Origin of the sequence: Nocardia pseudovaccinii NBRC 100343 (genome assembly GCF_001613225.1) — a bacterium.
In the GTDB taxonomy this organism is placed as follows: Bacteria; Actinomycetota; Actinomycetes; order Mycobacteriales; family Mycobacteriaceae; genus Nocardia; species Nocardia pseudovaccinii.
The window spans coordinates 1-57,671 of the sequence record NZ_BDBY01000193.1 but is presented as its reverse complement, the minus strand read 5'-3'; the positions used below and the strand labels follow the sequence as shown (position 1 = coordinate 57,671).

Here is a 57,671-nt window from a genome sequence, read left to right as displayed (position 1 = left end):
CATGCTGCGCGCCTTCCTGGCCGACCTCCCCGCTCATCTCGAACCCGGCGGCGAGGGCTGGCTGATCCTATCCGATCTGGCCGAACGTCTCGGCCTGCGCACCCGCACCGAACTCCGCACCGCCATCGGCTCGGCAGGACTGCGCGTCATCGACCGGATCGACACCCGACCCCACCACTCCCGACCCCGCGACGCCACAGACCCGTTCCACGCAGTCCGAGCAGCAGAAGTGACCTCCCTGTGGCGCCTGGCCACCCGGATACCGTGCCAGCACCCGAAATTCATCAAGGGCACCGGCTGATCCCCCGGTCGGTTTCGGGGTCCATCCTCGATCCGCATCGCGCCGGAACCATCCGCGACGGCGCATACGGAATATGTGGACCCCGCGACCGCCTGCAGAAACTGGGGAGCCAGAGTCGCGATCTGCCCTCGACTCGCCATCGTGGCGCCACGAAACTCGCTTCGAAACCCGAAGCGCACCGGCCGCGTCCATCCGTCGGCTTCCGAAAGGGCACTCGCCCCAACCCGGTGGCTCGGGTGCGACGAGAACCTTCGCCCGCCGTGACCGCGATCGCGGAAGGCAGACGGGCACGGGCGAAATCGGGTGAAAACGGCACGCGGGGGTTGGGTGGCAACTTACGGTCGGGAAGAAAGTGTGGCCGTAGTGATTGTGGTGTGCGATGACCGAACCGAATACCTCCTGTGCCGCCTTCCAGCGGGTGGCGGCGATCGATCCCGACGCGATCGCGGTGCGCTCCATCGGTGGCGGGCATGCCTTGACCTGGCGGGAGTACGCCGAGCAGGTGCGGCATATCGCGGCGGGATTGCATGCGCTCGGGATCGGGCGCGGGGATACGGTCGCGCTGATGATGGCCAATCGGGTCGAGTTCTATCCGATCGAGGTGGGTGCACAGCACACCGGCGCGACCTCGTTCTCGGTGTACAACACCCTCGCACCCGAGCAGTTGAACTATGTGTTCGGCAATGCGGGCAATCGGGTGGTGATCTGCGAGGAGCAGTACGTCGAGCGGGTCCGCACCTGTGGAGCGCAGATCGAGACCATCGTGTGCATGGATGCCGAGCATGCGGGAACGATCAGTCTCGCGGAGCTGAAGGCCAAGGGCCGCAACGATTTCGACTTCGAGGCGACGTGGCGTTCGGTTCGGCCGGACGATATCGCGACGCTGGTCTACACCTCAGGTACCACCGGAAATCCGAAGGGCGTCGAAATCACCCATGCCAACCTGACCACCGAGGCGCACGCCTTCAATGCCGTACTCCCGGTGGAATTCGGCGACCGGCAGACCTCCTACCTGCCGACCGCGCATATGGCCGACCGGTTCACCGCGCTGTATCTGCAGGAGTACTACGGCATTCAGATCACCGTCGTGCCGGACCGCAACCAGCTGCCCGCGGCGCTATTGGACGCGCGCCCGACGATTTGGGGTGCGGTGCCACGGGTGTGGGAGAAGTTCAAGGCCGCGGTCGAGTTCTCGGTCGCCAACGAACCCGACGAAATGACAAGGGCCGCACTGCAATGGGCACTCGGCGTGGCCGCACGCAAGGCCGCAGTGCTACTGGAGGGTGGAACCGTCGATGCGGAGCTGGCCACCGAATGGGCAAAAGCCGACGAGTCGGTGCTGTCGAAGCTGCGCGCCGAACTCGGCTTGGACCAGGTGAAGTGGGCGATGTCGGGTGCCGCGCCGATCCCGCCGGAGACCCTCGGTTTCTTCTGCGGTCTCGGCGTCCCCATCTCCGAGATCTGGGGTATGTCCGAACTGACCTGTGTGGCCAGCGCCAGCCCACCCGCCGAGGCGCGCCTGGGCACCGTCGGTCGCATGCTGCCCGGTTCGGAGGCCAAAATCGCCGACGACGGCGAATTCCTGGTCCGCGGACCGCTCGTCATGAAGCGCTACCGCAAGGAACCGGGCAAAACCGCCGACGCGATCGACGCCGACGGCTGGCTGCACACCGGCGATATCCTCACCCGCGACACCGACGGCTACCTCCGCGTGGTCGACCGCAAAAAGGAACTCATCATCAACGCGGCCGGAAAGAACATGTCCCCGGCCAATATCGAGAACACCGTCAAGGCCGCCACCCCGCTGGTCGGCTCGATCGTCACCATCGGCGACGCCCGCCCCTACAACACCGCCCTGATCGTGCTCGACGCCGAATCCGCGACACCCTATGCGACTCAACGCGGTCTGCCCGCCGCCTCCGCCCCCGCCTTGGCCGCCGACCCGGGCGTCATCGCCGAAATCGCCCAGGGCATCGCCGCGGGCAACGCGAAACTGTCCCGCGTGGAACAGATCAAACGCTTCACCATCCTGCCCACCTTCTGGGAGCCCGGCGGCGACGAAATCACCCTCACCATGAAACTGCGCCGCAAGCCCATCGCGGCCAAATACGCCACCGAAATCGAAACCCTCTACGCCCCAACTCTCTCCGCCACCACCCACGAACCAGCCACCCAAATCCCCTCCGAGGTCTGACCCAGCGCTTCTCACGCCTCGGCGCGCAGGGCCTCGACGGGGCAGGTGTCGATGGCGAGTTGGGCGTCGGGGTGGTCGGAAGTGGGGATGGGGTCGGTGAGGATGCTGACTTTGCCGGAGTCATCGACCTGGAAGATATGCGGGAGTAAGGCTTCGCACATGGCGTGGCCTTGGCAGCGGGTTCGGTCGGCGGTGATTCTCATGCGGGACGCCGGGTTTCGACGCGTGCGGCTTGCAGCTGGATCGGGAGGCCGTCGAGTGGGATGGGGCCGGTCGCCCAGCCCATCGGCGGCACATATCCAGCGGGTACCGACCACTGGTAGTGCAACAGCATGCGATGCATGATCGCCTTGACGGTCATGCCGCCGAAGTACAGGCCGATGCACTTGTGCGCGCCGCCGCCGAAGGGCGCCCAGACGTAGCGGTGGGATTTGTCCTCTTGGCGTTCGGCGGTGAAACGCTCCGGATCGAAGACATCGGGGTCGTGCCACCAGCGGTCGATACGCATCGCCGAATGCGAGCCGATGACGACAATGGTGCCCGCGGGTAGGAAGTGGCCCTGGATCGCGGTGTCGCGCATCGTCTCCCGGATCTGCTGCCCGACCGGGGAGTACATCCGCAGGATCTCCTTGAACACCAGATCCAGGGCGGGCAGCCGGTCGAGATCGTCGTAGTCGAGCGAATCCTTGCCCAGCGCTTGCGATTCGGCGCGCAGCCGGTCCTGCCACTCCGGATGCAAACCGAGTTGATAGCCCATCATCGCCAGTGCGATGGTGCTGGTGTCGTGCGCGGCCATCAGCACGAAGATCAGATGGTCGACGATGTCCTGGTCGGTGAAGGTATGGCCCTCATCACTTGCGGTGTGGCACAACACGCTGAACAGGTCGTCACCGGTGCCCGCTCGTCTGGCGGGCATTTCCCGGCGGCAGTAGTCCTCGAGTACCTTGCGCCCGCGCAAGCCCTTCGCCCACACACCGCCGGGCATATTGGTGCGCACCAACGCCTGTCCCCCGCGCACCGCATCGATGAACGCACGCTCGAGCCGCGCCGCCTCTGGACCGAGGCGTGCGCCCATGAACACCTCCGACGCCATGCGCAGCAGCACATGTTTCGTTGCCGGGAAAAGTTGAAAGTCGTTGGCGGGCAACCAGTCACTCATGCCGCGGGCGATCGCCGGAGTGGTGATGTCGAGATAGCCGACCAGTCGAGGCCGGGTGAAGGCCTGCTGCAGAATGCGCCGGTGGTATCGGTGCTCCTCGAAATCGCGCAGCAGGATGCCGCCACGGAAGAACGGTCCGATGAAAAAGTCGTAGCCCCCCTTAGCGGAGTACACCTTGTCCCGGTCCGCGAGCACCTCCTCGATCGCCTCCGGGCTCACCACCATCACGACCTGCCGCCCGAGCAGTCCGGACCACTGCACGGGACCATATTTCTCGAAGCGCCGCCGCGCGAAATCGAGGTTGTCCGTCATGGCTGGGAGGGCGTGCCCGATCACCGGTAAGCCGTAATCGCCTAGTATCGGCCGCAATTCGCTACCGGCGGGTGGTTCGGCGAGGGCTCGGGTCCGCGACGGATAACGCTCGGCCAGCGCGGATGCGGCGTACTTTGCCCGTCGGCCCATCGTCGACATCATGGTCGTCCTCTCGCATCCTTGCGAAAATCGTGTGATCCACACCATACAGGAATCGATGGTTTCCGTAAACGGTTGTTTCCTGATTTGCCTGCGGCATACTGAGCCTGTGACACGGGCAGCGACCGGGATCTACCGCGGCACCTCCGCCGAGCAGCGGCGCGAGGATCGCCGCCGTCGCCTGATGGATGCGGCCCTCGAGATCATCGGCACCCAGGGGTGGGCGACCACCACGGTGCGCGGAGTCTGCGAACAGGCCAAGGTCGGCCCGCGCTTCTTCTACGAGAGCTTCTCGGACCTCGACGCCCTGGCCGCCGCCGTGCACGACGAGATCATCGGCACCGCCGTCCGCAGTTCCCTCGACGCCCTCGCCGCCGCACCCGAGGGGATTCCGGCCAAAACGCGCGCGGCGGTAACCGCCATCGTCACCTCCGTCATCGACGACCCGCGCCGCGCCCGCATCGCCTTCGCCGAAGCCCACGGCAGCGAAACCCTGATGCGCCGCCGCGCCGCCGCCATGCGCACCATCGCCGACGTCGTCGCCGATCAGGAACGCGCCCTCCTCGCGCCACCACCGGGCAGCGACACCCTGGTGCGCGCGGTCTCGCTGATGATCACCGGCGGGGCCGCCGAACTGATCCTGGCCTGGCTCGACGGCGGCATCGAGGTCACCCGCGACGAACTGATCGACCTCTGCGTCGAATTCGTCCTCACCTTCGCCGACAACCTGGCCACCATGGCCGCTCGCCTGCCACCCAGACCAGTTCCCTGAGCGCGCTTCGGCCCGGATGCATCGCGAGCTGGTCGGGTCCATCGCCTCGGTCGGAGTGCGGCGACCATATGGCTGGCGGCGTTCGGCAGGTCGATGGCAGGGCAAGGCTGGCGTTGGCTTCTGCACTCGACGCTGCGCCGATCGAGTGAACAGCCCTGAGGCGTGATGGGATTCAGGGTGACCAGCGGGAACAAGGATCGGGCGAGCTAGCCGGAAGGTACGCGCCGTAAGCCGCTCGGGGAGTTGTGCTGTGGCGGTCAGGCGGTGGGACTGCGACACTCGACGAGGTGCGTGGCTGTAAGACGCTGTGGGAGTTGGGGTTACAGCGGGAACGTCAGGCGGCGGGGGTTGACGTAGTCGGCCGGGTCGTGCAGGGTGCGCAGGTTCGGGCGGTGGTCGGTGGGGATGCGCGACAGTTCGCCACGCAGTGGGATGTCGTAAGTGGCGGCGGAGGCGGTCAAGCCGGGCAGCCAGTTGTCGTGGTGGCTGGGAACGAACAGTGCGGGACGGATGGCCTCGATGTAGCGACGCGGGTCGCGAAGACCATTGCTGATCTGGTTGAAGCCCTGGATCGCGCCGATCTGGACGTCGGTGGGTGCAAGGTCGGCGAAATCGTCGAAGACCTGCGGGGCCTTCTCGGTGAGCGGCCCCGAGGAATCGTGCCAGACCAGCGCGAATCCGGGAACGCGGAATTGGTAGAGGAGGGTGCCGCCCTCCGGATCGCCGAGGCGCGGCGCACTCTGCAGGACACCGGCCAGCGTCGGTGGATGCCGCACCAGAGCGCCCAGTTCCGGCAGCGGGAAGAACGGCGCGGACCCGCCGGGCCGCTCGGGAGCGGTGCGCGCGGAGTGCACGTGACGAACCGCGGTGACCTCCACCGGTCCCACAGTGAACTCGTGCCGCTCCCCCGGAAGCGACGCACCGTCCCCGAGCGCGACCGTCCGGAATGTCGGATCCGCCACCTGCGCACGGATATTCACGCCGTGCTCAGCGGTTCCATACACGACTGCCCCCGACGCCTCGGCGATCCGACCCGCATCAGCGGCATGATCGAAATGCCCGTGCCCGATGAATATCGCCTCCGGCGCCAGATCCGCCAGATCCTGCGCCGTCGCGGGCACATAACCGGTGCTCGTCAGCCGCGGCACCCACGCATCCAGCAGAAACACCGACCCCGCCAGCGCGAACGCATAGGTCGTACACCCCACCCAGGACAACACCACCCGATCCGCACGCACCGCACCCGTATCCGGATCCACCACGTCCGTCCCGAAAAACCGCACCCGCGCCGCCACCGTCCGCGGATCCGCCTGCGCGGCCGAGGCCTGTAACCGCCCCGCCGCCAACGCCGTACCCGCGCCGATCACACCCCCGAGCGCCGACCACCGCCCCTGCAAGCCCCGAGGATGAATGCCGCACACCCGTGTACAACACCACGGATCACCGCCCCGAACAACCCACACCCTGTCCGGCGGCCGCACCGAGCCGACATTCCTGACCACACAAGCACCTTTCGCCCCCCAGCAGATACGCGGGCCGAAGCGGTGGAAGGAGCGCGTCGAACTGCTCTGGGCGGCCGCTGACACTTGCGCGCGTCTGCACGCCGCGCCGCTGATCAGGTGAGCTGACCGAATCCGCTCGGGCGCGAGTGGTTACGGGTAGTGCGGCGGTTTCGGCGCAAGTGATAACCACCTCGATGGCCCGAGATCCACGAGTGGAGCTCACGGCGCTGCCGAGTGCATACAGCGGACCGCTTGTACGCGCCCCTGCAGTTCGCATCCAGCGGTAGCCGCGATCTCGAGACACGGCGCGAATCTCACGGCACCGTCCGCTGGGTGTTGGCCCGCCGCGGCGACGGACAGGACGCGGACACCACTTCCACCCGGGGCGGGTTACCACTGTGACCCCTATCGAATCCACGGCTGTGGAGTGCAGATGGCACGGTGAAGTGCAACCACACCTCAGCGGCGCCTCCACAGCATGCGCTGATCTCTGTTCAGGCGGGGTGGATTACAGCTGTACGCCCAGCAGACCGTCCACGGCGCTTGCGATCAAGGCTGGGGCCGCGCTGTCTCGACCTCCGTAATTCAGGGCCTGGTTGGCCCAGTTATCCACGGCAGCAAGGGCTTTCGGTGTATCGAGGTCGTCGGCGAGGTGTTGGCGGAGGCGGGCGACGGTGTCTTCGGCGGCGGGGCCGCAAGCGAGCGCGGTGGCTCGGCGCCACAGGTCCAGGCGGGCGGTAGCGGCGGCGAGGACGGCGTCGGTCCACATCCGGTCTTGGCGGTAGTGACCGGCGAGCAGGCCGAGGCGGATCGCGGCCGGGTCGACGCCCGCGGCGCGCAGCTTGGAGACGAGCACCAAGTTGCCGCGCGACTTGGACATCTTCTCGCCGTCCAGGCCGATCAGACCGGCGTGCACGTAATGACGGGCGAAGCGGCGGCCCGCGATCAATGCCTCGGCGTGTGCGGCGGAGTACTCGTGATGCGGGTAGATCAGGTCGCTACCGCCGCCCTGGATATCGAATTCGGGGCCCACGCGGTTGAGCGCGATCGCCGCACACTCGATATGCCAACCCGGTCGCCCGGCGCCGAACGGCGCCGGCCACGACGGCTCGTCGGGACGCGCGGCGCGCCACAGCAGTGCGTCGATGGTGTCGCGCTTGCCGGGACGGTCGGGATCGCCACCGCGTTCGGCGAACAGACGATCCATGGTTGCGCGGTCGTAGCCCGATTCGTAGCCGAACTGCTCGGTGGCATCGGCGCGGAAGTAGATGTCCGGATATTCGGCATCCTCGACCGTGTACGCCGCGCCCGAGGCCAGCAGCTTCTGCACGAATTCGATGACCTCGTCGACGGACTCCACGGCGCCGATGTAGTCGCGCGGCGGCACGATGCGCAGGGCGGACATGTCCTCGCGGAACAGATTGATCTCGCGGGTGCCCAGATCGCGCCAATCCACACCGTCGCGGGCGGCGCGCTCGAACAGCGGGTCGTCGACGTCGGTGACGTTCTGCACGTAGTGCACCTCGTGGCCCGCGTCGCGCCACAGCCGGTTGACCAGGTCGAACGTCAAGTAGGTGGCGGCGTGGCCGAGGTGGGTGGCGTCGTAGGGGGTGATCCCGCAGACGTACATAGTGGCCGTAGGGCCCGGGGTCACCGGGCGAACCTGCCGGTCGGCGGTGTCGTACAACCGCAACGGTGGCCCTGCTCCGGGAATTGTCGGTAGGGCGGTATCGGACCAGGACTGCATGATTCGAGGGTAAAGGTGTGGTGGAGGCCATTGCGCCGCACCCTGCTCCCAACGATAGGTTGTATGCCGATCACCCCTGATCTGACCTGCCTCGATGTCGCAAAAGTCGGATGTCAATGTTTGCCGTCCGGCGGATCGAATTGCCGCGAGTGGCGCAGGTCACTGTCGCTGAGTTCGCCGTGTGCACGGGGCTGTCCGAATTCGGCCGCGGCCGAGTGCGATCGCGCTAGGTTGGATGGGTGACTGTTCTCGGTGCGGTGTCGATGCCCCAAGTTTCCCCGGAACATTTGGCCGCGCTCGCGGCCGCAGCCGAGGACAGCGGTCTCGAGGAACTGTGGTTGTGGGAGGACTGCTTCTGGGCCGGTGGAATCACTACCGCCGCAACGGTGTTGGCGCGGACCGAGCGGGTGCGTGTCGGGATCGGGGTGATGCCGGTGCCGCTGCGTAATGTGGCGCTCACCGCTATGGAGGTGGCGGCGCTGTTGCGGCTGTATCCGGGCCGGGTGATTCCGGGTTTCGGGCACGGTGTGCAGGACTGGATGGGACAGATCGGCGCGCGGGTCGAATCGCCGATGACGCTGCTACGGGAACATCTGGTTGCGCTGCGCGGCTTGCTGAACGGTGAAAAGGTCAGCGCCGCAGGCCGATACGTGCACCTCGACAATGTCGCCCTGGAATGGCCGCCGACCACGTCCCCGCCGATCACCGCCGCCGCGACCGGCCCGCAGACCCTGCGACTGTCCGGCGAACTCGCCGACGCCACCATTCTCACCGGACGAACCACCCCCGACGGCGTTCGCGCCGCCCGTGCGCGCATCGAGGAAGGCCGCGCGAAAGCCGCACGCACCGAACCGCATCGGGTCATCGTCAACCTGCTCACGGCCACCGGACCCGACGCGGCCGAACGGTTGACGGCGGCCCAGCAACGCAACTCCAGTGAGCACCCGCCCGAGGCAGGCGTCGCGGGCGACGCACAAGCCGTCGCGGATGCCGTCCGCCGCTACGCCGACGCAGGCGCCGACACCGTAGTCCTCGAACCCACCGACGACGATCCGAACCTGATCGAATTCGTCCGCTTCGCCGGTGCCGAAGTCCGCCCGCTGCTCAACTGAGCGCGCCACCCCTGGCTGCGGTCGGGCTCCAGCAGCGCGAGTGGATCGCCGCCCGCCTCGGCGAGCAATCGGTATCGAATGGCGGGCGAGAGATCCGGACCGTGACTGTCCACCAGGGCGGCCGCCGACTCCTGCGCCAGGCCGGTCAGCGCGAGTTCGGGCATCTGCAGAACTCCGCACGAATCCCGCCTCTCCGCGCCAGGCCGGAAAGCGGAAACCGCAATCCCGTCAGGCAGCACACGCGCCCCGGCACTCGATGCAATACGGCACCGCCCGCACATCGCAAGCGGCCGCCGACGGTATCCCCGGGCTGTGCCGACTTCAGCTCAGAACGCGGGCCACGGGATCGGCCGCGACGTGCGCGGCACCGGCATCACCGGGTTGTCCAGCAGTTCCTGCGTACGGTCGGCGAGCGCCTCGATCTCGGCATCGGTGAGATGCGGTGCGAGATCATCGGCGACCGAACCGGGCAGTTCCTCGGCGAAGGCGGCGATATCGGCCATCAACCCGTCACAGATGGGTTTACCCGCCCAGCCCCACAGCACCGTGCGCAACTTGTGCTCGCTGTGCAGGCAGATGCCGTGATCGACGCCGTAGACCTGCCCGTCGACACCTTCCAGCGCATGCCCACCCTTGCGGTCGGCATTGTTGAGCAGCACGTCGAGCACCGCCATCCGCTGCAGTCGCGGATCGTCGGCATGGATCAGCGATACCTCGTTACCCGCCGGATCCTCGGCACGCAGCACCTCACAGAACCCCTCCGGCACCGCACCCAACGGCACCAGATCCACCAGATCGAGCCGGTTGCCCTGATCGGTGTGGTTGTCCACGGACTCCACCCACCGCTGCACCATGCCCGGCCCATAGGGGCCATCGCGCAGAATCGTCTCCGGAATGACACCCCACCCCAGTGCATCCGAGACCCGATACGAGGCCACCTCACGCCCGGCCAAGGTACCGTCCGGGAAATCCCATAGCGGACGTTCCCCGCGCACCGGCTTGTAGACCACGCGAACGCCGTCCGTATCGCAGACGAGGGTGACATTGCTCGCGGTCGTCACCCGACCGATCACCGTCAATTCCGCGGTGTGCCACCGAGGCTCGGCCACGGACTACTCCTCTAGCTCGGCCGCGCCGAAAATATCCCCGCGCTTGTATCCGTTGGTTCGCACGCACATATGCCCGCGCGAGGAAAGCGGTTCCCCGCACAGCGGACACGGCGGCCGACCGGCCGCGATCACCCGGGTGGAGCGCAACGCGAACTCCCGCGCCTGGATCGGGGTCAGGAACACCCGCACCGCATCGGGGCCCTCCTCGGTGTCATCGAGCACCACCGACTCGTCGACCTCGGTTTCGGTGATCGCCAGCAGTTCCACCACCACCGCGCCCGCATCGGCGTCCCAGCCCAGGCCCATGGTGCCGACCCGGAACTCGGCGTCGATCGGGGTCACCAGCGGGTCGCTGTCGGAGATGTCCTCGGCCTGGGGCGGCACCTCGGCGCCGAAGCGGCGCGCGACCTCGTCGAGCAGCAGACCCATCCGGTCGGCGAGCACCTTCACCTGTTGCTTCTCCAGCAACACGCTGACCACCCGTGGTTCCTGCACGGCCTGCAGGTAGAACGCGCGATCGCCCGGCTCACCGACGGTCCCGGCGACAAAACGATCGGGGGTGCGAAATACGTGGATTGCGCGAGACATCTGCACCTCCTGATACGTGGCCCTGATCGACTACCCGCGGCGCTGGACTCCGCAACACGCCACCTACTCGTTTACAAGGAATCTCGAAGCTCCGCATTCCCATTATCCGCACTCGGGGTACCACCAAGCTCGCCACCGGGAACCGGACCGGCTTCGGGCTCCGCGGGCGACCCCGAGGCGGGCCGTTGCGGTTTGATTGCCAAACCGGACAGATCCGCCCCCGTGTCGTTGAGCCGAACCACATACGGCGCGGTCGGGGTGTAGCGCACGATGCTGAGCGAGGCGGGTTCGACCACGATGCGCTGGAAACCGTCCAGATGCAGGCCGAGCGCATCGGCGAGCACGGACTTGATCACGTCACCGTGCGTGCACGCCACCCACAGCACGTCACGACCGGCCTTCTCGGCGAACCGTCGATCATGCTCGCGCACCGCGGCCACGGCACGGACCTGCACCTGCGCCAGACCTTCGCCGCCGGGAAAGACCGCGCCCGAGGCGTGCCGCTGCACCACCTTCCACAGCGGTTCGGTCAACAGATCCGCGATCGCCTTGCCGGTCCAGTCGCCGTAGTCGACCTCGATCAAACGATCGTCGTACTCCGGTTCCAGACCGAGCTTTTCCGCAAGCGGTGCGACCGTGCGCTGACAGCGCAGCAGCGGCGAATGCACGATGTGCTCGATCGACAGCGCGGCGAGCCGTTCGGCGACGGCGCGAGCCTGGGTATCGCCGTACTCGGTCAGATCGACTCCCGCACTGCGCCCGGCCAGGGTGCGGGCGGTATTCGAGGTCGAAACACCGTGCCGCAGCAGGATCACCGTCATGGCACCAGCCTAACGATCATGTCGCCGACACCACTCCGCTCGCGAGCAGGCCCATGACCGTCAGCCCGAGCACGATGCGGTAGCCGACGAACCAGTCGAGGGAATGTTTGCCGACGAACTTCAACAGCCATGCCACCGAGGCATACCCGACCACGAACGCCAGAATCGTCGCGACCAGCAGTTGTGGTCCGCTGGCGTTGAGGCCCTCACCCGCTGGTTCGAACGCGTCGGGCAGGCTGAACAGGCCCGATGCGGTCACCGCGGGAATGGCGAGCAGGAACGAGAACCGCACGGCCGCTTCACGCTCGAGCCCGAGGAACAGACCCGCCGTCGCGGTGGCACCGGAACGCGACACACCCGGGACCAGGGCCAGACATTGCGCGAAGCCCATGATCAAACCGTCGCGGGTGGTCAGCTGCTCGATCGGGCGGATCCTGCGTCCGTAGTACTCACCGGCGGCGATGACCAGCGCGAACGCGACCAGCATGAACGAGATCAACCATAAATTGCGGGCACCGGTGCGGATCTGATCCTTGAACAGGAATCCGAGCACGCCGATCGGGATCGTCGCGATGATCACATACCAGCCGATGCGGTAGTCGAGTTCACGCTGCGCCTGCTCGTCCAAGACGCGCTTGTGATCGGCGGTGATGACCGGAAGGCGCATGGTGGGCTGGTCGTGCAGCGGCAGCTCCGGCTCACCACTCTTGGTCAGCCGATCGCGCAGCCCGGCGAACCACGCGAGGATGATCCGCCAGATGTCCTTGGCGAAGAACACCAGCACCGCCGCCTCGGTGCCCAACTGGGTGACCGCGGTGAACGAGGCGCCCGCGTCGTCGCCGAAGAACACCCCCGAGACGATGCGCAGATGCGCCGAAGAGGAGATCGGCAGAAACTCCGTGAGACCCTGCACCAGACCAAGTACCAAGGCCTGAACCCAGGTCATCGACTCGCCGACCACGAACCAGCCTCCACTTCCGCCCGAAATATGTGTTCCTACTGGGCAATTGGTCCGGCGATCGGTCGCATCACCATGACCCACCACCGCAATCTCGCAGCGACAGTACAGTGTCGAGATGGCGGCGGCATGCCCGGCTCGACCGTGCGACCCACGGTGCTGGTGGGCGTCGAGTTGCGTATCCACACTCTAGGCTTGGCGCCGTGACGATTGCGCGGACACGGTGATGGAACAGCGGACGGTCGGCCGCAGCGGCCTACGGGTGTCCCGGATAGGACTTGCCACCCACACCTGGGGGGCGCATACCGATACCGATGATGCGGCGGTGCAGCTGGTGGCGTTCGCCGAGGCAGGCGGCACACTGGTCGATACCTCCCCGGCCTATGCGGGCGGCGCGGCACAACGGATCCTGGCCGAACTGCTCGGTGATCTGGTCTCCCGCGACGATCTGGTGCTCAGCGGCTGCGCGGGTGTCGCGCCGCGGACTTCGCCCGCACCCGTCGGGCCGACCGTGCCCGAACCGGAGCCGGTGCGACCGGCCGTGGACACCTCCCGTCGCGCGCTGTTGCGCCAGCTCGATCGGACACTGCTCGAACTGGGCACCGACTATCTCGATATCTGGCATGTCGCCGCCTGGGATCCGGCGACCCCGCTCGACGAGGTCGCCGCCACTCTTGAATTCGCGGTGCGCTCCGGACGCGTCCGCTACGCCGGTGCGCGCGGGTTCAATGCCTGGCAGGTCGCCAGCCTCGCCGCGGTCGCGCCCGTCACCGTCGCGCAGACCCCGTACTCGCTGTTGGTCCGTGACACCGAAACCGATTTCATTCCGGCCGCGCAGCATCACGGTGTGGGGCTCATCGCGACCGCGCCGCTGGCCGGGGGCATTCTCACCGGCAAATACCGTGACGGGGTGCCCGCCGATTCGCGTGGTGCGGACGAGGCGACCGCCGCCGAGATCCGGCACCGGCTCGACGACCACGCGACCCGGGTGGTCGAGGCGCTGGTGACCGCCGCCGACGGACTGGCCACCTCACCGTTGGCCGTAGCCCTCGCCTGGATCCGCGACCGTCCCGGCATCGCGAGCATGATCGTCGGTGCGCGCGATATCGGGCAGCTCACCGGGGTGCTGGCCGCCGAGACATTGGAACTGCCGCGTGCCATCGCGGCCGCGCTCGACGATGTCAGCGCACGCGCGGCGGGGTGACTCGATGAGGGAGGCTAGCCTTACCTGCATGAGGTTTCTCGACCGTGTCCGATCCGGCGGGGCGCGTTCCCTCCTGGCGGTGCTCGCATTGGCCCTGCTGGTCGGTTCGGCCTGCGGAACCGGCAGCGATGCCACCGGCAGCGGCGGCCGCGGGCCGGTCACCGCGAAACTGGAGAACCTCGATCCGGTGCCGATCGGGCCCGAACCCACACCCACGCTGCCCGCGACCGTCCGATCATTCGACGGGGCCGAAGTCACGGTCACCGATGCCAGCCGCATCATCGCCGCCGACCGCTTCGGCACACTCGCGCAGACGGTCTGGGCGTTGGGTATGGGCGCCAAAATGGTCGGGCGCAGCACCGCGGCCGGATTTCCCGCGGTCGCGAATCTGCCCATCGTGACCGGTGGCAGCGGTTCGCTGAACGTGGAATCCGTTCTGGCACTGCGTCCTTCGGTCTTTCTCACCGACAGCACCAGCGCCGCGCCTCAGGTGCGCGAGCAGCTGCGCGCGGCCGGGGTGACGGTCGTCTATTTCGATCCACAGCGCACCATGGACGGCGTGGTGCCGCAGATCGAGGCGGTCGCCGCCGCACTCGGCGTACCCGATCGCGGCCAAGCCCTGGCCCAGCGCACCCGTGGCGAAATCGCCGCCGCCAGTGCCGCGGTACCCGAACAGGACAAGCCCCTCACCATCGCCTTCCTCTACCTGCGCAGCACCGCCATCACCATGCTCGCCGGACCCGGCTCCGGGGCCGATGCCCTCATCGCCGCACTCGGCGCGCGCGATGCGGGCACCGAGGCCGGGTTGCCCGAACCGTTCGTGGCGATCACCAGTGAGGCCATGATCGCGGCCGCACCGGATGTGCTGCTGGTGATGTCGGACGGACTGAAGTCGGTCGGCGGCGTCGACGGGCTGGAAAAGGTGCCCGGCATCGCGCAGACACCCGCCGGGCGCAACAAGCGCGTGGTCGATATGGCCGACTCGGTGGTGTTGAGTTTCGGCCCGAACACCGGCCGCGTGATCGCGGCCCTGAGCGAGGCCGTGTACGGCGCCGAGCCCGCATGAGCCGCGCGCCACGGTGCGGCGGTCGGGCCGTGCTCGGGAACGCCGGTGACGTGCGGGCGGCACTTCGCGGATGTGCGGCCGGACATCGCAGCCGTGCCGTGACGCGCGAGCGGACCACGGGTGCACTTTGCGAACAGCGGAGCCGAGTGTCGTGGATGCGAGCGTCAGCGAAATGACCACGGGGACAACCGGCTCGGCGATGCAGCGCAATCCGCATCCGATTGCGTCGAAGTCGACGATCGGGCAGGTGTGCGTGTGAACGAAAGGGCCACGGGAACAACCGCGACCGACTCGGCGATGCCGCACAGTCCGCATCCGGTCGCGCCCAAGCCACGGGGATGGTCGCGCACCGCGATCGTATTCGCCGTGGCGGTGGCGGCGCTGGTGGTGTTGGCGTTGGCGTCCGCGGCGATCGGGCAGGTGCCGACGACCCCCGCCGAGGTCGCGGGCAGTGTGCTGCATCGGATCGGGTTGGACTGGGGGCCGATGCCCGCGCATCCGGCCGGTGAGGTCACGCTGTGGGAAGTGCGATTTCCCCGTGTGGTGCTCGCGATCCTGGTCGGGGCCGCATTGGCGACAGCGGGTGCATTGCTGCAGGGAGTGTTCGCGAATCCGCTCGCCGAACCCGGTGTGATCGGAGTGTCGGCCGGGGCGGCGGTCGGTGCGGGCACGGTGATCGTGGTGGGTGGTGCGTTCGTGGCAGCGTGGTCGGTGGCTGCGGCCGCATTCGCCGCGGGGCTGTTGACCACATTGCTGGTGTATCTGCTGTCGCGATCGAATGGGCGCACCGAGGTGGTCACGCTGGTGCTCACCGGTGTCGCGGTCAATGCCTTCGCGGGTGGGCTGATCGCGTTCCTGCTGTTCATCGCGACCCCCGCCGCCCGCGATCAGATCGTGTTCTGGCAGTTGGGCAGTCTCAACGGAGCCACCTGGGATGCGGTACATGTCGTCGCGCCGCTGGCCGCAGTCGGGATTCTCGCCGCGGTCCTCATCGCGCCCCGCCTGGACCTGCTGGCCCTCGGTGAATCCGCCGCGCGGCATCTGGGCGTCGATGTGGAGCGCTTGCGGCGCAACGTCATCGTCGTGGTCGCCGTCCTCGCCACCGCGGGTGTCGCCTTCACCGGCATCGTGCTGTTCGTCGGACTGATCGTGCCGCATGTGGTCCGCATGCTCGTCGGCCCCGCCCACCGCATCCTCATCCCGTTGAGCGCCATCATCGGCGCGGTAGTACTCCTCGCCGCCGACGTGGCCGCCCGCTCGCTGGTCCACAACGCCGATCTCCCCCTCGGCATGCTCACCTCCCTCATCGGCGGGCCCTTCTTCTTCTGGCTGCTGCGCCGCACGCGTGCTCGCGCTGGAGGTTGGGCATGATTCACGAAACATCCTGGGGCGCAACCGATCCACGGGCTGTCCGTGTGTGTCGTCGCGCTCCCTTGCCCCGAAGCATTCGCACTTTTTCCCCGGATCATCACCACTTGCGTGCACCGGCAACAGATGTGGGTGGGGCGGAGGTGTGAGCGGGGTGCTGGAGGGATTGAGTTCGGTGTTCGCACGAACGCATGAGTTGCCGGTGCCGCCGCAGCGGGGTGCGGTGACGCTTCGGGCCCGCGGAGTGAGCATCGACAGGCGGGGTGCTTGGAGGGCCCATCCGCGCCGGGTTCTCGAAGCCGTCGACTTCGACGTTGTCACGGGCGAGATCGTGGCGTTGGTGGGGCCGAACGGGGCGGGCAAGTCGACACTGTTGGCGGCGCTCGCGGGTGAGTTGGAGCCGAGTGAGGGCACGATCGAACTCGATGGGCGCGCACTGGGCCACTGGTCGCATTTGGATATGGCGCGGCGCCGGGCGGTATTGCCGCAGAGTCACACCGTCGGATTCCCGTTCACCGCTCGTGAGGTCGTCGCCATGGGTCGTGCGCCGTGGGTGCGTACCGAGCGGCGCGACCTCGATGACGAACGGATCGCCGCCGCCATGACCGCCGCCGACGTGGAACACCTTGCCGCCCGGGCGTTTCCGACGCTCTCCGGTGGTGAACGCGCCCGCGTCGCCTTGGCCCGAGTGCTGGCCCAGGACACCGGGACACTGCTACTGGACGAACCCACCGCCGCCCTCGACCTCGGCCACCAGGAAGCGGTGCTGCGCCTGGCCACCGCCCGAGCCGCCGCGGGCGCCGCCGTTGTCGTCGTCCTGCACGACCTCGGTATCGCCGCCGCCTACGCCGACCGGGTCGCGGTCCTGGAATCCGGCCGCATAGCCGCTGACGGCCCACCCCGCAAAGTCCTCACCACCGAACTGCTCACCCGGGTCTACCAACACCCCGTCGAAGTCCTCGACCACCCGATAACCGGCGCCCAATTGGTTCTCCCCGTCCGTCGCTGACCCGGTTGCTGTCTGCGGGTCGCAGCAGGAAACATCAAGGCCAGATTCGCGCCCTCGAGCACAGTCGTTCTCGGTCCTCTCGCCCGCCGAGCGCTCAACGCCAGATCAGCTTCAGCACCGCGGGTGTCAACAGCATGCGGACCACCGACGCGTCCAGGACCAGCGCCGCGATCATGCCGTAGGCGATGTACTTCATCAACACCAGATCGGAGAAGCCGAACGCGCCGGTAACCACGATGAGAATCGCTGCGGCAGAAGTGATTACACCGCCGGTGTGGGCGATGCCGGAACGGATGGCTTCCGGCGGCGGCGCGCCGTCCGCGCGCGCCTCCGCTATCCGCGACAGCAGGAACACCTCGTAGTCGGTGGACAGCCCGAACACCACCGTCACGATCAGCGCCAGCACCGCGAACATCAGCGGCCCCGGCGTGAAGTCGAAGATCCCGGCCCCGTGCCCCTCGACGAACACCCAGGTGAGCACGCCCAGTGTGGAGGCCAGACTCAATGCGCTCATCAAAACGGCCTTGAGCGCCAACACAATCGAACGAAATGCCAGATACAGCATCACCAACGCCGCGGCCGCCAGAAGACCGACCAGCAACGGAAGTCGGACCAGCAAACCATTGATGCTGTCGCGCTCGAGGGCGGGCACCCCGGTCACCATGATGTCCACCCCGGAAGGTTCCGGAATCGCCCGCAGCGCGTCGATCACCGCGTCCGCATCGCGCTTGTCGGTGAGACCGGCGTTGAGCACATTGATCCCGTCCTTGGTCGGCGCGCTCGGCTCGAAACGACCGGTTAGACCGTGAATCCGGCTGGCTTCGTAGCGGATATCGCCGAGCTGCTGCGGATTCGCGCCCACCACCACCAGCTTGATCGGCTCGGTGCGAAAACTCGGGAACAACTCGTCGAACCGTTCCTGCGCGACGCGCGCCGGATTGTCCGCGGACAGATACTGTTCACTGATACCGCCGAACTCGATATTGCGAATCGGAACGATCAGTGCCAGCAGCCCGAGCACGATCGGCACCACCACCGTCCACGGCCGCCGCATCGCCCGCGTCGCCAACCGCGAGAAGAATCCGGCGTCGATCTGCGCCTCGGTTTTGGTGCGTGAGAACCGATGCCAACCCCACAGGTCGATCCGCCGCCCGACAATGCTCAGCACCGCGGGCAGCGCCGTCACCGACAGCACCGCGGCGAGCAGCACCGAACTGATGCCGCCATAGGGCACCGACCGCAACACCCCGTTCGGGAAGATGAACAACGCCGCCAAGCTGATCGCGATGATCGCGGCCGAGAACAGTACGGTGCGCCCGGCCGTGGCGACGGTGCGCGCCGTCGCGTCCTCCACACTGTGCCCGGCGGCCAGCTCCTCCCGGAACCGGGTCACCGTGAAAAGCCCGTAGTCGATCGCCAACCCCAGACTCACCAAGGTGACCACCGCACTGGCGAAGACATTCACGTCGATGTGATCGGTGAGTATTCGGATGGTGCCCTGGGTGCCGAGCACGGTCATCCCGCCGATCAGCACCGGCAGCAAAGCCCCGACGACCCCGCCGAAAACGAAATACAACAGGATCGCCACGATCGGCAGCGCGATGATCTCGGCCCGGCGAATGTCGTCCTGCATGCCTTGATTGATGCCTTCGACAATCGGCTGCAGCCCGGCCAACTGCACCGTAGTGCCGCCGGGTCCACCGCCCGCGCGCCCAGCGCCCAGCTCGCCCTTGATCGCGGTGTAGTTCTCGACCGTCGCGGTGCCTTCCCCGCGCAATCCGACGCTGGCGAAGGCGTGGGTGTGCGAGGCGTCGGTGGCCTGCGCGGCGAAGGGGCTGTCCCAGTAGCTGTCGATCTTCAGGACCCGGTCGGGGTGATGGGCCAGCAGTTGCTTCAGTGAATTCGTCACTGCCGCACGCACTGTCGGGTCGTCGACGGTCATACCGGCGGGCGCGGTGTACAGCAGGATGATGTCGCTGTCGGTATCGCGACCGAAGGTGGCATCGGCGATCTTGGCGGCTGCCACCGATTCACTGCTCTCGTCGAACCAGCCCTCCTGGGTCAGCCGACCCGCCAGATCCCGGCCGTACCAGCCCGAGAGCAGCACCACGACAATGGCTGTACCCAACACCAGATAACGGTGGCGGTGGATGAGACGTCCCCACCGCAGCGAGCCGGATTCGATCATCTAGCCGCAGGCCGCGGTGCGGTAGTCGGCAGAGCGCAGAATGCCGCACAGATCGGTGCGCGAAATCTTCCACTTGCCGTCGAGCAGCACGAAATGCACGACGGTGGTGCGGACCGCGGTGCCGCTGCCGTCCTTGTCCAGCCGCATGGTCGCGGTCAACGTGCCGTCGCGGTTGTCGAAGACCGGGTCGGTGACGCCGTAGATAGCGCGTGGATTGTCCCGCAGTGCCCGGTACATATCCGGGATGGCGTCGCGGAAGGCCTCGCCGTCCTCGATGAGGTCGGTGCGCTCGGAGTCGGGCAGCGCCGGATCCAGGGCGCGTTTGATCTGCGCGTCCAATTCGGCGGCCGTCGGCAGCGGCCGGTGCGCCGCGCTAGAGGACACAGCGATCGAGGACGACAGCGAGGCATTGGCCGAGGAACGCGCGGCATCGACCGAGGCCTCGTCCGGTCCGGTGCTGCACGCCGCGGCCACCGCGACGAGGGCGGCCGCGGTCAGCGCGGAACGGGCGAATCGTGTGGTTGGCATCACCATCTACATACCATCTATGACTGAACTGATCCGGCCCAGCAGGGCCCGCACGGTTGTCATGTCCCGATCCGGGACCGCCTCGACCGGTTCCGCGTCCGGAATCATGTCGCGCACCAGCGCCACGACACTGCGTTCGTCGTCGAGGTCGATATCGGTGGCGCGGGCGTGCGCGACGGCGACCACATCCTCCGGTCCCGGTACATCGCTGTCGAGGTCGGCGCGGTAGATCTCCAGCACCACGGTGGAGCGCACGGTGCGGAAGGCGTAGGGCCTGCCGTCGGCCGTGGTGCCGAATCCGTGAGCAAACGGACCAACGGTTATGTCATCGATGGCAAATCCCGATGGATGGTCGGCTTTCAACCGGATCTCCCTGAATTGGACATTGTTTCGAGTCAACCGTAACCCCCATCGCCGACATTCTGCGTCAGCGACGACCCCGGTAGGCCGGTCACGTGCACCATCATGGTCAGATGGTGCGGTAGCGGATGATTCGTCGTAGTAAGGAGTTCGGTGGATGCGCCCACATGGTTCGCTGCCCGCAGCGCTCGCTGGTGTGGTGGTGCTGGCGCTGATCGCCGGATGCTCCTCCGATTCCGATAGCGACAAGCTCGAGACCCGACCGGCGGCCACCGCGGCGGTCGCCCCCGAGCAGCGCGCGCAACCCGCCGGGGATGTGTGGAGGCTCGACAACCCGGTCGGCGGACTGTTCGCCGAGGCGGGCACCGGACAACTGGTTGCGCTCGAAGCCAGCCACGACACCAGCACGATGTTGTTCGTCGTCGACCCCGCAACGTTCACCCGTGTCGATCCCACCGGCGCCCCGGACGTGCGGATGCGCACCCTGCTGCTGCCCGCCCATGGTGTCGGCTTGGCGCAGGGCAAGCCCGGCGAATTGCTGATTCCCGGCGACCACCGGATCATGCGCGTCGACATCACCTCCGGCGTCACCACCGAGGTTCCCGTGGACGGCGATGCCAGATCGGTGCGCTATCGCGACGACGGCACGATGTTCGTCGGCACCGCGGACGGCAAGGTGCGCGAACTGTCCCCCGACGGCAAAGTCGCCGAAACCATCTCCGGCCTGGCCGCTGCCGACGCACTGGCCATCACCGGCGACCATGTCTCGGTCCTGGACCGCCGCCAGACCTCGCTCACCCAGCTCGACCTCGGCAAAGACCGCCTCGGCCTGGCACTGCGCGCGGGTGACGGCGCGACCAATCTGATCACCGACCCGTTCGGCCGGATCATCGTCACCGACACTGCGGGCGACGAACTGCTGGTCTACACTGCCGGACCGCTCGTGCTGCGGCAGCGATTCCCGGTAAGATCGTCGCCTTACGCGCTTGCCTACGATCAGCGGTCCGACACCGTGTGGGTGACGTGTACCCAGAGCAACGAAGTCGTCGGATTCGACCTGTCGACGGGTATACCGAAAGAGGTGGGCCGTTATCCGACGGTTCGACAGCCGAACTCGGTGACCATCGACGAGCGCACCGGTGACCTGTTCGTCGGTTCCGCGACCGGAGACGGTCTGCAACGGATCCGCGCGGACGAGCGGAAGAAAGGGCAGTGATGGCGCCACAATCACGCGCAGCGCTACCGGCGAGCTGGGAAACCACCAGTGACGACTACGAATATGTGCCGCTGCGGCTCCCACCGGAGGTGACCCGGGTGACGGCGTCGATGCGGCTGGCCATCCAAGCCGAATTCGGCGGCTGGGAACTGTCGCGGGTGCGCGCCTACACCGACGGCAGCAGGCGGGTGCTGCTGCGGCGCCGAAAAACCGCACTACTACCCCAGCCCGAACCGGGAATGTGAGGCCATGTATTCACTGCTGCTGCGCCTGATGTTCCTGCTGCCGCCGGAACGCATCCACCATCTGGCGTTCACGGTCATGCGGCTGGCCGCCCGGTTCGCGCCGTCGCGCTGGGTGATGACCAGAGTGCTGACCAGCGACGATCCGATCCTGCGCAACCATGCCTTCGGCATCGACTTCCCGGCGCCGCTCGGGCTGGCCGCCGGATTCGACAAGAACGCCGACGGTGTGAATGCCTGGGCGCCATTGGGGTTCGGATTCGCCGAAATCGGCACCGTCACCGCGCAGGCCCAGCCCGGCAATCCCGCGCCGCGGCTGTTCCGGCTGCCCGCCGACCACGGTCTGATCAACCGGATGGGTTTCAACAACCACGGCGCGGCCGCCGCGGCCGAACATCTGCGCAACCGCCGCGGCGGGGTGCCGATCGGCGCGAATATCGGTAAAACGAAAATCGTCGAACCCGCCGACGCCGCGGCCGACTATGCGGTGAGCGCGTCGCTGCTCGGGCCGCGGGCCGACTTCGTCGTCGTCAATGTCAGCTCGCCCAACACCCCAGGCCTGCGGGATCTGCAGGCCGTCGAATCCCTGCGCCCGGTCCTGCAGGCCGTCCTCGACAGCGTCGAGGTCCCGGTGCTGGTGAAAATCGCCCCCGACCTGTCCGACGACGATGTCGACGCCGTCGCCGATCTCGCGGTGGAACTCGGCCTGGCCGGGATCGTCGCCACCAACACCACCATCCGCCGCGATGGTCTGCGCACCGATGCCGCCGAGGTCGCGGCCATGGGCGCGGGTGGCCTGTCCGGGCCCCCGGTCGCCGAGCGTTCCCTGGAAGTGCTGCGCCGGCTCTACCGCCGCGTCGGCGACCGTCTGGTGCTGATCTCGGTCGGCGGCATCGAAACCGCCGACCAGGCCTGGGAGCGCATCCTCGCCGGCGCCACCCTGCTGCAGGGCTACACCGGTTTCATCTACGGCGGACCGTTCTGGATGCGCCACATCCACCGCGGTATCGCCCAGCGACTGCGCGAGGCCGGTTACCACTGCATCGCCGAGGCAGTCGGCGCGGATCACGTCGCACGTACCTGATCCCGACCGGTCGTTTCGTGCGGCCGATGTATTGTTGCGGGACATGCCATTTCGCGCGTGCGCGGCCTAAGCTGGTGTGCGGCAAGACATATCGAATGCAGCACCCAGAGGGGGCGGCGCATGGTCCCGCACGACCCGGGAACGGATGCCGAACCAGCGCGTTCGCAGGCTCCTCGCGGCGTGGTCACGGTGGTCGGAGGCGCAGTCAACGATCACATCTATCGCGTCGATCATGTTCCGGCCGCCGGGCCGCCCGCACGCGGCAGTTTCGTGGAACATCCCGGCGGCAAAGGACTCAACCGCGCCGTCGCGGCCGCACGACTCGGGCTGCGGGCGCGACTGATTTCGGCGATCGGCGACGACGACGCGGGTAGGCGGGTTCTCGCCTATCTGCGGGCGGAACAGGTGGACACCGGACAGGTGCGCATCGTGCGCGGCGTGATGACCGCGGTGACCGCGGTCATCGTCACCGGCGCGGGCGTGGCCACCGCGGTCGGTTGCCGCGACGATCGCATCGTGCCCGATGTGGAGCACATCAGAGATGCGCTCGCCGACGCGCATGCGGTGTTGCTGACGTTCGAGCAGCCGATCTCGGTGATCGAGCGGGTACTGGCCGCCGTCCGGAGCCTGCGGCCCGCACCCGTGCTGATCGTGCACGCCGCGCCGCCGGTCGACGCACCCGGCGACCTGCTCCGGCACCTCGACACGATCGACTATTTGATCGGGGCGCCATGGGAACTCGGTGACCTGGCCGGCATGCGCGATGCGGATTTCGATTCGTCGGTTGCGCCGTGGTTGCGTGCGCACGGTGTGCGTAGTGTCTGCGCGGTCGAGCACCTCGCGTGCCGCGTCCGATCCGACACGGTGAATCTCGACCTGCCAGCGAATCCGGCAGCGCAACACGGAGATTCGCCTGGCGGTGGTGCTGCATTCGGCGCCGCGCTGGCGTATCGGCTGTTGCTGACCAAGTGTCCCGCCAGCGGCCCGGACTATTACTGGGCAACTGCCGCGATGGCATCCACCTCGGTGGCGGGGCCGGTGCCGGAAGGTATGCCGACTGCCGCCACGATCGATGAGATCGTGGCGAGGCATCCCGCGCCGCGCTGACATCGGCCGCCTCCCCTCCCGGCGGCCGATGCCTCGCGGCGCCGCACGCTATCGGAACACCCACGGTGCCCTGTCGGCGTGCAGCGACATCCAGCAGTGCCCGGTGGATTCGCGGTCCACTGGGTTGTCCTGAATTCCGTTGGGACGCTGGCGTAGTCGAGCCAGCATCCGCTTCGACAGCAGGACCACCGCCTGCTCCCAGATGATGCCGACCCGCCCGGCCAGAATGGCCGCGTCGGCGTGGGCATGCCGATCGTGCACGATGTCCGGATCGCTGAGGATCTCGTCGAGTTCCATGCCCGCCAGCGCCTGTTCGCGGGTCAGCAGCCGATCCGGGAGCCAGCTCAGTCGCCAGACCGCGGCCCCCGACCCGGTCTGGCGGTATGCCGACTCGGGGGTGATATCGCTGATCATGGTCCAGTCGGTGGTGTCGACGGTCATGGGTGCCTCCGGTGTAGCAATGCGAGCCCGATGAGCTCGAGGGGTATTCCGATCTGGCCGGCGCAATAGAAGGCCCGTGCGTGAACCGTCGAGTCGTGCCGGAAATCCTGGGTGCTGAAGATCTCCGCGAGATCCATCCCCGCCAAAGCTTGTTCCCGCGTCAGCAGCCGTTCGGGCAGCCAGCTCAGCCGCCACGACTTGGCCCACTTGTCCGCCAGCCGGTAGGCCGACTCCGCGGTGAGATCGCTGGTCATCGACCAGTGAGTTACGTAGATGGTCACGAATGCCTCCTGTCGAGCATCCGTTGGTGCAGCGTGTGCAGTGCCTGCCGCACGGTGATACCGAGTTGACCGGCCAATGCCCGCGCGTGCGCGTCCTGGTCCGATGCCGGGTCCGGGTGGCTCAGAATCTCCTGCAATTGCATTCCGGCCCGCGGGTCAGCTGGTCGGGCACCCAGCTCAATCGCCATGCCGGTTCTTCGCGCCCTGCCCGCCACGCCCATTCGTCGGGCGTGACGCTGCTGGTCATCGACCGGCTGCATTCGTAGATCGTCACGGCTGTCTCCAGGGGTGCCAGAGCTGTCGCCGACCGCATTTCGGGCGCACTGAGCCCCGGTCGACCGCTGCGTCGCGGTCAGCCGGGGCTCGCCGCTGTCGGATGGAGCAGGCGGCGAAGTCGGCTTGATAGGGTGAAATGGCTTCTCGGCGAACGTGATTCGTTCGCCTAGACCGTGGCGCGGTTCGGAACGAGTTCGGTTTCGGCACCGCCGGCTCTTGGCTCCCCGCGCCGCCGTGCGTGCCGTATCAGCAGAATCACTCTCATCACCAGGCCCTCCCGAGTCATCTGGCGGACGACACTTGGTCGCCGTAACTCAGTGTGGCATTTGCCATTCACTAAGGTCAATTGCCGTTGTAAGTTGGTAATTGCCGGTTCACTTGACGGCTAAACCCCGGACGATTGGCATATCGTGAGTAGGGCACAGGAAACGATCGCAACGTCATGGAGGACAGGCCCGCCTATGGTCCAGCAGGACTCTCGCACGGTTGCCATCCGCAACATCCTCACCAGGCTCAGCAAACGCTCGGGGCTGAGTGCGGATCGGTTGCGCACCACGGAAATCGATGTTGCTCCCCTGCTCGATCTGCCTGTTGTCAAGGAGCGAGCGGGCCGCGAGGGCATCTCGGTGGAGCAGGCCGTCCTGCCGGTAATCCGTGACCTCGCCAGGCAATTGGCGCCGACGCACCGCCTGATCGCCGACGCCGAGTTGTCGCTGGGGCTGCTGCGCGAAAAGCCACCGCACGGAATCGATCTGGCCCGGCTCTACGCGGCCGATCTCGGTGAGCGGCGTGAATATCTCACCGCCCAGTGGGAACTGTTGCATCGCACGGTCGGGGCGGATGACATCACCTCCCCGCCGAGCGTGCGCTCGCTGCGGGCGACGCCCGAGCGCCGGGCGTTCACCGCGTTGGCGGGACAACTCGTGGCTGCCTCGACCTACGCGGGAAGATCTGGATACCGGTTCATCCCGGAGCCGAAAGTGCTTGTGACACTGCCGGATTCGCAGCCGAAACGCGGTGTTGTGACAGTCGTCGGGGACTCGGTGATCGATCACATCTATCGCATCGGGCAGATTCCGGTTGCTGGCAAGTCGACGCCGGGCGGATTCGAGATGCACGCGGGCGGCAAGGGGCTCAATCGTGCGGTGGCAGCAGCACGGCTGGGACTTCAGGTGCGATTGCTCTCCGCCGTCGGTGCCGACGACGCGGGCAGATACATCCGCAACTATCTGGAAACCGAGAACGTCGACACCGGGTTGGTCAAAGAGGTCGCCGGTGCGCAGACCCAGGTGACGGCGGTGATGATCACCAGCACCGGGACCTCGAGCTACATCAGCTGCAAGGATGAACGGATCCGGTTGGGTACCCATGACCCCCGTGATCCGGAAGTGCGCGCCGCTCTCGCCGCCTCGAACGCGGTGCTGCTGACCTTCGAACAGCCGATCGAAGTCGTCGAGCGGATCATGGCCGCCATCCGCGGCCTGGACCCGCGTCCGCTGCTGCTGGTGAACGCCACCCCGGCGATCGAAAAGCCCCAGTACCTGTACGGCTACCTCGACACGGTCGACTACCTGGTCGGAACCACAGGCGAACTCGGCAAGATGCTGCCCGGGGAAGATATCGGCTCCGCCGAGAACATCGCACAACGGCTTCGCACGCTGGGCGTCCGGACGGTGTGTGTAATCGACGGCTTCCACTGCACGGTGCGATCCGATGCCGTCAACACCCGCATCGACGACTTCCCCGCCGCGCTCGACGACTCACCGGGTGCGGCGGCCGCCTTCTCGGCCGCGCTGGCGCACAAACTCGTCGGGGCCGCCGGACCGGTCGACGACCGGGTATTCCGTTGGGCCACTGCGGCAATGGTCGCGACCCAGTCCTTGGGCGATGTGCCGGATGCGATGCCGAGGGAACGCGATATCGACAGGATCGTCAAGATCGCTGCCATCGAGCCGACGACGGGCTGAGCGCATACGATGCCTCGAGGCCCCGCCGAGGCGGCCCCCCGGTTGGTGTGTAAATTGACTCGCACCCCGTCACGGGCGGACGATACGGCGATCGGCGAGGCCACATCACCTGCAAGTTCATCCCATGAATCGGAGGACCAGCGTGACCGAAGCGGCGTCTAGCCTCGATGAGACCGGGCACCGCTTGACCCGCCGGGGTCACGAACTACAGGTCGGCATCGTGCCGATATCGCACCGCGTCGACGGTGGGCACGCACTGGTCTTCGGGCCTGCGACAGACGGATCCCCGGGAGTCAGCGATGGCTGTCTGGTGCGGATCCACTCCCGCTGCCTCTACGGCGACGCACTGCGTTCCGATGACTGCGACTGCGGCCCCGAGCTCGATATGGCCATGGACATGATCCAGCGTGAGGGCGCGGGCGTGCTGATCTATCTGGAGCAGGAGGGCCGCGGCGCCGGGCTGATCAACAAGGCGCGCGGGCTACAGACCAGCGAACGCTTCGACATCGACACCTTCGCCAGTTATGCCCGGCTGGAGCTGAGCGCCGATTCGCGATCCTACGAGTCGGCCGCCCGGTGCCTGCGCGATCTCGGCCTGACCTCGGTGCGACTGCTGACGAACAATCCGGAGAAGGTGGAACCGCTCGAACGAGCCGGGCTCACGGTGACCAGGGTGCCACTGCACACCTGGCCGCGCAGCGAGCGAGCGCGAAAGTATCTGCAGGCCAAACGGCGTCATCGCGGACATCAGATTCCCAGGGTCCTGGCTGTCGCGACCGTTGAGCATGTCGAGTGGGAGCGACGGGCCCGTGCCCGGGTAGCATCGCTGGCGATTCCGGTGATGACACTGCCCTGTGCCCTGCTCGGATACTTCGGTGTCGCCGCGATTTCGGCGGCCACGGGGTTGGTGGTGTTGGGGCTGTGCATGTGGCCCGACCTGCTCGGGTTGCACCGATCTGCTCGACGTATGCGCCCTGCGATGCGGCGGCCGGTGGACGCGGTCGATCCCCGCCACCCCCATCCGGAGCGGGTCGAGGCGTTCGGCGACTTCTCCGCACCAGGAGAACAGCGCCGAGTGACACCTCGACGGTCCGGCCGTCGACGCAATCGCACAATGGCGCACGCCGGTGCCGACCACGCCGACTCGTAGCCGCGAAAACAGTACGGCCCCAAGGCTGCTCGATCGAAGCCTCGACGGTGGTGCTCATTGGCTCTCACACCGTAGGCGGTGGCCGGGTGTCCGCCCTGGCCGAGCTGCCGAGCAACCGGGTCGCAGACGCGGGCGGACGGCACGCGAGCCGGTGCATCGCGCAGGCCTTTCCCGCCACCGGGTCTACGCGATGGGCCAGGCGCACAGGCACATTCGCAAATTCTTCGCAGTTGTGATTCAGGCCACACGGCAGAGGTCTGGTGTGGCGCAGTAGTATGCAGATCAGTCGGTCGATGATCTTGCGCCGCACCAGCGCGGCACAACCTATCCCGAACCACCGCCCCGACCGGCTGGCGATTCCGTCTGCGAGCCAAAGCATCTCGGCGTCCGGACGGGACGGACATCGGCGCCGTGAGCGTGCCGATGTCGCTCGATCGACCTCGTGCAGCGCGGACGACGCGCGAAGCTCCCGCGCACATGGCGTCGCGATCGGGCAAGGACACCAGGCTACAAATCCGGGTCGCGAAATCGGAGGTCACCGTGGTGGACAACTCGAGCACGCTCGGCGAGACCGCCCATCGGTTCACCCGCAATGGGCGGGAACTGCAGCTTCGTGTGATGGCGGTGGCCGGCGGTGCCGAGTACGGACATGTGCTCCTATTCGGTGAGGTACGCGACGGATGCCTGGTCCGGATCCACTCGCGGTGCTTGTACGGCGAATCGCTGGGCTCACAGGATTGCGACTGTGGGCCCGAGCTCGACACGGCGTTGGATCGGATGTGGGAAGAGGGGGGCGGCATTCTGATCTACCTGGAGCAGGAGGGGCGGGGAAGCGGACTGATCGCGAAGGCGCTCGGCTACCGGGAGAGCGAGCGTCGTGGCACGGATACGTTCGCAAGCTACGAAAGTCTCGGACTTCCCGCGGACAACCGGACCTACCTCGCCGCGGCCAAAAGCTTGCGGGATCTCGGGCTCACCAGGGTGCGCCTGCTCACGAACAATCCCGCGAAGGTCGAGCAGGTGCGTGCAACCGGCCTGACGGTCACCCGGGTGCCGTTGCACACCGAACCGCTGAGCCAACGGGCAGCGGAGTATCTGGAGGCGAAACGGCGCCGCCGCGGCCACATGATCCCGCCATACGGCGTGCTGAGCGAGCCGCGCATGGAATCCGTGCTCGAGCGACAGGCACCCATTCCTGGTATCTGGTCGCGGCTCGGACCTGCGCTGCGCCCGCGCCACACGGTCCGGCGCGTGCGCGTCAAAGTGCGGCCCGGCACGCTTCGCCGGATCTGGCTGCGGGGCGCGGATCTGCCGTGGGGCCGTGACAACGGGTCCGATTCGTCCGTATCGAAGTAACGGACACGATTACCCCGACGTGGCTACCATGAGTGAGCCGCGCCACACGGTGCTATCCCACCACGTGACACGATGAGATAGAGTCGCTTGCAATTTATCATGAGCAGCGGGTCTCGAACCGTGTGGAAACCATGCGGTCGCGCCGGGCGCGGTTCACGCCACAGATATCGGGAAACGGGAAGATGACGACAACAGAAATCGGTTTCGCGCACGAGTCCGGCAAGACGGTGTACACGGTGCCGGAAGCATTCCAGGAGACCGTGAAGCTACGACCGGATCAGGTCGCGTTGCGGACGGTCGGCGGTACCACGGAGATCAGCTGGCGCGAATACGGTGAGCGGGTGCGCACACTGGCGGCGGGGTTGTCCGGCTTGGGCGTCGGCCACGGCGACACTGTCGGCATCATGCTCACCAACCGGCCCGAGTTCAATCTGATCGATACGGCCGCACTGCATTTGGGCGCAACCCCGTTCTCGATCTACAACACCAGCTCTCCCGAGCAGATCAAGCATCTGTTCACCAATGCGGAGAACAAGGTGGTGATCACCGAGCGCGCCTTCCTCGACGTCATCAAGAGCGCGGGCGTCGAGTTCGAGCACATCGTGGTGGTGGATGGTCCGGCCGCCGATACGGTCGGCCTGGCCGACCTCGAGGCGAATCCGGCCGCCGACTTCGATTTCGATGCCGCTTGGCAGGCAGTCACCCCCGACGATCTCGCCACGCTGATATACACCTCGGGCACCACCGGCCCGTCCAAGGGTGTGGAGATCACCCACCGCAATGTGCTGGCCCAGATCATCGCGCTGGTCAACGGCCCACTGCGGGTCGGCTTCGACGACCGCGCCATCTCCTATCTGCCCGCCGCGCACGTCGCAGACCGCATTTCCGGCCATGCCATCAGCTTGCTCACCGGCATCCTGATCACCTGCGTGCCGGATCCGCGCGAGATCGCCGCCGCGCTGCCCGACGCACACCCCACGATCTTCTTCGGGGTGCCCCGGGTGTGGCAGAAGATCAAGGCCGGTATCGACGGCAAGCTGGCCACCGAAGCGAGCCCGGTGAAGAAGGCGCTGGCGAACTGGGCCATCAAAACCGGCATCGCGGCCGCGCGCGCCGAGCTGGCGGGTAAGGGGCGCAGCCCGGTGCTCGCCGTGCAGTACAAGGTCGCCGACGCGCTGGTGCTGTCGAAACTGCGGGCGGCCCTAGGCCTGGACAACCTCAAGGTCGCCGCCTCCGGCGCCGCCGCGATCCCGGCCGAAACCCTCGAATACTTCCTCGGACTCGGGTTCACCGTCAGCGAGGTGTGGGGCATGTCGGAGACCACCGGCGTGGCCACCTACACCGAATTGGCCAAGCCGCGGCCGGGTTCGGTCGGCCGGGCCGTCGAGGGCCTCGAGCTGCGGCTCGGCGAGGACGGTGAACTGCTGGTGCGCGGCGCGATCGTCACCCCCGGCTACCGCAAGCAGCCCGAGAAGACCAAGGAGGCGCTCGACGCCGACGGCTGGCTGGCCACCGGGGACGTCGCCACGATCGATGCCGACGGTTATGTGCGCATCGTGGATCGCAAGAAGGAACTGATCATCAACGAGTCGGGTAAGAACATCTCCCCGACCAATATCGAGAACGCGGTCAAGGCGGCCTCCTCGCTGGTCGGTCAGGTGGTGGCGATCGGTGAGGCCAAACCGTTCATCTCCGCGCTGATCGTGCTCGATCCGGACACCGCCGCCATCCGGGCCAAGGAATTCGACGCTCCCGGCGACGATCTGGCCGCGCTGGCCACCCGCAAGGAAATCCTGGACGAGGTGCTGGCGGCGGTCGTCGCGGGTAACCGCAAGCTGTCGCGGGTCGAGCAGATCAAACGGTTCACCGTCGTCGGCAAGCCGTGGGAGCCGGGCGGGGACGAGCTGACCCCGACGATGAAACTCAAGCGTAACCCGATCGCGGCGAAGTACGCCGAGGAGATCGCCGCGCTGTACACCACGCCGCTGCCCGAATCGGTGGTGAACGTTTCGTAAGGACCGGTGGCCCTGAGCAAAAGCTCAGGGCCACCGTCGGTTTCCCGCTAGGTGCTAGGCGACCTCGTACTTGGCGACGATGGTGGCGCGGGCCAGGGTGTGGGCGAAGAGGTTGAATCCGAGGAAGGCGGGTGTGCCGTTCTCGTCGATCTCCAACCGCTCCACATCCACGGCGTGCACGACGATGAAGTAGCGGTGGTATCCGTGTCCGGCAGGTGGCGCCGCACCGACGAATCCCGGGAAAGCGCCGTCATTGCGCAATGTGACCGCACCCTCGGGCAGGACACCGCCCTCACTACCGGCTCCGCGTGGCAGCGAGGTGGTGCTCCCCGGAATGTTGGCCACCGCCCAGTGCCAGAAACCGGCGGCAGTCGGCGCATCCGGATCGTAGACGGTGACCGCGAAACTCTTTGTCTCCGCGGGGAATCCGGACCAGGACAGCTGCGGCGAGACATCCTTGCCGCCCGCGCCGAAGACGCCGCTGACCTGATCGTTGCCGAAGCTCTCGCCATCGGCGACATCCTCCGAGGTCACCGTGAAGCTTGGCACCTCGGGCAGCGCGTCGTACGGGTTGTAAGAGTAGTCGGGCACGGTGGATCCTTTCGATCGTCAGCTGTTCAACAGGAAGTGTTCCAGCACCCGGGTGCCGAATTCGAGTGCCTGCACCGGAACCCGCTCGTCGACACCGTGGAACAGTGCCGTGAAGTCCAATTCCGGTGGCAGCTGCAGCGGTGCGAATCCGAAGCAGCGAATACCCAAGCGGGCGAAGGCCTTTGCGTCGGTACCGCCGGAGAGCATATAGGGCACGGTCCGGCCCTGCGGGTCGTGGGCGAGAATGGCGGCGTTCATCGCGTCGACGAGATGTCCGTCGAATGTCGTTTCGTAGGAGTCGAGTTCGGTGATCCACTCGCGCTCGACATCCGGGCCGATCAGCTCGTCCACCTCACGCTCGAACGCGGCCTGCCGCCCCGGCACCACGCGACAGTCGACGACCGCCTCCGCGGTCTGCGGGATCACATTCGCCTTGTATCCCGCCTGCAGCATGGTCGGATTCGCGGTATCGCGCAGTGTCGCGCCGATGATGCGGGAAATCGTGCCCAACTTCGCGAGCTGACCCTCGATATCGGGACTCGACGGATCGAACTCCAAGCCGGTCTCCTCGGCGACCGCGGCCAGGAATTCGGCGACCGAATCCGAAAGCACCAGGGGGAAGGTGTGTTTGCCCAGACGCGCCACCGCGGCGGCCAGAATCGTGACCGCATTGTCCTCGTGCAGGAACGAACCGTGACCGGCACGGGCCTTGGCCCGCAACCGCATCCAGCCGAGCCCCTTCTCAGCGGTCTCCACCAGATACAACCGACGGTCGGTGCCGTCCGGGCGCGGCACGGTCAGCGAGAAGCCGCCGACCTCCCCCACGGCCTCGGTGATGCCGTCGAACAGGTCGGGCCGATTCTGCACCAGCCACTGCGAACCCCACTTGCCGCCGTTCTCCTCATCGGCGAGGAAGGCGAAGACGATATCGCGGGGCGGTACCGTCCCCTCGATCTTGAACTGGCGCGCGATGGCCAGCATCATGCCGACCATATCCTTCATGTCGATCGCGCCGCGCCCCCACACATAGCCGTCGCGCACCGCACCCGAGAACGGGTGCACACTCCAGTCCGCGGCCTCGGCGGGCACCACATCCAGATGTCCGTGGATCAGCAAGGCACCGCGGCTGGAATCGGCCCCCTGCAACCGCGCGAATACATTCCCGCGACCCGGCGCGCCCGACTCCACGTACTCGGTCGTGTATCCCGCCTGATGCAGTTGATCGGCCACCCACTGCGCACATTCGCGCTCGCCCTTGGTGGTAGCCAGATCCCCGGTGTTGGAAGTGTCGAACCGGATCAGCGTACTGACCAATTCGACCACCTCGGACACGGCACGAGATGTGGTGTTCGGACCGGATACTTCGCCAGTTGCAGACACGTACCCTTTCCTACCACCTGCCACCGCCCGCAGGGTGCCATGGCGGTACCCGCCATGATCGCGAGGTGCGCAATCGCGGGTCGATTCACGCTGATCGCAATCGCGGGCGCGGTGTGGTCGCGATATTGCGGGGTATGTCTCGGTTGAAGTCTTGACCGGAAAGCCGTGCCCATGAAGTTCCCGAACCTGCCATTGCCGCCCATCGACCGCGCGACCGACTGGGTCGCGCGGCAGGTGCGAGCGCGGGTTCCCAAGGCGGATATGAGCGATCGGGATCCGGCCTTCATCGCCTGCGCCGTCGAACCGTCGTGGCAACTGGCCCGCGCGTACTTCCGCGCCGACGTGCGCGGAATGGAGCAGATACCCGATGACGGGCCGATACTGTTGGTCGGCAACCACTCCGGCGGCAATGTCTCGCCCGAAGCGCTCGTGACCACCCTCGCGTTCGCGCACTATTTCGGACCCGAGCGGCCCTTCTACCAACTCGCCCACAATCTGGTGATGGCCGTGCCGTTCCTCGGCTCGTTCCTGTCCCGCTTCGGCACGGTGGCAGCCGATCCCGACAGCGCAAAGGCCGCGCTGCGCGGTGGCGCGGCGGTGCTGGTGTATCCCGGCGGCGACTGGGAGGTACACCGCCCGACCTGGGAGGAGGACCGGCTCGATTTCGCCGGACGCACCGGATTCCTCCGACTTGCCTGGGACGAACACGTGCCGATCGTGCCGTTCGTGAACTACGGCGCCCAGCAGAACGCCCTCATGCTCACCCGCGGCGACCGGATTGCGCGGCTGTTACGGCTGGATCGGACACTGCGGTTGAAAGTGTTCCCGATTTCGCTGGCGCTGCCGTGGGGGCTGAATATCAGCGACCTCGCGGGGCATATCCCATTGCCCACGAAAGTGACCGTCGAATTCCTGCCGCCGATCGACCTGCACGAGATATTGGGGCCCGAGCTGGATGTGGATCGCGGCTACGAGTACGTCACCGGGATCATGCAGGAGGCATTGTCGAGGCTGGCCGAGGAACGGACGCTGCCGATCCTGGGATGAGCCCTCACGTGGGCAGGTGGACGCGCCCGGCACCGATCCGGTCTATGCGATCGCGGCCCCACGCGCCCAGCGGCTCCAACGCCGCATTGAGGGCGATGCCCAATTCGGTCAGCCGATACTCGACCTTCGGCGGCACCTCGCGATAGATCTCACGATCCACGATGCCGTCCTCCTCCAGCTCCCGCAGCTGCTGGATCAGCATCTTCTCCGAGACACCGGGCAGACCCTTGCGCAGTTCACCGAAGCGGCGCACACCGTGATTCGCCAATTCCCACAGGATCAGCGCCTTCCACTTCCCGCCCACCACATCCATCGCCGCGTCGATGCCGCAGAAGTACGGTCCGGATCTCTTGGCACCCATCGCTACCTGTCCCACATGCGAATCGGTAAGTACTGCCTCAAATAGTAGGTACTCGTCGCCAGCTCGGGCAAGCCACCGCGCAACACCGAGAATCACCAGCTAAACCCGCGATTTGGTCAACGCCGCCACATCCGATAACCTTGCTGAGCACACCGGTCCGGGTGGCGGAATGGCAGACGCGCTAGCTTGAGGTGCTAGTGCCCTTTATCGGGCGTGGGGGTTCAAGTCCCCCTCCGGACACCAGTGCTAACCCCACAGGGGGTGGCGCCAACGATTGCGAGTTGTTGTTGGTGCTTGTAGCGCACTTCCAGATTGAGTGCTCGATACAGTCGGAGCTTGTCGGCGGGGTCGCCTGCGGTGAGCACGGCGCGGATGTCGCCGAGCGACTCGATCAATTTACGGATTTCGGTGTCGGAGAGCCGTTGGATTTTGGGCAGGCTCTTCAACTCGGCTTCGGCCGCGGCTTTGTCTGCTTGTGCGGTGTTCATGGCCGCGACGAGGGCTTGTGGATCGACTCCCGCCTCGATGGCGGCGAGGTGGCGTGCGAGTTTGGCTTCGGCGTCGGTGACGGTTTGTCGAAGCAGGTGTCGGTGGGTGTCGGTGTCATCGGTATTTTGGGTGGCCAGCAGGGCGGCGATGGTGTTTTCGCGGTGTCGGCGGTCGAACAGGCTGGCCAGCCAGCCGTTGATCGGCCCGATGACGAGGTCCTCGCGCAGGTTCACCGTTCGAGGATGATCCTGTAGCGCAGCGCTTCCGGCGGCGATGGTTTTGGCGCGGCATCGGTAGTACACGGCCTCACGAACCGACTCCGCCTGCATCTTTCGCCCGCACCCGTCGCAGCGCACAAGTCCGCTCAACAGGTACGGGCGCAAACCGCTGGCCGGTCTGTCGCGTTCGAGTTTCGCGCGGGTGCGGTTGCTGGCGCCCGCGCGCTGGCGGCGCAGCAGTTGGGCCTGGGTGAAGGTGTCGACCGAGATGATGGCCGGGTGCGCGGGTTTCTTGGATCGGACGATGCGGTGGGTGGGTGAGCGCCGGAACCGGGTGATGTTACCGGCGGCGGCGTCGTCGGGGTCGAGGAGTTCTTCGTGTTTGCTCCAGCGACCGAACACGGCATAGCCGGTGTAGCGCGGGTTCTGCAGGATCGCGGCGATGGTGGGGGCCTGCCAACCGTCTTGGGCGCGATGCCGGTTCTGCTGCGGCCGGTGCGCGGACGGGCACGGCACACCCTCCCGGTTGAGCGCGATGGCGATGGCCTTATCTCCGCGGCCGGCGAGGTAGTCACGAAAGATCCGTTGCACCACCGGGGCCGTGCTCACGTCGAGGGACAGGATCCGCAGCTTCAGCCCGTCGGAGGCTCGGTGGGGGTTCGGGTGCGGTGGACCGTCAACCACCGTGTACCCGTAGGGTGCTCGACCGCCCTGGTGTCGGCCTTCGTTGAGGACTTGCGCGTCCATGCTGGCGCGGGTGCGCTGCTGGACATGCTGGCGTTCGGACTCACTGAGCCCTCCGAGCATGCTCATCATCATCGAATGCGTGACATTGCGTGAGTCGAAACGCCCCCCGAGCTCGGGCACCCACACCTGCACCCCGTGCGCGTGTAGACGTGGCGCGACGAGACTGAACTGGTTACCGAACCAGCAGCGTGTTCCCTCGCCGACCACGATCGCGGTCCAGCCTCGGGCGGGATTCTTCAGATCCGCCAACAACCGCGCGGCTTCCCCACGGCGGTGCCAGGGCACCGACCGCGATTGGCCGATATCGAAGTAGTCAGCAACGATCGAGGCCTCGGAGACGAACTTCTCCGCGTTGCCCCGCTGCCACCGATACGAGGTCTCCGGATCCTGATTGTCCTCGGTCGAGCAGCGCCCGTAGAACGCGAACCGCTGGTCAGCGCCGTTTTCGACGGTTTCGGGGACCATTCCCAGCAGATCGTCGAGCACGGCCCATTCGTTGGACTCGTTTGGCATCGTCGTCCCTCTCGATGGAGTGTTCACGCGCATGTCGAAGCAAAAGCTCGAGCAGCACCCTGGCCGCGTCGTCGGTCAACTCCGGCGGGCTGTCGGGGCAGACGACTTCGATGATGCCAGGCCCACGGCCACCATCGTTAACCTGACGGTTGTTAGAATCAGTGTCCACGATCACCGCCACCGCCGAGGCTCGCTGTGGCATCACAGTTTTCGGTGAGCTCGCGATGTTCGTAACAGTGCCGCAGGGCTCGCGGTGACTCAGCCGCGGTCCGCACCACCGCAGTTCGCTCCCCCGCTGGGACGGCCGAATTCCAGGCGCAGCACCGGGTTACGTCCCGGCAGTGGAAAATCGATGCCTCGTAGTCGCTGACAGGTATGGCATGACCGAGGATCGTGTGCGAGTCCGCTCTCGCCCAGGATGATTCGTGAAAGTAATCGGTGTGGCACGAAAGATATTTCGATGGCCATTGACCTGCGGGAACGGCCAATATTCGCGATACGACATTGAATTCGCCGTGCTCGCGTAGTGCAGGGACGGACGGGCGAAGATAGATCTGCGACATATTGCGCGATCTGTATGGCGGGCGGTGCGCGGGCATGGAGGGGCTCCTGAACACCCGTTCTGCTGATTCACCCAATGCTCAGCCTACCCGAACCGGCGCTTCAGTGGCGGCCCGCATCGCGCGGTCCGTTGGTTTGTCATCAAGCACTGCAATTGCTTGACGCCGTTCGTAGTTCACCGACAAACACGGCGCTGTGCCTGTCGTATCCCCTCACCTGGGGGAATTACTTGACGGCTGACACCGGCCTTCGTCTGCGGCCTCCTCGGCATGCCAAACATTTCTGCCCAACCCATTGACACTCCTCAACCCGCGCAACCGGATTCGACGCGAACCATCACAGCGACCGAACCGGTTTCGGTTGCACATACCCGTTAGGAGATGAAATCCGATGTCGGACAACGCTGAATACAACGCTGCACCCGATCCCATCGACACGGATCGACGAGCTGAGCAGGCGACATACGACCAGGCGCTCGGCGCACAAGGGGAAGAACTGGCGGCCCGATTCCTGCAGGCCGCCGGGATGAAGATCATCAGCAGGAATTGGCGGTGCAAGTACGGCGAACTGGATCTGATCGCCTGGGACGGCCGCGTCACCGCGTTCGTCGAGGTCAAGACGCGAACCGGAATGAAATTCGGCGCGCCCGCCGAGGCGGTCACCTTCGATAAGCAGCAGCGGATAAGGCGGTTGGCGCTGGTGTGGCTGGCCGAACAGGACGGCCCGTGGCGCGATATCCGCTTCGATGTCATTTCGGTGCTGCTGCACCGCGGCCACCGACCAGTCATCGACCACCTAAAGGCCGTGTTCTGACGGCGGGGAAGTGGCGAATTCGGTCCGCGGTGAGCGGGGTGGACAGCCAACTGGGCGACAACGATATCGAGGCGGATCACGGCAAGGATTGCCGCTGGCAGTCCCTGCCCGTCTACCCGATACCGCACTTTTCCGTTCCTGGTCGGGGCCCCGCGCTGTCACCTCATTCCACCCAACCTCGACAGAATTAGGACGAAGAATGGATCAGCTGACTCCCACCTCTCGACACCGGGTCGTTGACGGTGTTGGATACCCGAGAGAGTCTTTATCGCAGCTACCAGTACCACAGACTTGCCGCTCCAGCGCTACGGCTTGGGAGGGGAAACCGCGGATGGACATCGATCTCACGTGTCCGCACTGTCAACGACTCGACTTCGTCCAAAGCGTGCCAGCCGTGCACTTCGGCGGGGTATCGACCAGTTCCGGGACGGACTTCTACTCCGGCGTCGGAGTGGCCTCCACCGGGCTGGTACCGGTCTTCGGCACAGCGACCGTCGAGCGAACTCACACCACCGCGTTGGCTCGCAGTCTCGCCCGCGAGCCTGCTCAACGACCCGTCGGGCGGCTTACCGTGTTCGGGCTGCTACTGTCGCTGCCCGCCATGTTGGTTGTCCTGATAGGTATTGCATCCCTTGCTGCGTCGCATGAAGCGACGAATGTGGGCGAATTGGCCGGAGCTGCGGTATTTGTTGGCGGGATCGCGTCACCGGGCTTGCTCGTGCTCGGTATCGCGGTGTTCCGCGGCCATCGCAACGCGCGCATCTCGCGCGGGCGCCGCACCGCCCACGCTGTTTGGCAAGCCGCGTTATATTGCCATCGCTGCGGTTTGGCGTTCTGGCCGTTCTCTCCGACACCGGGCATTCCTGCCCGGCACGTTTTCACACCACAGCACTTCCGCTCGGTTGTATGGCACGCCGGTGGCTACGCAAACATCTGAACCAGCCTTCGGTATGACCTGTTCAACCGCCTTTGCATGGCAGCGCACGACCCAATGTCATTGCCCGCTCGGTAGTCTGACGCCGATCGCGTCGATGTCCACACACAGACCCCGCCAGCTCGGATGTCGCAACGCACCGGCGAATTCCCGGTACTCGACGGTTCCAACCAATCGTGGCTCTACCCAGTGCACCGACGCCATGCCGCCGGTTGAAGCAGGAAGACCAAATGGCGATTCCGAGACAGCTATGCCGATGAGTTGGTCCCGCAGTACGCGGCGGCCCGCTGCCGAGAATCCGGTCCCGACATGCCCGACGTAGACCAAACGTTCGTCCTCGTCGTATGCGCCCAGGACAAGAGAGCCAAGCGCCCCGCGTTCGCCGCCACCGTTAATGGGTGTCCATCCAACGATGATCACGTGCGCAGTTCGGCGCAGCACCGTCTTGAGCCACATCCGTGATCTCACGCCAGGACGGTAGATGGAGTCGAGACGTTTGCTGACAATCCCCTCCAACGCGTGGGATGCCGCGGTATCGAGCATCGTCTCGATAGAGATATGGGTCCAATAGGGCGGAACGCGGACACCGCGACCGGTGAGGCCGAGTTCGCCCAGACGTGCTCGGCGCTCGACGTACGGCTGCGCCATGGTGTTCTCGCCTCCGAGTTCAAGCAAATCGAAGCAGAACAGCTGCACCGGCACCGCGGCCACGAGTTCGCGTGTCGGGCGAAATGAATACATACGCCGCTGGAGGCGAGTGAACGACGGTATCCCGGTAGCGGGATCCGGTGCGATGATCTCGCCATCGAGGATCAGATCGGTCCGACCGGCGAGTTCCTCGACGGCGGTGGCCAATTCTGGGTAGGACGCGGTGACGATGTTGCGGTTGCGGCTGTAAAGTTCCGCACGCCCGCCGGAGACGCGGCAAATCGCACGCATCCCGTCCCACTTCATCTCTACCGCCCAGCGGCCTGTGTCACCGGGCGGCCGCCCAGCGGTCGCCAGCATCGGCGCTGGTACAGACACGATTGTCAGCGTAACTCAAGAAAATACCGACCTGTCGGTGCTATCCGATACTCTCGCGCTCGTGCAGTTCGAAGTAGGTTCCCTGATCCACGTGGCCCCGGGAGGGGTGAGTGTGTTTCGTGTCGTAGAGATCGGCGTGGATGGTGACCCGAGCAAAGCCATCGTCGAAGCTGTCGCCGAGACGCCGGGAACCTATCCGTGGCCGACCGATCTGACCTACGCCGTTCCCGCCGAACAACCGTAGCGATCTCCCCTTTGCCTATGCGCAGTATTCAGGCGTGGTCTTCGCCTGTCGGCGTGGTCCGTGCTGGCGTACGGCCCTCGACAGTCGCGGCTGGGTCGCTGACTTGTCCTGTCTGCTGCTGCCGACTCGGATCGGCTGGACCGTGGTGAGCATGCTCGGGGTGCTCGGTCAGTGCGGCGGTCGATGTCGGTGATGGGTCCGGTGAGGGTGTGGCGCGGTGTGCGCGGGCGGTGGTAATGAGCTGGCGGGCTTGTTTGGTGCTGATCTCGAGTAGGTCAGCGACGTCGTCGTCGGTTTGACCGTGATCGCGGATCACCGCTGCGGCCTCGGCCTGGTCGCCGCGGTGGCGGGCGATCTCGCGCGCGGCGCGTGATTCGACTTCGCTGATCTGCTGTTGTAGTGCCTCGATCTCGTTGTCGCGCTTGGCTTCGCACGCGGTGATCGCCTGCCAGTCGCTGAGATACCGCTTCACAGCCTGCTGGATGGTTCGCTCTCGCTGACGTGCCAGCACTCGACGTTCCCGGATGCGATCGCGCGAGCGTGCGAGTCGTTCAACGACTTCCGGGGAACGATCCGTCCGCGGGGACCGCGGCGGGCGACGCGACGGCATGGCCGGCCTCCTGAATTCTTCGGCCCGCCTGCAAATTCTCCCGCTATTGATCCTACGCGCGCCGCACGGCAAGTCCGCACACCGATGTCCTCGCCGTCCGATCACTAACCGCGGCAAGGGGTGATCACCTCTGTGTCGACGCGCCATGATTCGACGCCCTCGCCCCGCGACTGTCCTTCGCGTCCGCACCGGACACCGCCTCTGGCCAGGGGTCACCGACAGCGAAGTCCATATCGCCTGGATAGGTGAGGAACGCCCGCGCAGCCTCACCACCGGTGCAGCGACACATCCCCGGGGAATGCACGCCTGATCCGCCTTGCCGCCAGGCCTCTGCGCGCCCAACCACCGCATCGACACCAACCCCATCGTCACCCCTCGAGCGGGGAAAGGCCGGATTCGACACAGACACCGCTGCGGCGGCCCGCGCGCAGCACCCACATACGCAAAAGGAGACGAAAACCTATGTCCGACAACACCGAACACACCGCAGGCCCAGCCAGTACGGAGTCGACCTCAGCTCCTGATCAGGCACCCGAGGACCACGCTGCGGGGGCGCTGCATGTCGATGATCCTGGTGAATTGATTGTGGCGGTACCCGCGATGGTCGGATTCGTGCCGGAGCGGTCGCTGGTGGTGGCGGTGCTGCGGGGGGCGACCGATGCGGAGCAGAGTCCGATCATCGATGCGGTGGTGCGGTTCGATTTGGATCAGGAAGGTGGGAGCCGGCGGGGGCTCGCGGCAGCGTATGCGGAGTGCGTTTCGCATATCTGCGCCGCGGAGGGGGCGACGGAGGTGCTCGCGGTGATCGTCGATGACCGGGCTCGCGAACCGCGGCGCACGCGCCGAAACGGTGCGGGGAGTCCGGGACCGTGGGGCACGCTCATCGCGGCGTTCGCGCGACGACTGGCGCGGGCCGAGGTATACCTTGAGGGCGCCTGGGCAGTGCGCGCCATCGAAGCGGAGCAGCGGTGGTGGAGTCTGCTCGATGCGAATCATCGTGGGACGCTGCCGGATCCGGCGACATCGATGGTGACGGTCGCGCATGTGCTCGACGGGCGCCCGATCCGTGGCGCCCGTTCGGAGCTGACCGATCTGGTCGCACCGGATGAAGAACTCGCGCAACAGGTCGCGGTACATCTCGACAGCGCCCGTGCGCTCGCGCATGAGCGGTACGCGGCCGCCGTCCGGCGCGGTGATCCCGACGGCTATCACCGGCGGGCACTCGAACATGTGCTGTGGCAGATCGCCAACGTAGATTCCGGCGTGGCCCTCACCGCCCGGGAATACGCGGAACTGGCCGCGGCGCTGCGTGATCGGACGGTGCGCGATGCACTGTTCGGTCTGGCCGTCGGCGACCACGCCGCCGCCGCGGAAAACCTGTGGGTGGCGCTGACACACGCACTGTCGGGCAGCGACCGCGCCGATGCGGCAACACTTCTCGGCTACAGCGCCTACATCCGCGGCGACGGACCCCTTGCGGGCATCGCCGTGCAGGCCGCCCTCGACGCTGACCCGGCACACTCGATGGCGAGTCTGCTCGAGATCTCCCTGCGCACTGGAATGCGCCCCGACACCCTGCGCCGATTGGCGTATTGCGGCCAGGGGATCGCCGCCGACCTCGGCGCCGATCCGACCAGCGGTGCGGCTGCAGACGACGTCGCGCCGTGGTGATCGGTAGCGCCGCCGAGCTGGTGGTGTGGATCGAAGCGAACCTGCCCGATCTCGATGAGGACCGTTCGGCCCCTGGCACACCGGAGCCCCGGCACCCGGCGCGCTCTCGGCGCGCATCGAGGTGCGCATTCACACCCCCGGGGCCCGCGACCGCGTCACCACAATCCCCCTCACCGCCACACCCGTCAGCGGGGCCGTCCCGCCCGATGACCGGCCTCCCAACACCGTGTCTGTTCATCCAGATTCGAGGTGATCATGAACAATTCGACCTCACCATCCCCCCCGGGCAACCACCCTCGGGTTCACCCCTGTCGCGGGCTCGTTCGCCCACAACCGGATTCGCTCGCTCCTCCAGCCATCGGCAGGACAGGAGGTGGTGTCTTCTGATGACGCTCGCACACAGTAACTCCGTGGCCGTAGCCGGTGTGACCGGACACCGGCCGGTGACCGACTGCCGCAACTGCTCGCACTACGCGCTGGCCTTCCGTGAGAAGGCCATGAACACCCTGCGCGTCAACCACCACCCACGCGCCACCGCCAACCTCCCGCTGTGGGAGCAACCGGCACCCCCAACCCGCACCGCGCTCACCAGCCCGTGCCCGTGACGACAAACGCACCAAACCCTCCGGGAGCGAACAGATCCCGCTCTTCGACGCCACTTTCCGAACCGTGTCGGCTGCCTGACCCAACCGGAACTGCGCTCACTCCCCACCGGTGCGCGCCCCTGTCTCCTGCCGCCCCGAAGCGGCACCGACACAGAAAGGCGGTCGCGGCCGTGACTACTGCCACGAGGCGACAGCCCGCCCGGCGTGACCCCGTCCAGCGGTCACCACGCCCTGGACTCGGTGGGACCGATTTCTCGCTGGCTCCGGGGCCTGATCTGGGCGGATACGACCACTACCTCCGATCGCTGAGCGGCGGCAAAGACAGCCAGGCAATGGTCGATGTCCTGGTCGAGGTGCTTCACCGGCTCGATGTGCTGGACCAGGTCACCACCATCCATGCCGACATGGGCCGATCCGACTGGCACCACACCGCCGCTCTCGCGCGAGAGCACGCCGTCGACTACGGGCTGCGCCACGAAGTCGTGTCCCGCACTGGCTGCGACCTACTCGATCGTGTCGCCGAACGCGGAAAGTGGCCATCCCACCGAAGACGTTGGTGCACAGTTGACTGCACCATCCGAGCAGCCTCCATCATGACGACTGGGCGTAGCCTAGGCGCCGGGTGGCTCATTTCCAGCTGTGATCCAATCTGTTGGAACGAGCCGAATTCCTCCGCGCCAATGATGTCGCACCGCACGCTGGAACCATTTCTCATCGACTAGGTTGGCATGGTCGCTGACAATTATCTGCATTCGCGGGGCTAACTCATCGACCACATCGCGCATTACGAGGAACATGGCCAGTACAGCCTCACGATCGGTGTCGTTGATAGCACCGGCATTCTTCGCGACATCGGAGGGGTAGAAGGCCTGCGTCGGCTGGTCGATCATCAGGAACCGAGGCACAGGGCGATCGTTCTCGACAAAAAACTTGTGGAGCGCCAAGTGGGTCGCTAGATGGTAGCCAATCCAATTCGCAGCGCTACCAATGCGCTGCAATGGCAGCGGCCCATCGCTCGTGTCTGTTACCACTGTCAAGTTCGCGAGGTCGAGGCGCACACCGTCCTCGACATGCTCAAGTCCAATGCGCTGGGCCAAGTCGGTCATGGTACGACCAACGATGTTGAGCCGGGAGAGAAGCTGTTCCCGGTCTACATCGGGGTCGAGCCCCGCCAGCAGTTGAGTCACCCGCGCGTTCGCCGTATCGAGATTGCGACGGAGTCGCTCAAGGGAATCTCCAGTTCCAGCTGTCATAACCCCGAGCAGGGCTTCGATACGACCTCGGGTGTAGTTCCGCGACGCCGCTGCGTCCTGTGCAACGCGGATGGCCTGGTCTCCCGCCTCAAGGCCCACCACCGCGGTTTCCACTGCGGCCAACTCCTGACGCAGACGATCGGCTTCGGCTTCGAGAACGATGAGAACTTCTCGGCGAGATTCGGGAGCGGCCTCAAGAGACGTGAGCTCGCTTCGCAGACTCTGCAGTCGCTCGGCAAGCGCTGTCGCTGTCGGGTCGGGTTCCTCGATCTGCGATCCGCAGACAGGACACGAGCTGGCTGAAGCTGTGAGAACGTCGCTGGCGGCGGGCAGAAGTTCGAGGCTCGTCAGACGACCGGTGTGAAGCTCGACAGCACCCACGAAATCTCGCTCGGACTCAGCCCGGTCCAGAAGCAGCGCCCGGTCATCCATGACATGCCACAACTGATTTCGCAGCTCAGCGCGCCGTCGGATCAATGCCCTTCGGCGGTCCTGGTGTTTGATGGCACTTTCCTCTGCACGATCGCCTAAGGACGCGCGGCTTTCACCGTCATTGTTTTGGAGATCACGAACTGCAGCACGGAGCGCAGTAACGATCTGAGCCCTTTCCGTCAGATCGTGCTCATCCGTAAGCCCGGCCGCATGGGCCTCCGCGAGCAGACCACGGAGGTTCGCCTCGGCGATAGCTGCCTCCTGCTCTGCTGCTGCGAGTGCCGCTTGCGCGCGGCGTTGTGCCCGATTTGCGTCTCGGAGTGCCGCCTTCTTCGCCGCTGCGTCTGCGGGCACTGCGCCGAGGAAGTATGGGATGGTGTCCTTCAGATGCTGAAAGATCTGGTTTTCACCCTGGCGGTGGAACAACAGGTGTCGACTGGCGATCTCATCCTGATCTTGCAGGCAAAGCCAGGTGGCGTGGCCCAAGTGAGCCTCGAACGGAACCTGACCGACGCCAGGCCCGCGGGGCTCGATGACGTTTTCAGCTATGCCGATCCGACGACCGAGTTGGCGACGAACGCTGTCACTATCTGCGTTCTCGGCGAGTTCCTGGTGGCCGAGCAGATCCATGGCTGCGCCGCCGAACTCGAGCATCGCTCGCTGAGTCGAGGCCCGCCCTTTGGGAGGTGCAGGACGTGCCACGAACGCCCTAGGACCGTCGGGATTGTCGGTGAGCTGCCAAAGCGAGGCGTACCAGGCGACGTGGTCAGCGATAGGTCCTGCGGGAATGAGGTACGCGTCGCGTCCCAGACAGAACTCGGTGATCGTCAAGAGAGCGCTCTTGCCGGTCTTCGACTCGCCTGTAACGATATTCAGCTGCCCTGGCTGAAATCTGACGTCTCGGCGGCGGCCGTCGCGCGCGTAGAGCGCCAATGCGAGTAACTGCACCGACCTACACTTCCACACCGAGAAGGGCGAACGCGGTGGCCGGTGACTCGAGCTGGGTGAACCAGCGTCCCACGAAGCGCGCCTTGTGCACGATGTCGCCGATGTCGCCGATCTCGGCGACCCTGCCGGGCCGAAGGTGACCTGTGATGTGCGCTCCATTGAGTTCGACCGCTCCATGACGCAAACCGAACCGTATGCCTTCCCGAACTGGCTCGACGAGTGTCTTGGCTCTCGCGCCGAAACCGGCAGCGAGGACTTCGTTACTGGTAACCCACTTGGCGAGGTGTGAATCGACACGAATGGGCAGGGACTGACGTGTATTGCGGTGCAGTACAAGCGGAACGACAAGAAACGCCAGCTCGAACGGCATCGGCCGTGCGTCCCGCCGGTTGTACTCGATCGCGGCTGCTGCGATGACTGCTGCGATCAAGGCTGGATTCAACAAGTCGGCCACAGCTGGCACGCGATCGCTCCACTGCCTCATGTCTGTGAAGCATGTCATGAGTGGCTAGCTCGGGGGCCGATTTTCGGGGCAATCATCCCTTCGCGTCGCTCGTCCTGTGTGACGAGTAGTGATAGTGGGTGCGACACGCGCGTTCTACGCGTCTTGAAGTAGCAGCTTCGACAGGTGCTGTTCGAACTCAGGATGCCAGCCGATGTCGAGGACATCTGCCAGCGCGTGCCGTCGTCCCCTGGCGTGGAACGGTTCATCAAATTTGGCACGGATCGACAGTGTCGAGTCTCCGAGTAGGTGAAGCAGTTTTCTGCCGGCGGCTCGCTTGTCATCGTCGCTGGCACCAGCAGGCAATTCGGAGCACATGTGATCGAAGGCCCTCTCCCATTCGTCGACCAGACGTTCGCTGAACTTGTCCAGTTCGTCGTAGTCGACCAGATGTACATCCAGCCAACGAGTCTCTTGCAGGTAGGCCCGTTGGTAGTCCATGATCGCCTTCTGCAGTTGGCGGGGCAGCACGTTCAGAATCTTCAGCTGATGGACGTACATTCGGCCCTCGTGACGCTGTGCAGTGGCATCGAGATCGATGTCGTTGGCATCGACAAGCGAGGGCAAATTGTCTCGTGTGAAACGGTCACGGATACCTTCGAGGGCAGTGAGAGTTTCCTGCACCGACACAGCCCCTCTCTTACCGCTGAGCATTGCGATGGAGGTGCGTGCCCACCAGGCCCACACCAGATCCAGGTAGGTTTTGAACTGTTCGGTCGGGGCGCCGGGCCGAAGCAGGTGGGCTACCTCTTCGTCCACGCCATCCAGATCCGCAGATTGGTCGGCGACGTAGATCCGGCCGACGAACGTGGACCGGTCGGACGGGGTCAGCTTCAGGAATTGCGTACGCGCCGCCTTGGTCTCCTTGGATTTGGAATCGCGGGCGGTGCTTTCGAGCAAGGTGAGCGCGGACTCGACGTCACGATCGGCAGCACGGAGATACGATGCCGCCGAACCGGGTCCAGCACTGCTGTTCGTGATGAGTGTGAGGACGGGACCGTATGGATCCCCTGCGCGCCCGGCGTCCATCCAGACGCGCAAGGTGCGCCAGATGTCATCGGAGGCATCAGTCAAGTTGCGCAACGTTGAGACGTGGAGCTTCAACTGCTTCAGCTCGGCTGGGATGCCTTCCTTCTCCCACGCGATGTCGTCATGCATCTCCATCGTTAGACTGCGGCCGGGATCGGCTGTTCGTGATCTGAGAATTTCCAATAAGCCCCAGCGGGTCTGATGGAGATAGCCCAGCACGCTGGCCGCCGCGGAGTGGTCCGTGCCTGACGATTCCTCACTCATCGCGTCTGTCCTCCCATGATGCTGGTGGGCGGGCCGGAAGCTGCCGATGAACCACCCGCCGCTGCAAGACCTGACTGAAACGTACCCGTCATTGGACCCGCGCAAGCCTTGTTTCGCACGCGGCCCCGGCGATGGCCACCCCCAAGTTGTGCAGAGTCGTGGTCCCTCCTCGCAGATTTCCCTCCAGCTAGTGCAGATAAGCACAAGCGATTTCAAGAGAGGACCGGCCCGCCGGGTGATCACGATGCTCGTCGCGGAATCCCGCGCCGCCGGGATCATCGACCGCCCGGTCAGGGTGTTGAACATTATGGGCCACCGCAGTCAGGAATCCGCGGAGAGGGCGAACCGTTCACGAGGACGACTGGACCTGTCCATGGTCCAGCTATCGCGACTGTGGATCGGCTGAACCTCAACACATTCCGGTCGCTGTGACAGCGAGGTGTGCCCGTCGCGGACCGTTGCGTCGAGTCGTCGGCGGCCCCGGCCGTGGAGTAGCTCGCTGAGATCGGCGAAAGATCGCCAACCGGTGTGACACCGCTCGGGATGCCTACATCCGGTGCCCTCCACAGAGTTCTACATCTTTGGACGGCGGTGCGCACCGTAGCGATACGCATCGCCGAGTTGCTTGGTCCACCATGTGCGAATCCACTCATTGGTGACCTCACGGTCGTCGGTAGCCGCAGATTCGTTGCCGACTGTGTCTGCCAAATCGGTTTCAGACAGCGGGGTTTCGCCGCAGATGAGAACTCGATCGCGCTCGGCGACGTCGATGACGTCGCCAGCGGTGGTGACGGCGGTGTAGGGATAGCCTCCGGCGATGTCCCAAGCGATCTGGTCGGCGGACTCGACGAACGACTCCGAGTGATGGCCGAGGTCTGTCAACCCCATGTATAGCGTTGTGTCGCTGAGGAGAACAGTGCGGCGGATCTGTCTGGTGCGTCCGATCGGGGGCATGAGTGTCATGCCGTCCAGCAGGAGGTCGTTGTACTCGGCGGCGCGCGGCCAGTACGGATGGCGGCACTCGTAGGTGTGCTGGATGAACTCTCGAAGCGGGAAGCGAGCGATGTCGCTGTCGTCGTCACGGCGGGTCAGTGAAGGGTCGCACCGGTCGAAGAATCGCATCGCATCGAGGAGCGTCTCGATCACCAGTCGACCTGCCACCGAGTCCTGGTAGCGGTCATGGGGGTCACGGCTCTGCCTCGGTTCGAGCCGACGAACTTCTGCGGGGAGTTCGGCGTATGCCTTCCATTGCGGGAACACCCGCCATGCGCAGTCACCGAACCCACTGACCAAACGATCGGTATCCACGTTGATCGGCGCGTGCCGATGAACCTCGGAATTGCGAATCAACAGCAATCCACGCACTACCCGGCCGTCGGGATCGCTCGACCACAATCCCTGGTAGCGGTTACGCTCGGCCGGGCTCAGCAACTCGCATATCGAAACATCGATCGTCCGCATCACCGTCACCCCGTCGGCGGTGTCGATCGAGACCTGTTCGGTGTCGATGTGGAAGCCTTCGCGATACATCGCGACATCACTACCGACGGTTGCCGACCAGACTCGCGCGATCGCATCGCCGAACGCACGGTACTTGCGTCGCAACTGGTCCCGACCAGGACCGGACGGGATCACAAAAAGCCCTCGATCGGCGGCGGCAGGCTGACCAGGCATCAGGGACATCAGGTCTTCTTCCATGACCTCACCCGGGTGAAGGCAAGGGCTCCAGCCTATCCCACGGCGTCAAGACGTTTCCGGATCCCCGGTGGTACCGCTGTTCGCGGCCATCGTATCGCCTAGACGAATACCTACCGGCTCAAGAGCCAGGTGCTGCGAGATACCTCGTCGCGCTGCGACGGCGATGCTGGTGGCCGCGAAGCGCCGCCCGACCAGGACGAGATCGAACCAACCAGCGGCCTTCGCAACCTCGGCGATCACAGCTTCGGGCCGCGACCTGCGGATCGTTCCAGATCGCAACAGCGGCAACTATTCGACAGAAACGAATAGCGCTCGGTAGCAGCATTCGTCCACGAGCCCGGCAGGACGTGTCTGTGCCCGCGGTGCAGTACCACCCGCGCCGGCGAGAACCCGCCCACTGGCAGCATCTCGAACTCGCGGCGGATCGTTGACACCTGGCTGCCGATCCACGGCTGGGACCTCGCGACGGTGTGGGCGCGGATCGCGGCGGCTGGCACCCGACCTCATCATTCCTACCGGGCAGGATTTGCTCGCGCATCGTGTGTGTTCTGCATCTATTCCTCGACGTCGGGCCTGGTGCGGGCCGCGCGCCTGCACCCGGAACTGGCCGCGCAGTACGCGGCGGTCGAAGCCCGCATCGGGCACCGCTTCCGCGTGGACGTGTCCATGGCCGAGGTCATCGCCGAAGCCGCCACCGGCACCGTGCCGGTCGCCGACTGGCTCGGCTGAACCCGGCCCTGCCCAGGCGCGACTCCCACCGACTTCCGATCGTGTCCCGACACGGCTGGACGCGATCCCGCCTCCGCACGCCTGCATCCGAACTCGCAGAAACATCGTGAGTGGCAACGAGATCGACGCCTATCACACCGATTTCGATTCCTACATGCCCGATGAGCATCGGATCGAGGTCGCGGCGAAGGTGTATCTGGTGTTCGAGGACGGCCGATGGTGTCTGGACGCGTTGATTCAGCAGAGCGAGCCGCTCGATGAGGCGCGCGGCACCCAGTGCAGCTACGAGCAGCCGCGGCAGGATCGCGTGATCTGCTCGACCCCGCAGGGCCGAACCGTGGTCGAAGCCGCGGACCCAGCCGCCAGACCCCGTGGCCTGGGACTGCTCGACATGCTGGCCGCCGAGTTCGGTTTCGATCTCGTCCCGGCCGGGATGGCAGGACCCGACAGACAGATCACCCGCCTCACCGAGCAGGTCCAGGAACTCCTCGACAAGAAGAGTGAGATCGACCAACTCGGCGAGCAGCTGGTCGACGCCTTCGTCGCCGCAGTCGACCTGTCGGCCTATCTCAACCTGCAAACCCGGCGCGGACGCCTGCGCGTCCTGCTCGCCCACATCACACGAAAGCCAGCAGATGACCAGCCGCGGCGACCGTGGTGTCCATGCGCGCCCTTCGTCCGCCGGCGGCCACCGCTTTCCGGCGGTCCGGGACGACGAGCGTGGTTCGGATTCGCGACCGTGAGTGTGAGCGGGCGGCGCGCCAACGATATCCCGGTCATCCGGCGCGCCCTTGCCGTTCCCCTTCACCCGCGGCGTGCGGGCTCTGAACCCCCCTGTCCCTATCCGTGTGTGCCCTATCAGCGTGAAAGGTGATCATCGATGGCTGTGAGAACGTCGGTGTCCGTGCCCGAGTTCGCTCGCGGAATCCTGGCCGGGTCACGAATCGACGGCAACAACCTGTTCCTGCCCGAGCAGCTGAGCGAAGCCGACTACCGCAAAGTCAACAGGGTCATCGAGTCCATGGGCGGAAAATGGAACCGCCGAGCACAGGCCCACGTCTTCCCCGGCGACCCCACCGAGACCATCGCGTCGGCCGTGGCGCGTGGCACGACCCCCAACACCGACAGGAAAGTACTCGAGGCGTACTTCGCGACCCCCGAACCGCTGGCCCGCCACATCGTGGCGGGTGAGCACTCCGATATCGCCGCTCTCGCGCCCGGCGCGCACGTCCCTTGAGCCCTCGGCAGGCGACGGCGCGCTCGTGCGGGCGATCCTTGCAATCAACCCGGCTGTGCACGTCACCGCCGTGGAGCCCGACCACGAACGCGCCGCCGCCATCGCCTACGACCCGCGGGTCACCATCGTGATAGCTAGTTTCGAGGAATTCGCCGCGACAGCGACACCCCAGTACGCGGGCGTGGTGATGAACCCGCCGTTCGCGCTGCCGGGGCAGCCGACGGTGTGGATGGATCACCTCTACACCGCGTGGGACCTGCTCAACCACGGCGGACAGCTGCTGGCCCTCGCGCCCAACAGCTGCACCTACCGCACCGACCGCGACCACAGGGCGATGCGTGAATTCATCACCGTCCACGGCGGCTACGAACAACTGCCCGCCGGGGCGTTCACCACCTCCGGCAGCGAGGTCGACACTGTCCTCCTGCACGCCCGCCGCCCCGTCGACCGCTGACAGACCGGCTCGGCGCACACCTGCAATGGTGTGCGCCCTGCGGAATTCCTGGCCGACCGAGACCGCGTCGGGACACGGACGGGAAACCACCGACCTTCTGTAACCACGGATCTCAAACCGAAAACGGGCCTGCGCCCCTCGGTACCGACCCTCGATCGAGGCAGTCCCTGCCTCGACGCGCGGACGCCTTTCACCCCCAGGGGCCGTGAATACGCCGGGGACTACTCGTTTCCCATCAGCGCCCGGCGCATCGGTTCCGACCGTGAGTGCCGGGCCGCGTCATCTGCCGAAAGGAACGCCCCCGTGTTCGAAGATACTGAGGGATTATTCGCTCTCGCAACGCTTTTCGATGATGACGCGATGCCGGTGTGCTGGTCTTTCGGTCTCGGTGTCGACAGCGCGGCGGGCGTGATCCGTACCCTGCTCGACCCGGGTTTCCGGCCACCGCAGTTGCGGCAGGATCTGTCGAATCTGCTGGTAATGGTCGCCCAGACAGGTGACGAGTGGAGATCGACCTGCGACCTTGTCGCGCAACATATTCTGCCGCTGCTCGCCGCCCGGCGAGTGCGCCTGGTCGAAGTCGCCCGCGCCGGCCCCGCAGTCGCCGACGGAATCGTTGTCCTGCAAGACACCCGGACCCCGACACGTCTGCATCCCGATCCCGACGAACACGGCTTCTACCCGCTCTCGGCCGAACACCGCGGCAACGGGGTCATGCCCACCCTGAACGGGCGCGCCTGCTCAACCAAGGCGAAGGGCCAGCCTTTAGATGCCTGGCGGGCAACACATTTGGGTCCACGCCCCTACATCCACGCCGTGGGGTTCTCCGCCGAGGAGACCGCAAGGATCGCCCGCGACACCTCGGTCACGATGGGCGGTCGCCGTCACCCGATCTACCCGCTGCACGCGGCGGGGATGAGCCGGGCGATGTGCCAGGGCTACCTGTACGGACTGTTCGGCGTGTGGTGGCCGAAAAGTTGCTGCCGCCAGTGTGGTTACGTGAACGTGCCCAGTTGGCCCGACCAACTCGCCCGCTACCGGGCCTACCCCGAGGAGGCCTTCCGGCATCTGGTCGACGAGTACTGCGCGCTGGCGCTGAACCACCGCAGCGGCCTGTTCGGGCCGGGGAAATCGTTACGCGACCGGTTGCGTGCCGGTGGCGCCTACGAGGTCCACGCCCTGGCCGACGCGCCGATGGACGCGTGCGAGTGGGCGGTGTATCGGGTGCGGCGCTGCTACAGCGCCCGCGCGCAGGCATGGCGCGCGGTCGAGGTCGTCCACCGCGCCGACCGCGCCGACGCCGAGCGGTTCGTCCTCGACCTCGCCGATAGCCTGGGGATCGCTGTCCGTACCGACGGCGAGCACGCCCGCCTCTGGCTGACCACCGTGACCGAGAGCTATCCGCGACTGGAGGAGTTCTTCGTCGCGGCCCCGAACACAATCAACCCGAAGAAACGTTCGGGGTTCGAAACCCGTTGGGGCGGACACGCCGACGAACGGTTGCTGGCACTCGAACACGCCGCCCTGCTCGGCGCGCACTCCCCCGTCGCCGCCTGAACACCGGTTCCACAGTCTGCCACCAGTTTCGCACTCCACGCACCCTGGGCCGTCATCCGGACACACCGCACCGATCATCGTGCCGCGCGAGTGCTGGTGTCGCGCCGAGATCCCCTTCCCCTGTAAGTGCGGTCCTGGCCGCCTCACGGCCGAGGTGAGTGCGCTACCTCCACACAGAAAGACGCCGCCTGTGTTCCCGATCAGAAGCATGTTCACCCCCGAGGAGGTCGAAGCCCTGGTGTGCACGGCCGCGCAGCTGTGGGCCAGCACCGGGGATCTCCACGACATCCTCAGCACGTATCAGAAGGATCTTCTGGTCCGAGCACACGCGCTGCTCACCGACGACGACCACGACGGCACTGCCGCGAGCGATTCGCCCGAGACCGCCTTCGCCATCGCCCACCACGATCCGGCCCCGTTCGCCCTCGACGAGCCCGCTTTCGGGCGCTGGATCGCGGCAGAGGGGGACCAGATCGCCGGCAACATCGCGAGCAGTCACGACGAGGAGCCCGCCAGCGACCTGGTGGCCCTGGTCGACGCCGCTCACAATGCCGGTGTCCTCACCGGTGACCCTCGCCTGGAACTGCTCATCGACCACGACAACGCACCCCGCCATCCCGGCTTCACTCTCTTGCTGCGCAATCACTGCGGCGAGCAGGAAAACGTAGCTGTGACAACCGGCTTCACCGAACTCACCTACATCGACCCCGCGCTTTCGACTGCCGCGGCGGCCCGATGGCACCTCGAACACGTCATCACCGTCGCCAACAGCCTGCTCCACCAGATCACCGGTCAGCCCCCGACGCCACGGGGTGAGGGCAGAGGCCGCCCCGGGATGGACGGGTAGGACAACGACACCGCCGTGACGGCGCTTCCCGAGCATTAGTGACCGAGAATCCCTGGTCACGCCGCTATCCACGGCCCCGGCTCGGCAGAAACACAGCGGTGATCTACCAAACCCCCTCTCCGACAACAGCAAAGGACGGTCATGATCTCTGTCCAGGAACTACATACCTGGGTGTCGGGTTTGGACACCTCCGGTTTCGTCGGTATCGACGATGGGGGCCTGACCCTGGTGGAGGTCCGCGACGACGAACCCCTCACCGGCGCCTACCTCGAGGTCGGTGGATGTGAGGACGACACCGGTGCCGCGCCGCAGCTGCCGTCGGTCACCGCTGTCGAGGCCGTGCGTGTGAATGCTCCGGCCAGGGCGGCGGTGATCTCGGTGGCGGATCTGCTGGGGATGGTCGGCGGCAGCCTCACCCGCACCGAACTACCCCAGGTGCGTGACGCGATACGGAAGTCGAGCATCGGTGAAACCCTCGGCGACGTCGTGTTCTCGGTTATCACCGCACGCCAGCGTGAACTGACCGGGCAGTTGCGCGCGTTCACCGATCCCGACACGTTCACCGGCCGCCTCGGCCAGGTGCTGCTGTCCTCGGTGCCCGGCGAGCGCATCGGTGGGTTGTTCGCCGAGATCGAGGAAGCGACCGGGCTGTCGCTGATGCGGGTGTGCTGCGGTGAGGCGGCTCGGTTGTGTGTCCAGGATCGTGGCACGGGCAGATTGTTCGACCTCGGCGACATCTTCGAGCTGTGGTTGCGCGGCGACCTGCCCATCCCGGGCCCGACCACGCTGTGGATCGGTGAGCCTGTCGAGGACTTCACCCGCGACGAGCTCACCCCGACCGGCCCCCACGACTACCGGCTCCCCGAACCCGCTCCCACCCACGACTGACCCCGCACGGGCCACCGATCCCGGCGGGAGCACACACACCCACACACATGCGCAGATGCGCATGTCATGAATTATTGGAAGGAGGTGACGCCCCGTGTCGGCACTCACGATCTCCCATACCGCTGAAGAGGGCACCCTGTTGAATGGCACCGTCCGTGACGACGGCACCTACGAGGTCATGTGCGCGGTGCGCAAGACGATCGGCCACTGGCGGTGGGCGCGCAGTCTCGGATGTTGGATCGTGGTGTCCTCCCGAGACCGCCAGCCCAAGCAGTACCACATCGACTACGCCGCCGAGAAGCTGCGCGAGGCCGGATACACCGTCGAGATCGACGTCGACCGCAGCGTGCGCGCCACCGAGGACGCCGAGACCGACCGCACCCTCCGACAGGCGGCTAGAGTCGATGCGTTGCAAGGCAAGGCATCCCGCAAGGACACGAAAGCCGCTGTCGCGGAGGCGGCGCATCAGCGAGCCCACGACGCGTTGCCCCCGTTCGGCGAGCCGATCAAGATCGGACACCATTCCGAACGCAGGCATCGCAACGCCATCGACAAGTCGTGGAAGGCGTGGGGCCGCTCGGTGGAAGCCGACCGCGACGCCACCCGCGCCCACCAACGCGCCGAGGCCGCCACCCACACCACCGAGCACCGGAATTCCCCGCGCACGGTCGCCAACCGGATCGACACCCTCGAGGCCGAACAACGCGGCGATCAACGCGCCCTCGACGGGCACACCCGCAGGTTCCTCGACAGCGACGGCAACGTGTATCAGACCGACACCACGGGTCCGGCGACCGGTGAGTACCGGGCGCGGGTGCTGGCCCGGATGACCCAGCGCGAGCGAGATATCGCCTACTGGCCCCAGGTCCGCCAGTCCCAGGTCGATGAGGGCTTGACCCCGGGCTGGGGCCGGGAGGATTTCGCGGTCGGGGACTTCGTGCGCGCGGGCGGGTCGACGTGGCGTCAGATCACGCGGGTGAATCCGAAATCGGTGTCGGTAGTGAACTTTTCGCTGTCCCGGTTGGCGCTGCACACCATCGCCGCGAAGATGACCGGGCATCGGTGGATCACCACCGATCACCCGGTGCGCTTCCACGAGGTCACCGCCGTCATGACCGAGGCTGCGGCCCACGAACGGTTTCCCGACATCTTCGCCGACCTCGACGCGACCAGCCTCCCGCCACGCCCGAAACGCCGGGGCGGCAAGACGAAACTCGACCACCACCTCGGCCCACACGCCGAGCACTGGTCCTGGACAGTCGAGGGCATCGAGTACAACGCGACATGGGCGCATCCGCCCCACTGGTACGCCACCCCACCCGAACCGATCACCGAACCGGGCACGCTGCGCCTTCGCGCCCAGCGCCGCCCGATCGGGCGCGTGCACGGTGACCCGGTCGAACTCCCGGTGACCGAGTTTCCGATCGCCGGGCCGGTGTGCTGGCCCGAGGAGGTCCACAACCAGGTCCGTGTCCTGGTCGAGGCCCGCACCTACCTGCCCACTGCCTGACCCGTCGACCCCGCCCAGGCGATACCGGGCGAGGGATTGCGTCGCGGTCCGGATGGTATTGGCGAATCCGCTGTGCCACAACAGCATCCGCTCTCTCGACGTCGTCGCCGACCCGTTCGACCGTCGGCGACCGCTTCCGGCCTGCCTGCCCGCCTCCTACCCGTTCACGTCATGTACCGAGATCGGAGACCACCATGCCGTCCACCTCGCTACGCCAGGCCCGCGATTCGATCGATCCTGCGCCGGTGTCCGTCGACCACCACCTCCACGAGGGAGGCCGGCGATGAGAGCGAGCGCGGTGGCTTGCTCGGTGATCGTGGCCGGACTCACCGGGCAGCTGAGCGAGATCGCGGCCGAGATCACGCCGGGACTGGATTCGGTCACCGTGTCCGCTCCGTCCGGGGATCCGGCGCACGCGGGCATCGACCGGGTCCGCGCCGCCGTCGCCGGCGGTGGGTGGGCATGGCCGCAGGGCCGGGTGACACTCACATTCTCACCATCGGCCTCACCGGTCATCGAGGGTATGCACGACCTCGCCTTGGCGGCGGCGGTGCTCGCCGCCACCGCCCCAGGAACGATTCCAGCCCAGCTCTTGGCCGAAGTCGTGCTGCTCGGTCAACTCGCCCCCGATGGCCGTCTGCGCTCCGTGCGCGGAATTCTGCCCGCGGTCCTGGCGGCGCGAGATCGTGGGCGCACCGTCGTGATCGTGCCGTGCGCCAACCTCGCCGAGGCCGCTCTCGCGCCGGGGGTGACCGTTCTCGGCGCCGAGCACCTGGCCGCGGTGCTGGCCTGGCTCGGCGGAGCCGACCGCGCGTTGACCGGCCCCGCCGCCGTCGCGGTATCGCCGGAATTCACCGGGCTGGATCTGGGGGATGTGCGTGGTCACTACCGGGCGCGGTGGGCCCTCGAGGTCGCCGCGGC

General features: G+C 66.3%; 56 protein-coding genes and 1 tRNA gene (1 of these 57 running past the window's edge). 32 read left to right on the top strand and 25 right to left on the bottom strand.

Annotation, left to right across the window (positions count from 1 at the left end):
• Together NP3_RS24660 and fadD11 are read left to right on the top strand one after the other, a co-directional pair.
• On the top strand, positions 1–301 hold the 3' end of the coding sequence (locus tag NP3_RS24660; RefSeq protein WP_063043974.1) for a methyltransferase. It extends 854 nt beyond the left edge of the window; 301 of the gene's 1,155 nt are visible here — the last part of the coding sequence; its start codon lies beyond the left edge, outside the window; the stop codon is at positions 299–301.
• Positions 302–680: 379 nt separating this feature from the next.
• Positions 681–2,495, top strand: a complete 1,815-nt coding sequence (gene fadD11, locus NP3_RS24655) for a fatty acid--CoA ligase FadD11 (RefSeq protein WP_063043973.1) — start codon at positions 681–683, stop codon at positions 2,493–2,495.
• 11 nt (positions 2,496–2,506) lie between these two features.
• Here the strand turns inward: fadD11 and NP3_RS24650 are convergent, their stop codons facing one another.
• Both NP3_RS24650 and NP3_RS24645 read right to left on the bottom strand, forming a co-directional pair.
• The gene (locus NP3_RS24650) at positions 2,507–2,698 is read right to left on the bottom strand and encodes a ferredoxin (RefSeq protein ID WP_063043972.1); all 192 of its coding nucleotides are present in this window, start codon (positions 2,696–2,698) and stop codon (positions 2,507–2,509) included.
• Entirely contained in the window at positions 2,695–4,116 is a 1,422-nt protein-coding gene (locus NP3_RS24645) for a cytochrome P450 (RefSeq protein WP_307678852.1), read from the bottom strand. The genes NP3_RS24650 and NP3_RS24645 overlap by 4 nt, the downstream gene beginning before the upstream one ends.
• A 118-nt stretch (positions 4,117–4,234) precedes the next feature.
• Here NP3_RS24645 and NP3_RS24640 point away from each other — a divergent pair, with 118 nt between their 5' ends.
• Entirely contained in the window at positions 4,235–4,897 is a 663-nt protein-coding gene (locus tag NP3_RS24640) for a TetR/AcrR family transcriptional regulator (protein WP_063044042.1), read from the top strand.
• A 320-nt stretch (positions 4,898–5,217) separates the two neighbouring features.
• Here the strand turns inward: NP3_RS24640 and NP3_RS24635 are convergent, their stop codons facing one another.
• Together NP3_RS24635 and mshC are read right to left on the bottom strand one after the other, a co-directional pair.
• Positions 5,218–6,294 (bottom strand): MBL fold metallo-hydrolase, encoded by a 1,077-nt coding sequence (locus tag NP3_RS24635; protein ID WP_245721092.1) that lies wholly within the window; start codon positions 6,292–6,294, stop codon positions 5,218–5,220.
• 613 nt (positions 6,295–6,907) lie between these two features.
• Positions 6,908–8,146, bottom strand: coding sequence for a cysteine--1-D-myo-inosityl 2-amino-2-deoxy-alpha-D-glucopyranoside ligase (gene mshC / locus NP3_RS24630; protein ID WP_063043969.1), 1,239 nt, complete (start codon positions 8,144–8,146; stop codon positions 6,908–6,910).
• Positions 8,147–8,385: 239 nt separating this feature from the next.
• Here mshC and NP3_RS24625 point away from each other — a divergent pair, with 239 nt between their 5' ends.
• Positions 8,386–9,258 (top strand): LLM class flavin-dependent oxidoreductase, encoded by an 873-nt coding sequence (locus NP3_RS24625; protein ID WP_063043968.1) that lies wholly within the window; start codon positions 8,386–8,388, stop codon positions 9,256–9,258.
• A gap of 326 nt (positions 9,259–9,584) precedes the next feature.
• On the opposite strand, the gene NP3_RS24620 is transcribed toward NP3_RS24625, so the two are convergent.
• The 4 genes from NP3_RS24620 to NP3_RS24605 form a co-directional block, all read right to left on the bottom strand.
• Positions 9,585–10,367 (bottom strand): SCO1664 family protein, encoded by a 783-nt coding sequence (locus NP3_RS24620; protein ID WP_063043967.1) that lies wholly within the window; start codon positions 10,365–10,367, stop codon positions 9,585–9,587.
• A gap of 3 nt (positions 10,368–10,370) precedes the next feature.
• Complete coding sequence (locus NP3_RS24615; RefSeq protein ID WP_040691105.1) at positions 10,371–10,955, bottom strand: DUF3090 domain-containing protein; 585 nt, start codon at positions 10,953–10,955, stop codon at positions 10,371–10,373.
• Between the two features lie 71 nt (positions 10,956–11,026).
• Positions 11,027–11,776 (bottom strand): histidine phosphatase family protein, encoded by a 750-nt coding sequence (locus NP3_RS24610; RefSeq protein WP_063043966.1) that lies wholly within the window; start codon positions 11,774–11,776, stop codon positions 11,027–11,029.
• 16 nt (positions 11,777–11,792) lie between these two features.
• Positions 11,793–12,722, bottom strand: a complete 930-nt coding sequence (locus NP3_RS24605) for an undecaprenyl-diphosphate phosphatase (RefSeq protein ID WP_063044041.1) — start codon at positions 12,720–12,722, stop codon at positions 11,793–11,795.
• Positions 12,723–12,960: 238 nt separating this feature from the next.
• On the opposite strand from NP3_RS24605, the gene NP3_RS24600 reads away from it, so the two are divergent.
• From NP3_RS24600 to NP3_RS24585, 4 genes are all read left to right on the top strand, one after another.
• The gene (locus NP3_RS24600; RefSeq protein WP_063043965.1) at positions 12,961–13,938 is read left to right on the top strand and encodes an aldo/keto reductase; all 978 of its coding nucleotides are present in this window, start codon (positions 12,961–12,963) and stop codon (positions 13,936–13,938) included.
• A 28-nt stretch (positions 13,939–13,966) separates the two neighbouring features.
• The gene (locus NP3_RS24595) at positions 13,967–15,004 is read left to right on the top strand and encodes a heme/hemin ABC transporter substrate-binding protein (protein ID WP_063043964.1); all 1,038 of its coding nucleotides are present in this window, start codon (positions 13,967–13,969) and stop codon (positions 15,002–15,004) included.
• A gap of 297 nt (positions 15,005–15,301) precedes the next feature.
• On the top strand, positions 15,302–16,375 hold the full coding sequence (locus tag NP3_RS24590) for a FecCD family ABC transporter permease (RefSeq protein ID WP_063044040.1): 1,074 nt from the start codon (positions 15,302–15,304) through the stop codon (positions 16,373–16,375).
• A 163-nt stretch (positions 16,376–16,538) separates the two neighbouring features.
• On the top strand, positions 16,539–17,381 hold the full coding sequence (locus NP3_RS24585) for a heme ABC transporter ATP-binding protein (protein WP_245721098.1): 843 nt from the start codon (positions 16,539–16,541) through the stop codon (positions 17,379–17,381).
• Between the two features lie 94 nt (positions 17,382–17,475).
• Here NP3_RS24585 and NP3_RS24580 read toward each other — a convergent pair whose 3' ends face one another.
• The 3 genes from NP3_RS24580 to NP3_RS24570 are packed head-to-tail and all read right to left on the bottom strand — an operon-like array spanning position 17,476 to position 20,460.
• The gene (locus NP3_RS24580; protein ID WP_063043962.1) at positions 17,476–19,569 is read right to left on the bottom strand and encodes an MMPL family transporter; all 2,094 of its coding nucleotides are present in this window, start codon (positions 19,567–19,569) and stop codon (positions 17,476–17,478) included.
• Entirely contained in the window at positions 19,570–20,103 is a 534-nt protein-coding gene (locus tag NP3_RS24575; RefSeq protein ID WP_084508915.1) for a WKL family lipoprotein, read from the bottom strand.
• Positions 20,104–20,460, bottom strand: a complete 357-nt coding sequence (locus NP3_RS24570; RefSeq protein ID WP_063044038.1) for a hypothetical protein — start codon at positions 20,458–20,460, stop codon at positions 20,104–20,106. It abuts the gene before it with no gap.
• A gap of 154 nt (positions 20,461–20,614) precedes the next feature.
• Here NP3_RS24570 and NP3_RS24565 point away from each other — a divergent pair, with 154 nt between their 5' ends.
• The 4 genes from NP3_RS24565 to NP3_RS24550 all read left to right on the top strand — a co-directional run bounded on the left by NP3_RS24565 (position 20,615) and on the right by NP3_RS24550 (position 24,106).
• The gene (locus NP3_RS24565) at positions 20,615–21,673 is read left to right on the top strand and encodes a YncE family protein (RefSeq protein ID WP_063043961.1); all 1,059 of its coding nucleotides are present in this window, start codon (positions 20,615–20,617) and stop codon (positions 21,671–21,673) included.
• On the top strand, positions 21,673–21,918 hold the full coding sequence (locus NP3_RS24560) for a DUF5703 family protein (protein WP_040691094.1): 246 nt from the start codon (positions 21,673–21,675) through the stop codon (positions 21,916–21,918). Before NP3_RS24565 ends, NP3_RS24560 begins: the two co-directional genes overlap by 1 nt.
• Positions 21,919–21,922: 4 nt before the next feature.
• On the top strand, positions 21,923–22,999 hold the full coding sequence (locus tag NP3_RS24555; protein WP_063043960.1) for a quinone-dependent dihydroorotate dehydrogenase: 1,077 nt from the start codon (positions 21,923–21,925) through the stop codon (positions 22,997–22,999).
• 120 nt (positions 23,000–23,119) lie between these two features.
• Positions 23,120–24,106: a PfkB family carbohydrate kinase gene (locus NP3_RS24550; protein ID WP_063043959.1), complete on the top strand. Its 987-nt coding sequence runs from the start codon at positions 23,120–23,122 to the stop codon at positions 24,104–24,106.
• Between the two features lie 48 nt (positions 24,107–24,154).
• Here the strand turns inward: NP3_RS24550 and NP3_RS24545 are convergent, their stop codons facing one another.
• From NP3_RS24545 to NP3_RS48215, 3 genes are read right to left on the bottom strand one after another with little or no spacing between them, the layout of a single operon-like run.
• Complete coding sequence (locus tag NP3_RS24545) at positions 24,155–24,547, bottom strand: hypothetical protein (RefSeq protein WP_063824894.1); 393 nt, start codon at positions 24,545–24,547, stop codon at positions 24,155–24,157.
• Complete coding sequence (locus NP3_RS24540) at positions 24,544–24,828, bottom strand: hypothetical protein (RefSeq protein ID WP_157124527.1); 285 nt, start codon at positions 24,826–24,828, stop codon at positions 24,544–24,546. The genes NP3_RS24545 and NP3_RS24540 overlap by 4 nt, the downstream gene beginning before the upstream one ends.
• Positions 24,825–25,016 (bottom strand): hypothetical protein, encoded by a 192-nt coding sequence (locus NP3_RS48215; protein WP_157124526.1) that lies wholly within the window; start codon positions 25,014–25,016, stop codon positions 24,825–24,827. Before NP3_RS48215 ends, NP3_RS24540 begins: the two co-directional genes overlap by 4 nt.
• A gap of 549 nt (positions 25,017–25,565) precedes the next feature.
• Between NP3_RS48215 and NP3_RS24530 the strand changes: the two genes are divergently transcribed.
• The 4 genes from NP3_RS24530 (at position 25,566) to NP3_RS24515 (ending at position 31,592) form a co-directional block, all read left to right on the top strand.
• Positions 25,566–27,071, top strand: a complete 1,506-nt coding sequence (locus NP3_RS24530; RefSeq protein ID WP_063043956.1) for a PfkB family carbohydrate kinase — start codon at positions 25,566–25,568, stop codon at positions 27,069–27,071.
• Positions 27,072–27,213: 142 nt separating this feature from the next.
• On the top strand, positions 27,214–28,221 hold the full coding sequence (locus NP3_RS46235; protein ID WP_245721090.1) for a GTP cyclohydrolase II: 1,008 nt from the start codon (positions 27,214–27,216) through the stop codon (positions 28,219–28,221).
• Between the two features lie 477 nt (positions 28,222–28,698).
• Entirely contained in the window at positions 28,699–29,577 is an 879-nt protein-coding gene (locus NP3_RS24520) for a GTP cyclohydrolase II (protein WP_084508939.1), read from the top strand.
• A gap of 182 nt (positions 29,578–29,759) precedes the next feature.
• On the top strand, positions 29,760–31,592 hold the full coding sequence (locus NP3_RS24515; RefSeq protein WP_063043955.1) for an AMP-dependent synthetase/ligase: 1,833 nt from the start codon (positions 29,760–29,762) through the stop codon (positions 31,590–31,592).
• Positions 31,593–31,646: 54 nt separating this feature from the next.
• On the opposite strand, the gene NP3_RS24510 is transcribed toward NP3_RS24515, so the two are convergent.
• On the bottom strand, positions 31,647–32,183 hold the full coding sequence (locus tag NP3_RS24510; protein ID WP_063043954.1) for a YbhB/YbcL family Raf kinase inhibitor-like protein: 537 nt from the start codon (positions 32,181–32,183) through the stop codon (positions 31,647–31,649).
• Between the two features lie 18 nt (positions 32,184–32,201).
• Positions 32,202–33,563 carry a M20/M25/M40 family metallo-hydrolase gene (locus NP3_RS24505; protein ID WP_084508913.1) on the bottom strand — a complete coding sequence of 454 codons (1,362 nt, stop codon included), beginning with the start codon at positions 33,561–33,563 and terminating at the stop codon, positions 32,202–32,204.
• Positions 33,564–33,734: 171 nt separating this feature from the next.
• Here NP3_RS24505 and NP3_RS24500 point away from each other — a divergent pair, with 171 nt between their 5' ends.
• Positions 33,735–34,610 carry a lysophospholipid acyltransferase family protein gene (locus NP3_RS24500; protein WP_063043952.1) on the top strand — a complete coding sequence of 292 codons (876 nt, stop codon included), beginning with the start codon at positions 33,735–33,737 and terminating at the stop codon, positions 34,608–34,610.
• Between the two features lie 4 nt (positions 34,611–34,614).
• Here NP3_RS24500 and NP3_RS24495 read toward each other — a convergent pair whose 3' ends face one another.
• On the bottom strand, positions 34,615–34,971 hold the full coding sequence (locus NP3_RS24495) for a winged helix-turn-helix transcriptional regulator (RefSeq protein WP_063043951.1): 357 nt from the start codon (positions 34,969–34,971) through the stop codon (positions 34,615–34,617).
• 155 nt (positions 34,972–35,126) lie between these two features.
• Here NP3_RS24495 and NP3_RS24490 point away from each other — a divergent pair.
• Positions 35,127–35,214: transfer RNA gene (locus NP3_RS24490), tRNA-Leu, on the top strand.
• On the opposite strand, the gene NP3_RS47005 is transcribed toward NP3_RS24490, so the two are convergent.
• Entirely contained in the window at positions 35,193–36,938 is a 1,746-nt protein-coding gene (locus NP3_RS47005) for a recombinase family protein (protein WP_084508911.1), read from the bottom strand. The two genes, NP3_RS24490 and NP3_RS47005, sit on opposite strands and share 22 nt — an antisense overlap.
• A 951-nt stretch (positions 36,939–37,889) precedes the next feature.
• Between NP3_RS47005 and NP3_RS24475 the strand changes: the two genes are divergently transcribed.
• Both NP3_RS24475 and NP3_RS24470 read left to right on the top strand, forming a co-directional pair.
• Positions 37,890–38,312 (top strand): YraN family protein, encoded by a 423-nt coding sequence (locus NP3_RS24475; RefSeq protein ID WP_084508909.1) that lies wholly within the window; start codon positions 37,890–37,892, stop codon positions 38,310–38,312.
• Positions 38,313–38,643: 331 nt separating this feature from the next.
• Entirely contained in the window at positions 38,644–39,249 is a 606-nt protein-coding gene (locus tag NP3_RS24470; RefSeq protein WP_063043948.1) for a hypothetical protein, read from the top strand.
• Positions 39,250–39,306: 57 nt separating this feature from the next.
• Here NP3_RS24470 and NP3_RS24465 read toward each other — a convergent pair whose 3' ends face one another.
• Positions 39,307–40,272, bottom strand: coding sequence for an ATP-dependent DNA ligase (locus tag NP3_RS24465; RefSeq protein WP_307678834.1), 966 nt, complete (start codon positions 40,270–40,272; stop codon positions 39,307–39,309).
• 61 nt (positions 40,273–40,333) lie between these two features.
• On the opposite strand from NP3_RS24465, the gene NP3_RS24460 reads away from it, so the two are divergent.
• Positions 40,334–40,516 carry a hypothetical protein gene (locus NP3_RS24460; protein WP_157124525.1) on the top strand — a complete coding sequence of 61 codons (183 nt, stop codon included), beginning with the start codon at positions 40,334–40,336 and terminating at the stop codon, positions 40,514–40,516.
• Positions 40,517–40,544: 28 nt separating this feature from the next.
• Here the strand turns inward: NP3_RS24460 and NP3_RS24455 are convergent, their stop codons facing one another.
• Entirely contained in the window at positions 40,545–40,988 is a 444-nt protein-coding gene (locus NP3_RS24455; RefSeq protein ID WP_157124524.1) for a hypothetical protein, read from the bottom strand.
• Between the two features lie 600 nt (positions 40,989–41,588).
• Here NP3_RS24455 and NP3_RS24450 point away from each other — a divergent pair.
• Together NP3_RS24450 and NP3_RS24445 are read left to right on the top strand one after the other, a co-directional pair.
• Positions 41,589–42,797: a DUF4192 domain-containing protein gene (locus NP3_RS24450; RefSeq protein ID WP_084508907.1), complete on the top strand. Its 1,209-nt coding sequence runs from the start codon at positions 41,589–41,591 to the stop codon at positions 42,795–42,797.
• Positions 42,798–43,207: 410 nt separating this feature from the next.
• Positions 43,208–43,402 (top strand): hypothetical protein, encoded by a 195-nt coding sequence (locus NP3_RS24445; protein ID WP_157124523.1) that lies wholly within the window; start codon positions 43,208–43,210, stop codon positions 43,400–43,402.
• A gap of 221 nt (positions 43,403–43,623) precedes the next feature.
• Here NP3_RS24445 and NP3_RS24440 read toward each other — a convergent pair whose 3' ends face one another.
• The 5 genes from NP3_RS24440 to NP3_RS24415 form a co-directional block, all read right to left on the bottom strand.
• Positions 43,624–43,878, bottom strand: a complete 255-nt coding sequence (locus NP3_RS24440; RefSeq protein ID WP_063043942.1) for a hypothetical protein — start codon at positions 43,876–43,878, stop codon at positions 43,624–43,626.
• A gap of 135 nt (positions 43,879–44,013) precedes the next feature.
• Positions 44,014–46,035, bottom strand: coding sequence for a DUF3732 domain-containing protein (locus NP3_RS46230; RefSeq protein WP_063824891.1), 2,022 nt, complete (start codon positions 46,033–46,035; stop codon positions 44,014–44,016).
• A gap of 4 nt (positions 46,036–46,039) precedes the next feature.
• Positions 46,040–46,519 carry a three component ABC system middle component gene (locus NP3_RS24425; RefSeq protein ID WP_063824898.1) on the bottom strand — a complete coding sequence of 160 codons (480 nt, stop codon included), beginning with the start codon at positions 46,517–46,519 and terminating at the stop codon, positions 46,040–46,042.
• A gap of 114 nt (positions 46,520–46,633) precedes the next feature.
• On the bottom strand, positions 46,634–47,830 hold the full coding sequence (locus NP3_RS24420) for an ABC-three component system protein (protein WP_063824890.1): 1,197 nt from the start codon (positions 47,828–47,830) through the stop codon (positions 46,634–46,636).
• A gap of 573 nt (positions 47,831–48,403) precedes the next feature.
• Complete coding sequence (locus NP3_RS24415; RefSeq protein ID WP_157124522.1) at positions 48,404–49,528, bottom strand: hypothetical protein; 1,125 nt, start codon at positions 49,526–49,528, stop codon at positions 48,404–48,406.
• 543 nt (positions 49,529–50,071) lie between these two features.
• Here NP3_RS24415 and NP3_RS24405 point away from each other — a divergent pair.
• From NP3_RS24405 to NP3_RS24365, 9 genes are all read left to right on the top strand, one after another.
• Complete coding sequence (locus NP3_RS24405) at positions 50,072–50,257, top strand: hypothetical protein (RefSeq protein ID WP_063043936.1); 186 nt, start codon at positions 50,072–50,074, stop codon at positions 50,255–50,257.
• A gap of 106 nt (positions 50,258–50,363) precedes the next feature.
• Positions 50,364–51,131: a hypothetical protein gene (locus NP3_RS24400; protein ID WP_063043935.1), complete on the top strand. Its 768-nt coding sequence runs from the start codon at positions 50,364–50,366 to the stop codon at positions 51,129–51,131.
• Positions 51,132–51,137: 6 nt separating this feature from the next.
• The gene (locus NP3_RS49255; RefSeq protein WP_169814577.1) at positions 51,138–51,494 is read left to right on the top strand and encodes a hypothetical protein; all 357 of its coding nucleotides are present in this window, start codon (positions 51,138–51,140) and stop codon (positions 51,492–51,494) included.
• Between the two features lie 25 nt (positions 51,495–51,519).
• Positions 51,520–51,948, top strand: coding sequence for a class I SAM-dependent methyltransferase (locus NP3_RS24390; RefSeq protein ID WP_169814576.1), 429 nt, complete (start codon positions 51,520–51,522; stop codon positions 51,946–51,948).
• Between the two features lie 303 nt (positions 51,949–52,251).
• The gene (locus tag NP3_RS24385) at positions 52,252–53,505 is read left to right on the top strand and encodes a hypothetical protein (RefSeq protein ID WP_063043932.1); all 1,254 of its coding nucleotides are present in this window, start codon (positions 52,252–52,254) and stop codon (positions 53,503–53,505) included.
• A 208-nt stretch (positions 53,506–53,713) separates the two neighbouring features.
• Positions 53,714–54,352, top strand: coding sequence for a hypothetical protein (locus NP3_RS24380; protein WP_063043931.1), 639 nt, complete (start codon positions 53,714–53,716; stop codon positions 54,350–54,352).
• A gap of 141 nt (positions 54,353–54,493) precedes the next feature.
• A complete protein-coding gene (locus NP3_RS24375) occupies positions 54,494–55,240 on the top strand; it encodes a hypothetical protein (protein ID WP_063043930.1) in 747 nt (248 codons plus the stop codon).
• Between the two features lie 94 nt (positions 55,241–55,334).
• Positions 55,335–56,750, top strand: a complete 1,416-nt coding sequence (locus NP3_RS24370; RefSeq protein ID WP_063043929.1) for a DUF3560 domain-containing protein — start codon at positions 55,335–55,337, stop codon at positions 56,748–56,750.
• A gap of 283 nt (positions 56,751–57,033) precedes the next feature.
• A partial coding sequence (locus NP3_RS24365) for a magnesium chelatase domain-containing protein (protein ID WP_169814575.1) occupies positions 57,034–57,671 on the top strand: 638 nt, incomplete at its 3' end.

Excerpts from the sequence above, each read along its gene's own strand:
- fadD11 (WP_063043973.1), top strand. The coding sequence starts at position 681 with ATGACCGAACCGAATACCTCCTGTGCCGCCTTCCAGCGGGTGGCGGCG.
- NP3_RS24650 (WP_063043972.1), bottom strand. The coding sequence starts at position 2,698 with ATGAGAATCACCGCCGACCGAACCCGCTGCCAAGGCCACGCCATGTGC.
- NP3_RS24645 (WP_307678852.1), bottom strand. The coding sequence starts at position 4,116 with ATGGGCCGACGGGCAAAGTACGCCGCATCCGCGCTGGCCGAGCGTTAT.
- mshC (WP_063043969.1), bottom strand. The coding sequence starts at position 8,146 with ATGCAGTCCTGGTCCGATACCGCCCTACCGACAATTCCCGGAGCAGGG.
- NP3_RS24615 (WP_040691105.1), bottom strand. The coding sequence starts at position 10,955 with ATGTCTCGCGCAATCCACGTATTTCGCACCCCCGATCGTTTTGTCGCC.
- NP3_RS24610 (WP_063043966.1), bottom strand. The coding sequence starts at position 11,776 with ATGACGGTGATCCTGCTGCGGCACGGTGTTTCGACCTCGAATACCGCC.
- NP3_RS24605 (WP_063044041.1), bottom strand. The coding sequence starts at position 12,722 with ATGACCTGGGTTCAGGCCTTGGTACTTGGTCTGGTGCAGGGTCTCACG.
- NP3_RS24600 (WP_063043965.1), top strand. The coding sequence starts at position 12,961 with ATGGAACAGCGGACGGTCGGCCGCAGCGGCCTACGGGTGTCCCGGATA.
- NP3_RS24595 (WP_063043964.1), top strand. The coding sequence starts at position 13,967 with ATGAGGTTTCTCGACCGTGTCCGATCCGGCGGGGCGCGTTCCCTCCTG.
- NP3_RS24590 (WP_063044040.1), top strand. The coding sequence starts at position 15,302 with ATGCCGCACAGTCCGCATCCGGTCGCGCCCAAGCCACGGGGATGGTCG.
- NP3_RS24580 (WP_063043962.1), bottom strand. The coding sequence starts at position 19,569 with ATGATCGAATCCGGCTCGCTGCGGTGGGGACGTCTCATCCACCGCCAC.
- NP3_RS24575 (WP_084508915.1), bottom strand. The coding sequence starts at position 20,103 with ATGGTGATGCCAACCACACGATTCGCCCGTTCCGCGCTGACCGCGGCC.
- NP3_RS24565 (WP_063043961.1), top strand. The coding sequence starts at position 20,615 with ATGCGCCCACATGGTTCGCTGCCCGCAGCGCTCGCTGGTGTGGTGGTG.
- NP3_RS24560 (WP_040691094.1), top strand. The coding sequence starts at position 21,673 with ATGGCGCCACAATCACGCGCAGCGCTACCGGCGAGCTGGGAAACCACC.
- NP3_RS24555 (WP_063043960.1), top strand. The coding sequence starts at position 21,923 with ATGTATTCACTGCTGCTGCGCCTGATGTTCCTGCTGCCGCCGGAACGC.
- NP3_RS24550 (WP_063043959.1), top strand. The coding sequence starts at position 23,120 with ATGGTCCCGCACGACCCGGGAACGGATGCCGAACCAGCGCGTTCGCAG.
- NP3_RS24545 (WP_063824894.1), bottom strand. The coding sequence starts at position 24,547 with ATGACCGTCGACACCACCGACTGGACCATGATCAGCGATATCACCCCC.
- NP3_RS48215 (WP_157124526.1), bottom strand. The coding sequence starts at position 25,016 with ATGGCGATTGAGCTGGGTGCCCGACCAGCTGACCCGCGGGCCGGAATG.
- NP3_RS24530 (WP_063043956.1), top strand. The coding sequence starts at position 25,566 with ATGGTCCAGCAGGACTCTCGCACGGTTGCCATCCGCAACATCCTCACC.
- NP3_RS24520 (WP_084508939.1), top strand. The coding sequence starts at position 28,699 with ATGGCGTCGCGATCGGGCAAGGACACCAGGCTACAAATCCGGGTCGCG.
- NP3_RS24515 (WP_063043955.1), top strand. The coding sequence starts at position 29,760 with ATGACGACAACAGAAATCGGTTTCGCGCACGAGTCCGGCAAGACGGTG.
- NP3_RS24500 (WP_063043952.1), top strand. The coding sequence starts at position 33,735 with ATGAAGTTCCCGAACCTGCCATTGCCGCCCATCGACCGCGCGACCGAC.
- NP3_RS24495 (WP_063043951.1), bottom strand. The coding sequence starts at position 34,971 with ATGGGTGCCAAGAGATCCGGACCGTACTTCTGCGGCATCGACGCGGCG.
- NP3_RS47005 (WP_084508911.1), bottom strand. The coding sequence starts at position 36,938 with ATGCCAAACGAGTCCAACGAATGGGCCGTGCTCGACGATCTGCTGGGA.
- NP3_RS24475 (WP_084508909.1), top strand. The coding sequence starts at position 37,890 with ATGTCGGACAACGCTGAATACAACGCTGCACCCGATCCCATCGACACG.
- NP3_RS24470 (WP_063043948.1), top strand. The coding sequence starts at position 38,644 with ATGGACATCGATCTCACGTGTCCGCACTGTCAACGACTCGACTTCGTC.
- NP3_RS24450 (WP_084508907.1), top strand. The coding sequence starts at position 41,589 with ATGTCCGACAACACCGAACACACCGCAGGCCCAGCCAGTACGGAGTCG.
- NP3_RS24425 (WP_063824898.1), bottom strand. The coding sequence starts at position 46,519 with ATGAGGCAGTGGAGCGATCGCGTGCCAGCTGTGGCCGACTTGTTGAAT.
- NP3_RS24420 (WP_063824890.1), bottom strand. The coding sequence starts at position 47,830 with ATGAGTGAGGAATCGTCAGGCACGGACCACTCCGCGGCGGCCAGCGTG.
- NP3_RS24415 (WP_157124522.1), bottom strand. The coding sequence starts at position 49,528 with ATGGAAGAAGACCTGATGTCCCTGATGCCTGGTCAGCCTGCCGCCGCC.
- NP3_RS49255 (WP_169814577.1), top strand. The coding sequence starts at position 51,138 with ATGGCTGTGAGAACGTCGGTGTCCGTGCCCGAGTTCGCTCGCGGAATC.
- NP3_RS24380 (WP_063043931.1), top strand. The coding sequence starts at position 53,714 with ATGTTCACCCCCGAGGAGGTCGAAGCCCTGGTGTGCACGGCCGCGCAG.
- NP3_RS24375 (WP_063043930.1), top strand. The coding sequence starts at position 54,494 with ATGATCTCTGTCCAGGAACTACATACCTGGGTGTCGGGTTTGGACACC.